Genomic DNA, 57671 nt, shown 5'->3' with positions numbered 1-57671 from the left:
GCCCCAAATATTAATCATCTGATCGAAGCCGCGTCCGTATTTATCCATGTGATAAGCGATATCCGGCGTCAAATAAGTGTAAGAGCCGTCATTTTTCACGAGCACGCGGTTTTTGTCGTCGCCAAAAGTCATGGTAGACAACCATGTCGCTCCTTCTTCCTCATAAACATGTCCTGTCGCTTTCAGCGCTGCAAGACCTTGCTCCACTTGTCCGCTCTCGTATAGCGCCGTTTCACTGTACCAAACGTCAAAGCCTACGCGGAATCTTCCGAGGTCGCGTTTAATTTTATCAAGCTCCCGCTCAAGGCCAAACTGCCGGAAAAACGTAAAACGTTCTTGATCCGGTAGTTCCAGAAGCTTATCGCCCTCTTGCTCGACAAGCAGTTTTGCAAAGCCAATGATGTCCTCGCCATAATAACCGTCCTCAGGCATTTCCGCTGTTTGCCCAAGCGCCTGACGGTAACGAGCTTCGATGGATACAGCTAGGTTTTCTACCTGTTTCCCCGCATCATTAATGTAATATTCGCGTGTAACTTCATAGCCCGCGTAATCGAGCACATTGCACAATGCGTCGCCAACAGCGGCGCCGCGAGCATGCCCAAGATGCAAGCTGCCAGTAGGATTCGCGCTTACGAATTCTACCTGTACGCTTTTGCCGGTACCATCTGAAGTACGTCCGTAATTATCTCCCGCTTCGAGCGCAGCGCCCACAACCGGATAGAGATAACTGTTATCCATACGGAAGTTAATAAAACCCGGGCCCGCAATTTCCGCTGCTTGAATAGACGCTTGCTTCGTATCCAAATGTGCAACTATCGCTTCTGCAATTTGACGAGGATTTTTCTTAGCCAGCTTAGTTAGCTGCATCGCAGCATTTGTTGCCAAATCACCATGCGATTTATCCTTAGGCACCTCCAGCACAAACGCTGGAAGCTCTTCCCGCGCTGCTAAACCAGCTGCTACCGCTGCATCAGCGATGGCCGCTTTGACTTGTTCATACATCTTCTCTAGTACATTTGCATTCATTAATTTTGTTCCTCCTGTATATGGAGCCGGATATGAAACCGACCCGACATTTGATCACCAACGTACAATTCATACTCCCATTCAATCGTAAAAGGAAGTTGCTCAGGCAATGTGCCCATCTCTTTATTTACACCATCTTCGCCCGGTGCATGAAGCAGCAGCCGCAACGTTTCTGCTTCAAGCGATAAGGATGTCATTTGCGATTGATAGTGACCCGCTCTCCTGTGTCCGCGAACAAAGAGCTGCTCCGACTCAATGGCGCCACGACGCACGATAGACATTTCTTCTGGCCGGAATCGAATAAGCGTCCGTATTTCACCAGCTTCTGTATCGCCTTCAACAGCCGGCTCGATGTAGCGGATAAATATGGACTTCTCCTTGCGGAACCAATCACCTTTGTAAGCATGAGTATGCGAACTTCCATCTTGCACACTCTCCAATGTAATTCGCACTTTCCTGCTGTCTGCCATCATCTTGCTCCTGTCATCAGTCTAATCTTATGTAACTACTATATACAGGTAGGCTCTTAATTTCAACGCTAGAGCCCAGTTAACTTGTTGCAAACGGTACAATTTCACTCCATGCCCCTACACGATCCTCGAGCGTCCGCATACGCTGAGTTGGGATTGGACTGGAGGATGGCAGCTTCAGGGTCGTTATGCCTTGAAAGCTTTCATGTCCCCGGTAAAATTTCTGAAAGGTGTCGTATGCCTTGCTTCCGTTAAAAGCGAAGCAGCGCAGCTCTGGATATTTGGCAACAAGCTCAGGCAGCTTCTGCGGTACTATTCCACGTATGTTCACATCCAAGCTCCCTTCCCGCTCACAAGACTCTATGACGTCCCACAACGCTAAGCGATGTTCTTTCAGGAAAGCGAGACGATTCTCATACACAGGATCTGGTTCTGACTCATTAAACAAACGATATATAATCCTCCACATAAAGTTTTGCGGATGTCCATAAAATTGCTTGTGCTCGAGCGACTTCACGCTTGGTGCCGTACCCAAAATCAGCACGCGTGAGCGCTCATCTATAACAGGTGGAAACGAATAGATGCGCATGTCGTATAACCCCTTAATCTTTATTTTCAAAGTAACAACAACGTCTTATTATGAGCCCAGTCCAGCCTCGATCATACGATCGTTTTCTCCGTTTGCATCAGAAAAAGACGCTTCCCGCTAAGATTACGCGGAAAACGTCTTTTTCTCAACGCGGATTGATTATTTGACAGGAATCTTAATGATTTGGCCCGGATAGATTCGATTCGGGTTCTTCAGCTTATTATAGCTGGCTAATTTCTGCCACGTCGTTCCGTGTTCCAATGCAATAGCATAGAGAGTGTCCCCTGCTTCAACCGTGTATACGGACTCTTGAGGCGCCGTAGGCACCGTAGTCGTTGGTTTCTCAGGTTTAGCTGGCTCAGTCGGCTTTACCGGCTTCGTCGGCTCTACTGGCACCACAACTGCCACTCCACTCAGGTCAAGCTTAAACTCCGCATAACCATCAGCTGTATCCGCTGTGAAGGAAATCGATTTATTCGCTTCATCTGCACTTTTTGCTTCCGGAGACGTCTTGATCGTCACATTCACCGTGTCATTGATGGCCGCAAGCGACCAGTTGCCATCCGCTGCCGGATTAATCGTCTTGAAGGAGCGAATGTAATCGATCACGACCTGACGGTTCTCATCAGGCGAGGCAAGTATAATTCGTTTGCCATCCGGGTTAGCGAATTTGCTCGAGGAGGCGCGATAGTTGTTAGTAGCCACAACAAATTTCTGATCCGCCTTAATTGGTTTCCCTTCGAACTGCAAATTAACGATCCGTTTCGCGCTTTCGTTCTTCATCACGCCGGTTGCATCATACTTCGGCGGCTCTGCAACATCGATCTGGTAGGTCACACCGTCAATTACATCGAAGTTATACGTTGGAAAATCATAATTAATCAGCTCTTGCTTCTCTTTGCTTGCTGCATCAATCTGCTTGAATTGACCGGCCGACCACTCGAGCCACTCTTTAATCTCCGCCCCAGTGACGAGTACAGCATTTACGGTGTTGGAGTACAAATACAAATCGGCAACATTCTTTATCGCAATATCGCCAGCCTTAATATTCGTATAGTAGTTCGGTCCTTGGCGACCGCCAGCCTTGAACGGCGCCCCTGCAGAAAGAACAGGAAGCCCCTCATATTCCGTTCCCTGCAGCTGCTTCTCCACATACCATTTTTGCGCATTCGTAACGATCTGAATGGAAGGATCATCTTGAACAAGAGCAAACCAGCTATTAATTGACGCTGTCGTCTTGCCGACAGGCCCTCGCACGTACGCCAGCGTATTCTCATGATCCTCTTTCACCGCATCGACGACAGCCTTATCGGCATCTACAAGCGGTACCTTGTTTACTGTATCAAAGATAGGCTTAACTTCGCTTTTCGAATCAATAACCGCCCATTTCCCATCCTTCTTCTCCAAGGTTAGATCAATAATGCCGAGATTATTTCCCCAGAAGCCCGGTTCCACGGCAGGTACTCCGTTAATCGTTCCTTTCGCAAGGTCGACACCCGTTTTTCCTTCAAACGATTTGTCAGGAAATACTTTATGCGCATGTCCGAACAAAATCGCATTAATGCCGGCAACTTTGCTTAAATAGAGCACCGAGTTTTCCATTAACGCCGCTTGCGGGATATCTTCAAAGCCGGAGTGCGGAATCGCAACAATGATATCGGCTCCCTTTGCTTTCATTTCCGGCACAAACTTTTCTGCCGTCTTTACAATATCCTTGACCGTTACCTTGCCTTCCAAATGAGCTTTATCCCATTGCGTAATCTGCGGAGGAACAAATCCAATCACGCCCACCTTCAGCGTATGTTTCACGCCCTTGCTGTCTGTTACTTCTTTATCGATAATGAGATACGGCTTGAACAAATTGACATCATTCGACTCGTCCTTATCTCCGTCTACTTTATAAATATTTGCATTCACATAAGGAAAGTCCGCCCCTGCGAGCGAGTTGTCTAAAAATGATAGGCCATAATTGAATTCATGATTGCCTAAGTTGCCCGCATCATAATCAAGCAAATTCATAGCTTTATACACCGGATGCGTCTCACCCTGCTTCAGCTTATCAACCGTAGCGACATAATCACCGAGAGGGTTTCCTTGGATTAAATCACCGTTATCAAATAATAGGCTGTTCGGAGCTTCCTCCCGTGCTTTCTTGATGAGCGTCGCCGTCTTCGCGAGCCCATATTCATCAGTAGGCTTGTCCGCAAAATAATCATAGTTCATCATGTTTACATGCAGGTCGGATGTTTCCATAATTCTCAATTGAACCGTATTTCCTGCACCCGCATCGGCCATTGCCGTGAACGGCATAGCCCCTAGACTAACGGTAATAGCAGCAGCTAAAGCACCCTTCCACTTCGATATGTACGGTGTCGCCAACAAAAACTCCTCCTTCATCCTCTTTCTATTAATTAAGATGCTCTGCTGCAAGCACAAGATGAAATAATGTTTTCCTTCAATATATTAATTTAAATATTCTGAATTGTCATTTATTTATTTCGTTAACCCGTTAAATCCTTTTACAATAAAAAAAGGCTTCGCTCCAAGCGGATGAATTACCGCTGGCAGCGAAGCCTTCTCTGAATCATTTCATTATTTCAAAAAGCCTAGAAGCATCTCGCGAATAACCTTCGCCGCAACAATCTGCGTTTGCTCCGTTGGATCATAAGCTGGCGCAACCTCAACGAGGTCGAAGCCCACAATGTTCACACCGGAACGTGCAATGGCATGAACCGATTCAATAAGCTCCTTAGACGTAATACCGCCCGCTTCCGCCGTACCTGTACCAGGTGCTGCAGATGGATCAAGCACATCGATATCAATCGTTAAGTAAACCGGACGCCCTTCTAACTCTGGAAGCACCTTCTTAAGCGGCTCCAAAACCTCGAAAGGATGGAAGTTGATGTTCTCGCGTGCGTATTGCCATTCCTCGCGGGAGCCCGAACGGATACCGAACTGGTAAATGTTCTGTCCGCCCATTAGACCAGCCGCTTTGCGCAGCGGCGTGGAGTGGGACAACGGTTCGCCTTCATACGACTCGCGCAAATCAGCGTGAGCGTCGAAATGGATGATCGCTAGATCAGGGTACTTTTTGTACACCTCTTGGAAGATCGGCCAAGAAACAAGATGCTCGCCGCCGAGACCAACAGGAATTTTGCCATCGTCTAGAACGCCGCGAACGAATTCGCCGATGATTTCCAGACTACGCGCTGGGTTTCCGAAAGGAAGCAGCAGATCGCCAGCATCGAAATATTCGATATCCTCGAGGCTGCGATCTAAGTAAGGGCTGTATTCTTCTAGTCCGATCGACACCTCGCGAATGCGAGGTGGGCCGAAACGGGAGCCAGGACGGAAGCTGACCGTGAAATCCATCGGCATGCCGTAGATAACCGCTTTGGAAGCTTCATAGTTGTCAGAGCTCAAAATGAAGACATTGCCTGAATATTTTTGATCCAATTTCATGAGGTGTGTCCTCTCTTTCCTGCAGCGTAGCCGCTCGTTACTTCACGAGATCTTCAACAAATTTTGGAAGCACGAATGCTGCTTTGTGAAGACGAGGCGTGTAATATTTTGTATCAATTTCTGGAATTGCCGTCTCATCAACAGCAAGAGGATCGTGTTTTTTGCTGCCCATTGTGAACGTCCACAGACCGCTTGGGTAAGTTGGAATGTTCGCGCCGTATACACGAACGATCGGGAATACTTCCTTCACGTCTTTGTTTACGCTTTGGATCAGATCCGCTTTAAACCAAGGGTTATCCGTTTGAGCTACGAAGATGCCGTCTTCTTTCAATGCTTCATAGATGCCTTGGTAGAAGCCCTTCGTAAATAGGTTTGCTGCAGGTCCAACCGGTTCAGTGGAATCAACCATAATAACGTCATATGTGTTTTTATGATCATGAATATGCATAAAGCCGTCGTTTACAAGCACTTCAACACGCGGGTTGTCGAGCTCGCCAGCGATGGATGGCAAGTATTTTTTGGAGTATTCGATTACTTTACCGTCGATGTCGACAAGAACTGCCTTCTTCACCTTCGGATGTTTCATAACTTCACGAATAACGCCGCCGTCTCCGCCGCCAACAACAAGCACGTACTCCGGATTCGGATGCGTGAAAAGTACAGGATGCGCAACCATCTCGTGGTAAACGAACTCATCCTTAACCGTGGTCATAACCATACCGTCGAGAACAAGCATCGTTCCAAACTCTTCCGTTTCGATCATATCAAGCTGTTGAAAATCTGTTTGTTCATTTACGTAAGTCTTAGTGATCTTCGCCGTTATGCCGAAGCTGTCTGTTTGTTTTTCCGTATACCACAATTCCATGGTGTAAAATCCCTTCTTTCCTTCAATCGTTCAACCTGTATTATAGTAAAATTATTAAATCACTACAAGTACTCCAGACAATCCGTGTATTAACGTTTTTTAAAGATTTTATTCCATATAATATCCTGATTTTCCGAACGATATGTAGATTCTGTTTAATTATAAAGGCTGTCTCGAATTGCCTGGGACAGCCATTATCGTTGTGGAAATCATCTGAGCGTTTCCTATCGTCTCATGTATGATCATCTCGACTGGCAGAGCTTTCTATAAATATTTAGGAATCAGCGCCTCTTTGTGAATAGGGTGTTCTTCGTTTTTCCATACTAAGGAAAAGTGAAGTTTTGCACTGAAGGGAGCCTGCTCCATGAAAAAACATTCCAACCAGCAGGGTAAGTTGCGTAACCGACCTGCTTTTCCTCTTATAACCGAGAGGTTCCTTCCCCAATTTCTGAAAATGAAAAAATGGTTGAGATGGGCAGCTGCCGCTTTCACCCTTTTCATACTCATCATGGTCGGTACACTTATCTATTTACGTACCCAATCGCTTCCAGTCACTGCAATTAGCCAAACCTCTCAAATGATTGATCTGCATGGCAACGTCATTGATACGTTTCATGCGGGAGAGAACCGCCGTTCTGTGCAGCTATCCGACATCTCGCATTACGTCATTGAAGCAACCTTAGCTATCGAAGACCGCCGCTTCTACGATCATCGCGGCTTTGATATGAAGGGAATGGCGCGCGCCGTTATGGTTAACGTCCAAAGCTTCTCAGCACGCCAAGGCGCAAGCACGCTCACACAGCAGCTCGCACGCAATCTTTATTTGACGCACGAGCGAACCTGGCAGCGCAAGATGAAGGAAGCGATGTACACCGTTCAGCTTGAAATGAACTACTCCAAGGACGAAATTCTCGGCATGTACTTGAATCAAATTTATTATGGCCACGGCTCCTATGGTATTGAAGCAGCGGCGATGATGTACTTTAATAAACATGCTTCCGAGCTTACGCTTGCAGAAAGCGCCATGCTTGCCGGCATCCCGAAGGGCCCCAAGTATTATTCGCCTTACCTTAATATGAAAAATGCGAAGGACCGCCAGCTTACTATTTTGCAGGCGATGCTCGAAGGCGGCTCTATTACGTCCGAGCAAGCTGATGCCGCTTATGAGGAGATGCTGAATTTCCAGAAACTCGGCTCTGGAGAGCAGGAAGGGTTTGCGCCGTATTTTCGCGATTATATCCGGAATATTGCAGTCGACAAGCTGGGTATTAATGAGCATTTGCTGAATGAGGGCGGCATTACCATCTATACGACACTTGATCCGGAAGCGCAAGCGACGGCCGAAGAGGTTATTGCAAAGGGGATTCCAGAAAACTCCGAGCAGCAGGCAGCGCTTATTGCGATAGATCCGCGCAGCGGATATATCAAAGCGATGGTTGGCGGAAGGAATTATAAGAAAAACCAATATAACCGGGTGTTTGCGAAGACACGTCAACCCGGCTCCTCCTTCAAGCCTTTCTTATATTTAACCGCCTTGCAAAGCGGTTTCATGTCACCTGTTACCCGTTATATGAGTGAACCAACCATATTCACTTATGATGAGGGAAGGAAAACGTATGAGCCAAGCAACTATGGTGATAAATATTTGAATGAATTGATTGATATGAGACAAGCGCTGGCTAGCTCGGACAATATTTATGCAGTCAACACCATCATGACCGTTGGCGCTGATAAAGTAATTGATACGGCTAGGAAGCTTGGAATCAACAGCCCTATGAAGCCGGTTCCTTCACTCGCGCTTGGCACCTTCCCAGTGAGCCCGTTCGAAATGGCTTCTGCATTCGGTACATTTGCAAACGGTGGTATTCACATTGAGCCTATTGCGATTCTCCGTATTGAGGATCGTAAGGGACAGGTATTATATGAAGCGGAACAAAAATCCGAACAAGCCGTAACCCCTGCTGAAGCCTATGTGATGACCAGCTTAATGGAGAGTGTATTTGAAGAAGGCGGCACAGCTTTCCGTGTATCTTCTATTATTAAACGGCCGATAGCAGGTAAGACGGGTACGACCCCTACGGATGCATGGCTTGTGGGATATACACCTGAGCTAGCAACAGCGGTGTGGGTTGGCTACGATAAGGATCGCAAATTAACCGTTGCTGAAGCTTATCGCGCTGCTCCCATTTTCGCTAAATTTACGGAGCAGGCGCTATCCTCGATACCGCCAAAGATTTTCCCAATTCCGGAAGGTATCGTAAATGTGTACATCGACCCAACCAGCGGAAAGCTTGCGGAAAGCAGCTGTCCGCACAAACGGTTAGAAACCTTCATAAGCGGAACGGAGCCGACTGAGGTATGCGGCGAGCCTGCCGGTGCCGGAAATAACGAAAGCGATGCCTCGCAAGAAGGGTCGGGTGCAGCAGGACGACATTCTTGGTGGAATGACTTGAAGCGTTGGTGGACAGACTAAAAAAACAGCAGCCTTCCTTTATTGAGGAGGGCTGTTATTCCTTCCGATAACGAATCAATCATAACCTCCGCACATTTTTGTCTAACTTATGATCAAAAAGTGAATTTTCTTTGAACAAAACCTTAATGTTGTGGTATAGTAATCATAAGAAAACACTTACAATTGATCGGGAGTGTTCAATATGACAACAAAAACAGCAACAATCAGTAGCATTCAGCCTTCTAAATCAGATGTCAAGCGCCTTGTGAAGGCAATGACTGCCATCTCTTGGATCGTTCTATCTATTGGCGTTATACTCAGCCTAATTAACTTAAGCCATTTCAGCGATAAAAATGTTGGTCTCATGGTCGGCATCGGATTCCTAATCGGCAGCGTCCATATTTATGTCATTGGCACAGCGATCGGACTTGTTCATGCTCGCCTAAACCAAGAACAGCCGCCGAATGATTTTAACGAACATCAATAATCAAGATTAGCCTCATGTCTCGAAACAAATAGACAGCCTCATTTGGTCAATGACCAGATGGGGCTGTCTATTTGCTTTAACTGGGGCATTTCCATGCTGCGAAAGAAGCTCCCTCGTCACCAAAACTTAAAAGGGACAAACCACTTTAATTTGGGTAAAGTTACTATAAGTAAGAACAATCCGCTTTAAAGAATGCTCCTACATCTAACAGTTGTCTAAGCAGTGAACTTTCTATTACAGAATAAAGACGAATTATTGACGTAATTGTTAACCCAGCAGTTATTGCCTTGTGGATCTGCTATTGTAGTCGTAAGCAGTAATTTTGAGGAGTTGAACTGATGATGAGACCGTTTCTTCGTATGCTGACACCCGCACTGATTATGCTAATGGCCGTAATGCTTTCCGGCTGCGGCGAGCAATTCATCGTGCTCGATCCGAAAGGGCCAATCGGCGAGTCTCAGAAAGATTTAATGTATTTTTCAGCCATTCTGTGTACGATTATCACTATCCCCGTACTTATCCTGACAGCCTTTATCGTCTTGCGATACCGTGATAAGCCCGGCAGAAAAGCTTCCTATACGCCTAACTGGGAGCACAGCGCAAAGCTGGAAACGATTTGGTGGTCCATTCCAATTGTAGCCATCCTTATTCTGGCTATCGTTACCGCTAAATACACGTATGAACTTGAGCCTTCCAAACCAATTGAGTCGGCTAAGGCGCCGATAACGATTCAGGTCACTTCACTCGATTGGAAGTGGTTGTTTAAATATCCGGAGGAGGATATTGCGACTGTTAATTACCTTAAGATTCCTGAAGACGTGCCGATAAAATTCCAAGTGACCGCCGACACGTCAATGAATTCCTTCTGGGTTCCGCAGCTTGGCGGGCAAATTTATGCCATGTCGGGGATGGCGATGACCTTATTCCTGCAGGCCGATGAGCCAGGCAGCTACTATGGCTCCGGTGCGAACTTCACAGGGAAAGACTTCGCGCAAATGACGTTTAAGGTGGATGCTACCTCCGAGGAGGACTACAAAGCTTGGGTAGATGAAGTGAAGGCCACATCTCCTGCACTGACTATGGAAGGTTTCGAGACGCTGACTGAGCCAAGTACTTCTGATGTTCAGCTATTCTCCAGCTTCCCTAAAGGATTATTCGATAAAGTTGTAAGGCAATATGTGAAAGGCGACGGCGGTGCTCATCAACATCATGGCAGCGTAGCCGCAGAGCCTGCCGACGAAGCGGATGCGTCTGAGTCGCAAAGTGAAACGAAAAACAAACCGGATTTAAATGCTAGTATTCATGCGGGTCATTAACCCGCTTGCAAGCAATTGCTTAAAAGGCGAGTTTGTGCCACAAACTTTTAGGAGGACCCCTAATGTTAGACAAAATTAAAGATTTCGCGTCCGAATTTTTCGTCACCGGCGATCCGCTTATTTTAGGGGCACAAGTCTCTATTGGCTTGTCGATGGTGGCAATTATATTCGCGCTCACCTTTTTCAAGAAATGGCGCTGGCTTTGGACGGAATGGTTGACCAGCGTAGATCATAAGAAAATCGGTATCATGTACATTATCGCTGCCATCCTCATGCTGTTCCGCGGCGGCGTTGATGCGCTGCTCATGCGTGTTCAGCTCGCTGCTCCTGAACTTGAGTTTTTGGCGCCGGATCATTATAACGCAATTTTCACCACTCACGGCGTAATCATGATTTTGTTCATGGCGATGCCACTTATGTTCGGTTTATTCAATATCATCGTTCCGCTGCAAATTGGCGCCCGTGATGTTGCTTTCCCGTTCCTGAACTCCCTTAGCTTCTGGATGTTCTTCTTCGGTGCCATGCTGTTTAACGTATCCTTCATTATCGGCGGTTCGCCTGATGCAGGTTGGCTCGCTTATCCGCCGCTCTCTGAGCTGTCGGGAAGTCCAGGGCTTGGTCAGGACTTCTATATATGGGGTATTCAGATCTCAGGTATCGGTTCCTTGGCTACAGGTATTAACTTTATCGTTACGATCTTAAAAATGCGTGCGCCTGGCATGAAGCTCATGAAAATGCCAATGTTCGTATGGTCGGTGCTGTCGTCTTGCGTAACGATTATCTTCGCATTTCCTATTTTGACCGTTACATTGTTCCTTCTATTCCTCGACCGTTATGTGGGCGCGCATTTCTTTACGCTCGACGGCGGGGGCAACCCGATGATGTATATCAATCTCATCTGGATGTGGGGACATCCTGAAGTTTATATTGTTGTTTTGCCTGCTTTTGGTATATTCTCTGAGGTTGTATCAACATTCTCGAAGAAAAAACTGTTTGGCTATAAGTCAATGGTACTTGCTCTTATGTCAATCAGCTTCTTCTCCTTCTTTACCTGGGCGCATCACTTCTTCACAATGGGTTCCGGCGCTAACGTCAACGCATTCTTTGCTGTGACGACGATGATTATCGCCATACCGACCGGGGTAAAAATATTCAACTGGCTGTTTACGATGTACCGAGGCCGACTTAGCTTCCCGACTCCAATGATGTGGACGGTAGCATTCATTCCGTGCTTTGTTATCGGAGGGATGACCGGGGTGCTCTTATCCGTTGCACCTGCTGACTTCCAGTACCATAACAGCTACTTCCTGATCGCGCATTTTCATAATGTGCTTATCGGCGGTGTTGTGTTTGGTTATTTCGCAGGCCTCTACTACTGGTGGCCAAAAATGTTTGGCTTCCGCTTGCATGAGGGTCTTGGCAAATGGGCTTTCTGGTTCTGGAACATCGGTTTCTATGTTTGTTTCCTGCCGCAATATGCGCTTGGATTTATGGGGATGACGCGTCGCTTCAACGAGTACGACTTCGATATGGGCTGGCAGCCTCTGAACGTCGTATCTACTGTTGGCGCATTCCTAATGGGTATCGCGTTTATTTTCCAAGTTTGGCAGATCGCTCACAGCATCAAGTTTCTCAAGAAAGAAAAGAACGGCGATTCTTGGGATGGCCGCACACTCGAATGGTCGATTCCATCACCTGCGCCGCTATATAACTTTGCTCGCTTGCCACAGGTTACAAGCCAAGACGAGTGGTGGGAAGAAAAGCAGCGCATCGCGAATGGCCAGCCTGCCAAACCGCTTGCACCGCTTGAACCGATTCATATGCCAAAAAACTCAGGTATTCCAATCATCATGTCGGTCTGCTGGTTTATTGCAGGATTCGGCTTCGTATGGGATTGGCTATGGATGGCCATACCAGGTCTAATCGGCGTAGCCGTATGTATGCTTGTTCGTTCGTTCTCCTACGATACCGATTATTACATTCCGGTAGATGAGATTGAACGCACGGAAGCAGCGTTAAGGGGGACAAAATAATGGCACATGCAGTTTCCACTCCAGCAGGAGCGCATGGCGGACACGGCGCTGGACACGGCGGCGGTCACCATGACGATCATCACGATCAAGAATCGATGAAAATGTTCGGCTTCTGGCTGTTTCTAATAACCGACGTTATTTTGTTCGGTACGTTATTTGCCACCTATGTCGTCCTCCGTCTCAACACAGACGGCGGGCCGACAGGTGCGGAATTGCTTGAGATGAACGGTATTATCATTTCGACCTTCATCCTACTGACAAGCAGCTTTACAAGTGGTATAGCCGTTCTCGAGATGAATAAGGGCAACAAACGTGGTCTTATACTCTGGCTCGCTATTACAGCTGTGCTCGGGGCTTCATTTGTCTATCTTGAAGTCAATGAGTTCATGCATTTGGTGCATGAGGGCGCTAATATCGGAACGAGTGCCTACTGGTCTGCCTTCTTCGTTCTCGTCGGCACGCACGGTCTCCACGTTTCGCTCGGCCTTATCTGGATGATTGCATTAATCCTTCAAATAAGACGCCGTGGTATTACGCCGGTCACCAAGCGTAAAGTAGGCATCATCAGCTTGTACTGGCATTTCTTGGACGTTGTATGGATTTTCGTATTCTCAATCGTTTATTTGATGGGGGTGATGTAGGATGGAAAACCATAACACGCATACACAGGACGCACACGGTTCCCACGGCGGGTCGATGAAGTCTTATGTGATCGGCTTTCTATTCTCCATCATTCTGACGATCATTCCGCTCGTCGTAGTGATGAATGACCTGCTTAGCAAAAAAGCTGCAACCTTGCTCATCCTCGTGACGGCGGTTCTGCAATTTGCTGTTCAGCTTATCTTCTTTATGCACATTCGGGATGAGGAGAAGCCGCGCTTCAACCTTATGGCGCTTATTTTCGGCCTCGTCATTTTGCTGACGATCGTCGCAGGCTCCGTCTGGATTATGACTTACAATGCCGTTGCATCATAATCGGCGATATGAATAAATACCAGATATAAAAAAAAGCTGTGCTGAAGTCTATCTGACTTTGGCACAGCTTTTTTCGTTTGTTATTTTATGCTTATAATCAAACTCTCCCTATCTAGGGCTGCTTTATCCGTGCCATAATCGTCTTATATGAATAAAGAAATGAAAGATGAGGTGGGACATCATGTCCATTACACTGCGCCCCTTGCAGCTCCCCAAGGACTATGAGCAGCTTGCACAATTACTTAATCAAGTATGGTCAGAACCCACTACAGCAGAAAACCTGCATGAAGCGGATAAGAAGTTATATGAGACCGGACATACATGGATGGATGAGAACGGGCTGCTTGCCGGATACGATCGCGAACGACAGGTTGCTGTGAATGTTCAAGGTGATATTGTCGGCTACGCGTGGTCTTGGCGGGCGCCTTGGACGGAGCCTGGCTATTTATGCAATACGCTCGTCGTTTCAGACGCTTACCGCAAGCAGGGAATCGGCCAATTACTGTTAGTCCATATTGGACATTGGGCTTTGAAAATCGGCGCATCTACACTCATTACCGAGGTATGGGATGATAACGAGGACGCGCTTCAGTTCGCAAAGCGCCGTGCTTTTGTAATCGAACGTCACGCCTTCCAGTCCGTCCTTACGCTTGGCAGCCATGAAGGAAATCAAGAGCAACAATTCCCAAGCATACCGGACCTTGGGACTGTCCGTTTCCTAACACTTGCGGATGAACCTGGTGAAGAAAGCGAACAAAAGCTATATGAGATCTATAAAGAAACACTGGTGGACATTCCCGGTTATCTCGGTGAAGTCCCTGATTTCTTTGAATGGCGCAAATGGAATTTGAAAGTGGACGGCTATGCGCCGCAGCAAGTTATTATCGCCGCTGACGGTGATCGCTTTGTCGGTGTCACTAACGTCCTGCTTAATCCACAGACAAACGGCATGTATCATGAATATACCGGTGTAAGCAGAGCTTATCGCGGCAGAAAGATTGCATTTGCCCTAAAGCTCAAAGCGATTGAGCTAGCCAAGCAACAACAAGCTGCTTATCTTCGGACGGATAATGATTCAACGAATGAACCCATTCTCAGCATTAATCGCAAGCTAGGATATGTTCCTCTTCGCGGCTCTTATCGTGTCCTTGCTCCTCTTCAAGAGGTTTTGAATAAATTGCCCATCGAAATGCAGCAATGAACGACAATCCTGCATTTCCCCCTATTAAAAAAGCAGTTTGAAGCGAGTATCCCGCTTCAAACTGCTTTTCCACTTCCGCTATATACGACCCTGTTCCACGATCTCTACATCCTTCGGTACAATTAATGTCAACTCCGGGCTAACCGTGTCCGAGATGAATCCGCCGTCCCGGTGATCGACAGAACCAATCATGACGTACATCGTTGAGCCAACAATATCGGTTTGCAGCATTTTATTGTCCAATCGTTCATACTTCTCGGATGACCAGTAACGTATCTGTCCAAACAGCTTTACCTCACGTGTTTCTGAATGCTCAAGCGTCACACCATCCAAGGAGTGCACAACAATTTTTTTAATTTCAGCAGGAACCTTTAAATTATTTGTCGTAACGAAAGCCGAACGCTGCGTCATTTGCAGCCCTCTCTGCAGCTCATCGAATAAGCCCGTAGACATGAGCAGGGCAAGTCCAAGACTAGCCGTTCCAACCATCCCCACAAAAAAGACACTCATCCAATCATAACGAACGATTGTACGTGCACTGTTAGAGAACTTCAAGTAAAGCAGCAGCTCCGCTCCGAGCATAATGAAAACAACCGGTGCGACCCAAACGAGCACCTCGAAGGCTTCAATGTCTTGCCATAGAGAGACAGCTAATGCTGTCCCCATGAGGATCAGCGTCACACCCATTGACAATGAACCAACTCGCCAAGTACGTAAGCCTGCTGGCTGATTAACGGCCCTGTCTGCCATATTTACCGTGTTAGTGTTCAATGCGACTCCTCCTCGTACTTTCTTGGCATCGGCTTATGGAGCTCAGGCGGTTTCCCTTTGCTCATCACCGGAGATGCCTTACTTCCAAAGGCTAGACGCATGCCTACAATAATCATAATAAATGCGACCACAGCCGTTGGAATCATATATTTAAATTGCATGTATTGCGAATATAGCTCCCTTGAGAAATGAGAAGTAACCTCCACTGCTACTCGATCGAGCAAGTAGTAAACGCCGAATCCCAGCAGTCCAAAACCAAACCATCGCTGATAAGGCACAAGCTGCGTCAGTACCGGTTCATCCGTGAGCACCTGACGCTCGTAACGAGACGTCTGCTGCAAGGCGTCAAAGAAAGCAAAACACCAGAACAGCGGCAGGAGGAAGAAAAACAGTGACAAGCGTAAATTGTCCATAATATAGATGGCGAGGAGGAAACCGCCCATGAGCTGCAGTCCGCGTTTTTGCAAGCCCAAATAAAGATGGCCTGCGCCTGGGAAAATGGATAAGGCAATCGCCAGCACCTTGCTTTTGCGACCAGAGGCGATATACGATTCCATATCTTCAAATATGGCACGGTCCACAAGCTGCTCCCCACGCTGCTTGGCATGCAGCTGACTAATCGCATCAAACATGCTGTATATCCAGATGACTGGCAAAGCAAGCAGGAAAACTAGCAGCTCAGCCCGATGCGTAATCGTGCCTAAGAAGACGATAATCGCAAACCAGCCAATGAACGAAATGAGGAAAGTGATGCCGCGCTGCATGAGCCCCATATTCATATGCCCTAGACCCGGTATGAGCGAGAATAGTATCGTACGCGATTTCTCGCGCTGGCGCTCCCGCTCCAAAGGAACAAAGCCCGGTGAAAAATGATCGGCAGGATGCTCGAACGGATGCTGATGAGCAGAGCTTGACGGCAACCCCTTGCCTAGAAGCAGGAAAATGATCATATCGATCATATTGATGATTCCCGCCATCGCCGCTATAAACATAAGGAAAACATATATCCCATCATCGCCTGCGCTTACCAAACCCATTAAAATAAGTAATCCCAGTGATCCAAAGAAGGCTCCGCCATATAACACTGCACGTACGGGGCGGCCTGCATAGGCATGTCCTACGCCGGGTAAAAACGAAAGAAAGAAGGCCGCTAACGGGCTTTTATTCATCATTGATTCATTCCCTTCTATTTTCATTTATCTAAATCGAGATGCTTTCAAGCCATCGAGCCACGAGCCCGTTTGATCGACGATTCTGTCTGACCAGGATTCGGTGTGCTCACTTGCGGACACTGGCGGATTCGGACTTATATCCTGCTGCGCGTTCTCATTCATGTCAAGCTGAGCCAGCTTCTGCGAGAAGGAGGCAAAGGTTCCGCTAGCAAGCAGCAGCAGCGTAATAGAAGCTGCAATCGTGTAGTGCGTTACCGGATGCTGAAGCCAGGTCCGCAGGCGGCGAGGTTTCTCTTGCAAGGTATTCGGAGCAACATGCTGCTTGGCATCTATGTGATATTGTTCCTGCTCATCCCTCAATTGCTCCACGACACGCTTCTCTAACCGCTCCATGTCAGGAATCGGTGTAAGCCTTACGTTTGTTAAATGAGTGTCTGCTGGTTGCAAATCGCCTTCAGCTGTTTCAATCGCGGTTATAAAAAGCTGCAAACAGAAGTCACAAGCAGCCAAATGCTGCTCAACTGGTACACGCTCAGCCTCAATTAGTCTGTCGTTTACGTAACGGAACATTTGATCAGGAGAGATATGCTCAATCATCATTCGAAGTCCTCCTTCCGCCAATGGCGCTTCATCCAGCTTCTTGCACGGTACAGCCTGGACTCTACGCTTTTGCGCTCTAGTCCGGTTTCGGCTGCGATTTGCTCATATGACTTGTCTTCCATATAATAAGCGGTTATGACCTCACGATAGTTATCCGGCATTTCTTCAACCCGTTCTCGGATTTGCTGCCTATCCGCCTGTTCGATGGCTATTGATTCAGCAGCAGGCGCAGCCACTAGATCCTCATGAACTTTTTCAGACATCGCTTCGCTATCCATTAGCTCTTCTGGCCTTCGTGCTCGGCTGCGCTTGAAATCAATCGCTCGATTAACGGCAATACGGGTAATCCATGTCTTGAGCCCATCCAATCGACAATCCGGAAGGGAGCGATAAATTTGCAGCAGCACTTCCTGTGTAATATCCTCCGCATCATGCGGTGAATGAAGCACTGCGAAGACTGTTCTATATATATAAGGACCATAGGCTTGTACGAAAGGGCCATAATGCTCGGGCCCACCCTTTTGCACGGCTTTGATCCAATCCTCGTCTTGAATGTCGCTCCCCTCCTTCCCAATCTAATAGACGTCAGCATGTCCCATATACCCTGCACTTGTTCCCAAAAACTTTTTTTGAGGCTTTATCAGCCTCTATCAACGCGGAAAACCTCATCATTCGATAGGACTAGCCTACGAACGATGAGGTTCTCATCCATTATTCACAATAACGGCAACCTGTTGCTAATAACGCCTGCTGTTATACGGTCAAAGCTTGCTTAAGCTCCTCAGGGGAGCGATCCCACCACTCGAGATTATGATCCACAAGCAGCTTACGAAGAGCCGATTTCTCAACATCGCCAAGCTCAGTCAAATTATAGCGACGTTTGAGCGATTGATCCAGCTTGTTCACATGGTCTGGAAGCAGCTTCCACCCGCGACGCGCCTCTGAATCAATCAGCATCTCACATGCCGTAGCGCCCGCGTAGTAGGAACCTTCTTCATTGCGGTCAACGGCTACCCACACGATCCAGCATTGACGACCGTTCGGTGTATCCTCTTTGTTTGGCGTAAACTTAATGCCACGCTCCACTTTGCTCTTTGCATGCATGGCGCCAACGTCAATATAAGCGACGCCATCATCAATAATGACACAGGATACGGCGCTCAAATCAATCGTACCTGCTCCAAAACCTTTATGTTGTTTGCTGCTCACTACGTTGAGCGACAGTGATTTCTTTTCTTTCTTTTCCGGCTCGGCCGGCTGTCCTTGTTCTTCCGTCATGCGTATTCACACCTTCCCCGATACAATAATTCCATTTTAGCTAATAATCATCGAAAAGCAAACATATACATGCTGTAGATGCTTGTCAACGGGAGGGAAACGTTCAATGACTCCACGCTATTTCAAACGAATTTCACTTGTAATACTCGCAGTCGTGCTGCTCGGTATATCTTTGCAGCATGACTTCGGGACTGCTTGGCAATCCCAATATACTTATGCTTTCGCTCCCGCCGCTATTGCCAAGCAAGCACCAGCGCCTGCCCAAAAGTCGGTCAAGCCACCTGCCGTGCAGGAACCGAATACGGTCATGACTCCTAAACCGCAAGAGCTGAGCAAACGTGTCGTTGAATACCATATCAACGTTCATTTAACGAATGATGCGAAGCAGCTGAACGGTGAGCAAACCGTAACTTGGACTAACCCTGGTAAAAAAACAGTGTCCGAGCTCTATTTCCATCTGTATCCGAATGCCTTTCAATCGGACAAAACAACGTTTATGAAAGAATCCGGCGGCAAACTGCGTCAGGACAAAGCAACCACCAATAGCCAAGGCTATATGAACCTGCTTACGCTAGAAACGTTGAACGGAGAGAGCCTTCTGCCACGCCTGCAATATGTACAACCTGACGATGGCAATGCCAATGACTTCACCTTGGCCAAAATTCGCTTGCCTGAGCCTGTTGCTCCCGGCACATCCGTAACGCTGCGAATGAGTTATGAGGTGAAGCTCCCAGAGGTATTCGCAAGGATGGGCTATTCCGGCAACTTTGTAATGGCGGGGCAGTGGTTTCCGAAGCTCGCCGTATATGAGACAGCCGGCATGCGCGGGCGTACAGCCGAAGGCTGGAATGTGCACCAGTATCATGGCAATTCCGAGTTTTACAGCGATTTTGGCATTTACAGCGTACGGATTAAAGTGCCTGAGGACTACACCGTGGCTGCAACGGGCTTCCAAACAAAACCTATTGAAATCAAGGAACAGACAAAAATTTACCAATTTTACGCTGATGATATCCATGATTTCGCTTGGTCGGCTTCGCCGGACTTTGTATATGAAGAGACTGCTTATTCTGATACCGGCATTCCCGGTGTACGCATTAAGCTTTATCTTGATCCTGCGCATGCTGACCTTAAGGACCGCTATATGCATGCAGCCAAGTCAGCGCTCGCAAGCTATGCCAAGTGGTATGGTGAATATCCTTATAGTACGCTGTCGATCGTCGTTCCACCCAAAGGAGCGAATGGCGCTGGCGGTATGGAGTATCCAACGCTCATAACCGCTTTCGCCGCAGAAAATGATAACCCCGGCTACGATCTAGAGCGTACGGTTGTGCACGAGATTGGACACCAATATTGGTACGGAATGGTCGCCTCTAATGAGTTCGAGGAGGCATGGCTGGACGAGGGCTTTACGTCCTATGCCGAAGATAAAGTGATGGAGACCGCATACGGTTTGGAACCGAATCTGCGTATGGAAGCCAGCTACATGACCGATCCTGCACCGCTCAAGCAGCCATCATGGGCATATGCGAGCCACACGCAATACGCCGAGAACGTGTACATGCGGGCGAAGCTCGTGCTCATTGGCATCGAGAATCAGGTGGGCTCAAGAACGATGCAGAAAATTTTGCGCACCTATTTCCAAAAGTATAAATTCAAGCATCCTTCTACAGCAGACTTCCAGCGCGTTGTCGAACAGGTAACGAAAACGAAATGGCATGATTATTTCAGCCAGTATGTCTACGACAACAAGATGGCCGACTTTTCGATTGAATCCATTCATGTACGCCCTGTTACTCAAGATGGTACCCAAATGTATGAATCTGTTGTGCTGGTCAAGAAAAACGGCGGCAGCAATGGCGAGATTAAAGTCGTGATGAAGTTTTCTGACGGCACCAAAATAACGAAGCTTTGGGATGCCGAGGAATCTCACATGCAATATAAACAGCTGCATTCCGCTCCGCTTGAGTGGGCGGTCGTTGACCCAAGTAATAGCAATGTGCTCGATAATAAGCTCATCAACAACTACATGCAGGCTCAGCTACCAGAGGATAAACGCACCAGGTGGAGTCTCGGCGTTGTCCAGCTAATCGAAGGACTGCTCGGGTCGCTGAGCTGGTAAGTAATTGCGTTCAAGGAGCGATAAACGATGAAGATACATTTGAAGCAAGGCTGGCGGCTAGCGGTGAAACATTTTTACCTTGTTATTTTATTATTTCTGTATCAGCTGCTCTGGGGATTTTTCCTCTACCGTTTCATTGATTCGGTCGTTGCGCCGCTGCTGCGGCGATATCCGAGCTCCTCTCCTTCTGACACAGCCGTTTCGCTCTTCATGACGGAGGCACAGTTCCAACTGTTCAAGACTGATCTCATTCATCCGTACGTCTGGACGCTCGGCGCCCTTCTGATTGCCAGAATGCTGGTCACACCCTTATTCAATGCGGGTCTATTCTATTCGCTAAATCAAGCTAGATCCGATGGTGGAACACGGTTTATGGAAGGTATTCGCAAAGCTTGGAAACCTGTTGTTCTGCTTTACTGGATTGAGGTTGTCCTATCGATTGCTCCTGCATGGTATGTGCTTCCCCGTTCACTGGACGCGCTTCTTGCGAGCGGCTCCATTCCGGAGCTGCTGCAAACCGTGCTGCCTGGCGCGCTGCTTTGGCTGCTATGGGGCACGGTGCTGCATCTCCTGTTTCTAGCCATGCAGTTCGGTGCTGCGTCAGGCACAGGGATATTCCGCTCCTTATGGCATGCTCTACGTCATTTTCTCACCTATGCAGCTGTCTCGCTCATCATGTGGGGAATCGGAGCAGCTGCTGGGCTTGTGGTAACGAGCCTCTCCATGCTCTGGGCTGGGTTATTCGCACTCATCCTCCATCAAGGCTATTATCTCATTCAAACACTTATGAAGGTTTGGACGATAGCAGCGCAATATGATTATTTGCAAACGAAACGAATCTAGTCGAGCAAAAACGCCTTCAGCGTCCTCCGAATGCTGAAGCAGCTTTGACGGAGAAATATAAGATATGTAGGAGAAAATGATATACTTTCTTATATTTACAAAAAAACCTTCGTTCCACACTTCACTGTGGTGCGGAGGTTTTTTTTATAACTAACCGCAACTAAATGATGGTAGTTCTGTATAAATAACTGAAAGAAAATCAAAAATGGGGGATATTCACAAATGATGCGTAAAAAACTAATTATTATATCCATGGTATTGCTCTTATCGGGCGGTTCATTAGTTGCAGCAGACAAACTATTTCAAAAGGTAACCTTACTTTATAATAATAAGCAGTCCACTGACGATGCTGTAATTGTGGATGATAAGGTGTATATCAGTATTCGTTCTTTGAGCGACACTCTTCAAGCCTTTGTCCAATGGAAGAACAATGATAAGAAACTGATTATTCAGAAGCCCAATGTGCATATGTTTCTAATGAACGAGAAGCGGACCATGTTCGGACAGGTTGATAAAGGCAGCGTGCAGAAATTTATAGTGCAAGCGCAAATCGATAATTTGAATATGGCCATTTCCGAATTCAAAGTCACTATCGTTGATCCTAATGATAAAGAAACTTTAGTCGACAGCCGCAGCCAGGATGATGATGATTTTAAAGAGTTCGTCGAAAAAGACACCTTTTGGTTCAGCTCCAAACTCTTTTCCTACGACTTCAAATATGCAGGCAAATACAAGGTACAGTTCTGGATGAAACAAAAAAACAGCGATCCACAGCTCATTTCGGAAAAAATCATTACTGCAAAATAAATCTCATTTTTCGATTGTCCAATAGGGGGCTGTTCTCATGAACAGCCTCCTTTGTCTATTTCTGCTGCTTTATCTGGAGCTGCCGCTCGCCTGTCAGAATCTACTCTTATTCGCGAGTAATATAGATGAGATTTTTCTAATCTATTATGAGCAAAATGGTGAAATACCGCCGTTTACGGCACTTTAGGCTAGTCCTTGCGATGTAGCGCCACAGGGACAAATCGGTATATTTTACACAACATCCACATAATTAATGAAATTGACTCCATGTATTAGTTAGAAAGCACTACTATGGAGTGTTTATATTACAGAAAGAACGGTTAAACGAAGCAAATTGCCAAAAGGTTACATGAGAATTATTAGAAATTGACACTAAAGGCAGGAGATCATTGAAAATAATCGAATATTTCTCAAAGCAATAAAAAAACTGCCTAATTCCCTATTGGGATACGGGGGAACCACTTTGGGTGAATTGATTCCGACGTTTGATATTTTTCAAACGCCTGAGGAATCATAGGGAGCCTTCAACCGAACCCCACAGCTAACCTCGTCGGCATTGGAAGGAGTTTCACAATTGAAGAAGATTACCGCAATACTCCTGGGTCTCGTTCTCGTATTCGCTTTTCAAGCAGGAAGCGCTTTCGCAGACTCAAAATTTAACGGAATAGTCAATGATCTTATTGGTACTCCGTACAAAAGCGGCGGAACGTCGTCGAATGGCTTTGACTGCTCCGGCTTCACGAGCTATGTGTTCGAAAAAATGGGCATTGATATTACACGTACTTCTGGCTCGCAAGCAAAAGAAGGTACAAAGGTCGCTAAGGCTGACCTCATCCCGGGAGATCTTGTGTTCTTCGACACAATTGGCGGCAACAACAGCGCCATATCCCATGTTGGCATTTACATAGGAGATGGAAAGTTTGTACATTCTTCCTCTAGCAGAGGCGTTGTAACAGACAAACTTAACTCTGAGTACTATGAAGGACGTTATGTGACTTCTCGTCGTATCATGGATGCTGATTCATACCAAGCCAACATTGACGTAAAATAGAGCAACCTAATCCCTCTCCTTGAGGGTTGAACGGTAGACTCATCTAGCAAAGCCGCAGTTTTTTGTCCTCTGACGACAAATGACTTGCGGCTTTGCTGTTTCATTCCACAATGGAATAGTACCGTTCAATGTTGCGCTTATGGAAGGAGTTATGCCTGATGTATTTGTTTATTCATCGCAAGGATTTGCGTATTGCAGATTTGCGCGCTTTTGATTATTTGAAGAGAAAAGAGAAACAAGGCATTCATTTGCTAATCATAGATCCCGTTACGACAGGCGATGGCCGTTTAACAAGCCATAGCGGCCGAAACTTTATGGCGCAAGCCGCCTCCCTTCTCCACAGCTATTCAAGTGCAGGAAAAGAACTGCATGTGCTATATGGAGACCCTGCTACTATTACCGAAGCTCTTCTGCAGGCGCATCCCATTGAAGAGGTTATCGTTCATGCTGACTATAGCCCCTACTCACGGCAACGCGATGAGCAGCTTGGGCTGACAACACGCCGCCTTGGCCGCCGCTGGATGTCCATTGCGGATTCACCACTTGCCGATTTGGAGGCTTTCCCAGCATTTGCTCGAAGATTGGAGCCATACAAGGTATTTACACCCTTTTATCGCATGTGGAGCAGCTTTATGCTGGAGCGTTATAACCCAATGAGTGAAACGACGATCCATGAGCTCACTACCATTGGTGAAATAAATACCAAGGTTGCGCAAACTTTCGCCTTGCCGGAATCCGTTTCATGCGCGTTAGGCGGCACGAAAGTACAAGGATCTTCCAAAGCATTATCCAAGCTGGAGCGATTCGTGCGCGAGCGCCTAGCCTCTTATTCGGATAGCAGGGACGCTTATGCTGAGGATCACACAAGCAGTCTCGCACGCTTCCTTAATACTGGGGCCCTCTCAGCCCGTCAAGCTTACGAAATGACACAAGGTCTTCCAGGGTCTGAATCGTGGGTCCGTCAGCTGGCATGGCGTGATTTTTATTTATATCAAGCGATGTATCATGATGATTTCTTTCGTTATGAGCAACTCGCTGATATGTCCAAGCTCTCAGATGCTCATCTAGAAGCATGGGCTACAGCTGCCACCGGCATCCCAATCATTGATGCGGCCATGACGCAGCTCAATCGTACAGGAGAGCTGCCTAACCGTTTACGAATGGTAACAGCGATGTTTTTAACTAAAAATCTGCTATGCCCCTTCACGCTCGGAGAACAGTATTTCCGTCTTCACTTAAGCGATTACGATAACACGCTTAATCGCGGCGGTTGGCTGTGGTGCTCTTCACTCGGGTATGATGCAGCGCCTTACTTCCGCATTATGAATCCAGCAATACAGTCGCAGACGCATGATCCTAGCGGCAGCTATATTAGGCGCTGGCTGCCTCATTTGAATCATCTGACAGACAAAGAGATTCATCAGCCGCAAAGCGGCGCCATCGTCGACTTGAAAGCATCGCGAGCGCGCGCCATAGAGGTATACAAAACCATCCTTAAATAACTTTCATCGTTCTCTTGGTGAAATGCTTACTAATAAATAAACCTCCACAATCGCTTTTGAAACAGCGAATGTGGAGGTTTTTTTGTCAGTAATCGTTCGTTTAAGCCTCGGAGCGTATGCTCTGAACTTGTTTTCTTCCGAGCACAAGCATCGCTGCTAGCAGAAGCAGCATCAGTATAACCAGGCTGCTTATATACCATAACGTAGACTGTACGTTGTACTGGTCCATTATCCAACCGGTTATTCGAGGAAAAATAGCACCCCCGAGTCCGCCAAATGCTACAAGCAAACTCGTAGTCCTCTCCGTCATACCCGGAATGAGCTCATTCGCATAAACAAGAGCAATACCAAATATACCCGAGAAGAACAACCCGCTGAGTGCGACAAACGCTAACATCCAGCTGAGCTGTCCCATAACGGCCATTAAAACAAAAACAACCGAGGCTCCCGCTGTAGCCATGAATAAATAACGCGAATACCCCATTCGATCAGCCAGTACCCCAGCAAATAAACGTCCAAGCACCATCGTCCCCCAGAACAAGCTGAGCACGGCTGCAGCACTAGAATCCTCAACGCCCGAGCGAACGATTAGAATAGAGGGTAGATAGTTAGAGAAGCTCATTTCCATTCCTACATAAAGCATAAAAAATAATGCCGATAACAAAAGAAATGGCAGCGCTTTGCGGGGATAGCCAAAGAAGGCAGATATGCCTTCACCGCGAGCGTTTTGCAATCCTTCCGACTCATTCGAATGGCTTAGCGTCACTTCCGGTGCACGGGCAACAAAACCAAGCTCATCATCCAGCTCTCCAAAGGACATTGTCAGCCAGAGAACAAAGGTGATACCTGACATTGCGGCAAGGATGGGAAATGAAACCTGCCAGATGTTTTGTTGAATCAAGTAAGCCGCTGCAATCGGAATTAACAAAGCGCCGACGCCAAAAAAAGTTTCCAATCGGCTCATCGCTGAAGCCTTGCCGTTTTTCGCCATATCAATAATCATTGCGCCGACGACAGCTTCCGTCATACCAAAACCAAGACCCGCAAGCGGGGCAATAGCAAGCATCCAGCCCCATGGTAGCAACAGACTGTATGCCGCCTCACTCAGCGTTAGTACACCAATCGCAATCAGGACTGCGCCTCTCTTTCCGACTCGCGAGGTAATCGTTGGCGCTAACAGAACACCCACCAGAAACCCGAGAAATTGATTCATAATCCATTGCCCGCCATCTTTATAGGTTAAACCATAATGAGCGATGAGCTGTTCCAAAATAGATCCGCCCACAACATGGGCAACACCAATGACTAGATATGACAAGCAGCCAAGCCAAATCAACTTCTTCATTTTGATGCTTCTCCTTATTTACGCACGATCAACGCACGCCTATCTGTTATAATAAACCTATTTCATTCATCATTCGCTCTATTCAACTACTTAACCAAGCGGAGGGACAAAACCAATGACAAGCTATCAAAGCTCTACTCATTATAATCGAGATGGAGTCGATATGACCATATGTCCGCTAGAAACCGTTCATGCACAGCAGTTATGCAGCTGGCGCTACGAGGCTCCATTTGATATTTATAATTGGCCGGCTTGGGAACAAATGAAAAAAGACGAAATCGAATTTGGCGATTCCGTCCTTCGTGCAGCTCAATATGTTGCTGTGCTTGATCGTCAATCTACGCTTATTGGGTTTGCGCAATTTTTCCCAATGACAGGTGTAACACGGCTCGGCCTCGGCCTAAGGCCGGATCTTTGCGGCCAAGGACTTGGCTTTGCCTTCACGCGGCTCATTGTCACAGAGGCAAAGCGACGCGCCCCTCAAAATGAAATTGATTTGGAGGTGCTTACTTGGAACACTCGCGCCTTGCGTGCTTATAAACAAGCCGGCTTCCAAATTACCGACACCTATGCACGCTCAACTCCCACAGGCTTTGCCGAATGCCATTGTATGGTTTATGAGCCGACTATCCTTTAAAGACGCTGTACACCGCGCTCAGAATCTTTCAAATCCATAAGTAAAATAAGACCAGGTGCTGCCAAAACCGATACGGTTCTAATCCATGCATGGGAATCAAGATCTGTGTAGGCGCGTGAAACGATTGTACGTCGATGTTCATTGAGCTGAACGAGATTAGGAACAAAGTAGGGGCGCCAGCACCAGTTTGCGCCACGATATTGCTCCTCTCGCCGCCAAGCCTTGTCCGATTCGCGATAATAATTGGATGACAGCTGAATCCCGCTCTCATTGCACAAATAAACGCGAATGCAATGGTCATAAAGCTCGGGAAGCAGTCCCTCGATCCATTCATCCTCATGCCCCAGGTAACGCGTCTTCTGAACAAGCGCGACCCATTGCTCTGCCAGCTTCTCAGATTGCCTTTGCCAATAGCGTTCAGTCCCCACAAAATGCAGCAGATGCTGATCAAGCTCAGCTTCAATAAGGGATGCAAAACAAGTAGACTCGCGAAATGCCGGCTCAGCCCTCGCAAACATAAAACCTTGGACGTAACGAGCGCCTGCCTGAATGGCCCGTGCCAAATCCTCCCGCGTCTCCACTCCTTCAATGAGGATTGACGCACCTATCTGCTCAGCTAGATCAGAGAAGGAACGAAGTACGCCGAAGTAACCGTCATGTGTCGCGCTTTTCTTAATCATATGAATATCAATTTTGAGCAGGTTTGGCTGGATATGTGCAATTCGGTCCGTATTACTGAAACCGCTGCCTACATCATCGATGGCAATTAAACAGCCTCTTGCCCTGTATATGTCGACAACAGAACGAAGCCTCTCCATGGAACCCTGGAAGCTTTCCTCCGTTATCTCAATGACAATTCGTTTTGGGTCAATTCCATATTTATCAAGAAGCGACAATGTGTATAGCTCGCCGATCTCCTCATACCGATAAATCCAAGACGGCTTTAAATTAATGAATAACATCGGCTGTTCTTTTTCCATTAAAGCCAGCTTCGAGAATGCTTGCTCGCGCAGCACCCGGTCCACAATGATGTGGTCCTCTTCTGAAATTTGCTCATTGCAGAAAAAAGGGCCAAGGCTCCGAACGGAATCGCCTTTTACAGCCCGAGCAAGCACTTCGTAACCCATGATCCGTCTTGTATCCATCGCTATAATGGGCTGATAAAATGCGGCTAATGTTTCACCATCTAAATCAAGCGTTTTCGGCAACAGCAACGATGATGAGCACTCATTCATGTCGTTCTCCTCTATGTCATGTCATATTAATGTCAAATTATATACCATATGGTATTGAATAACATTGTAATAGAGTCGACATAAAATGTAAAGTTCCGACAGAAACGCTGCTAATATGAAGTTATATGTCGAAAACTATATCAATCTTATAATTTGTGTCACCTTATCGTCCTGCGTAACTTCAATGATGTGATGTTTGCTATTATAGGTAATTACACCACTGCCTACTTCAATAACGGGGTTCTCTCCAAGTCCAAAGAAAACATCATCCGCCAAAGCTTCCATCACCTCATGCCGATCACTTACAGGAAGCTCAGCCCATTCATCTGGCTCCATTTCAAAAAAAGTATAGCTGTTCTCAATTTCAGCCACAGCTGCTGTAAAATCCTTCAATATATCTGAATATTCTCTTGCATGTCTTACGCCCATTTGCGTATACCACCTTTGCTATCATCATTTTTTGTACACATCTCTCTACTATTCTACCGCATTTTATCATTTTTTAACGCGTTCGCCTTAAATCATTCCATATACTCTAACTTCAGAATACCCATTTGTCGATAATATAAGAAGTAGAGAAATGTCGAAAATGTATTGGACGGGGTGTATGATGAAAAATTCAACAATTATTGGTCTTGTGCTAGGATTAGTCGCTGTACTGGGAGGCATGGTTTTAAAGGGAGCACACCTGTCCTCTCTTGCAAATCCAGCTGCTTTTATGATTATTATTTTGGGAACTATAGCCTCCGTCATGATCGCCTTTCCGATGTCCGAGCTTTCTAAAGTGGGTAAACTATTCAAAATGGTGTTCACTGAGCAAAAGCTGCCTATGCGTGATGAGCTGATTCAGCGCTTCATGGAATGGGCTTCCATTACACGTCGCGAAGGTTTGCTTGCTCTTGAAGCAAAGGTTGACGAGATTGAAGATACGTTTCTTCGTAACGGCATGCGTATGATTATTGACGGAAATGACCAAGATTTTGTACGTGATGTTTTACTTGAGGATATTGCCGCAACAGAAGACCGCCATAAAGCGGGTGCACTTATTTTTACGCAAGCAGGTACATATGCCCCTACACTTGGGGTACTCGGAGCAGTTGTCGGCTTGGTTGCCGCACTTGCTGATATGAGCGATATGGGAAAACTCGCACATGCCATTGCAGGTGCGTTTATCGCAACACTACTTGGTATCTTTACAGGGTATGTATTATGGCATCCTATTGCTAATAAACTGAAGCGCATGTCTAAGAAAGAAATTCAAATTCGCCTTATGATGGTTGAGGGCCTTCTTTCTATTCAATCCGGCGTATCAACGATCGCTATCAATCAGAAGCTGTCTGTTTTCCTTACACCTACAGAAAGATTGAAGATGAGGGAGAAGGAGGAAGGCGCCGTTGAGCAGAAAGCATAGACACGAAGAACACGAGGAGCATGTTGACGAATCATGGCTCATTCCTTATGCCGATTTGCTTACCCTTCTGCTGGCACTCTTTATCGTTTTATACTCCATGAATTCCGTCGACGTAAAGAAGTTTGAAGAAATGTCCCAAGCATTTAGCGTCGCGCTCAGCACCGGCAGTGGTGTTCTAACTGAAAATGCCGTCGTAAAAAGCGGTGATGATAACGGGAAGAAGCAGGACGAACAAGGTGGCAAGCTTCCTGACAAGGATGTAAGCAAAAATCAATCCGATGAAGAGAAGGCTCGCGAGGAACTTATCAAGCAGGAGCAGAAGGATCTCGAGGATCTGAAGAAAAAAGTAGATACCTATATTGAGAAAAACGGTCTCACATCTGATCTCGAGACGAAGCTTAATCTTTCACAGCTGATGATTACCATTAGCGACAACGCATTATTTGCGCCGGCACAAGCAGCCGTTAAGCCTGAATCGAAGGAGCTTGCTGTCGCAATCAGCAAAATGCTTCAACAATATCCTGATTACGAGGTTATCGTATCCGGTCATACCGATACAACGCCGATCTCGAACTACCTCTTCAAATCAAATTGGGATTTGAGCTCCATGAGGGCTATTCGTTTCTTGGACGTTTTGCTCGAAAATAAACAGTTGAAACCCGAGCGCTTCAGCGCTATCGGTTACGGTGAGTATCGACCTGTTGCCGATAACGAAACGGTTGCAGGCAAATCCAAAAATCGACGTGTCGAGGTTTCGATCATTCATACGTACGCCGATGTCACGAATGCACAACAACTAAATGTGAAGAATCCATAATAAAAAACCTGAATCCACTCGCCCTATGCGTGTGATTCAGGTTTTTTTGGCATTATATTGAGCGAACTTCCCCTATACCGGTTCATAGCTTAACGTTTCGAACAGCGTCGCCTTCTCAGCTTCACTCAAATCACGCCACTTGCCGACGTGAAGACCGCCGAGCTGAATGTTCATAATGCGTTGACGCTGCAATCTCCGTACATGATAGCCGAACGCTTCACACATTCTACGGATTTGTCGATTGCGGCCTTCCGTTAAAATAATGCGGAATACTCGATCAGTCACTCTCGTTACGACGCACGGCAATGTCATGCTGCCCAGAATATGAACTCCGCTTGCCATCCCTTTTAAAAACGCTTCTGTCATCGGCTTATCTACCGTGACCAAATATTCTTTCTCATGCTTGCCTTCCGAGCGTAGAATCGGATTGACGATATCACCGTCATTGGTTAGAAGAATTAACCCCTCCGAATCCTTATCCAGCCTTCCAATTGGGAAGATACGCTCCGAATGACCAACAAAGTCAACAATGTTGCCTTTGATATGAAGCTCGGTCGTGCATGTAATGCCTACTGGCTTGTTAAGCGCGATATAAACATGATTTTTTTGCTCGCCGATTTTTCGTCCATCAACACGCACGTCATCCCCGAGCTCAGCTTGACTGCCTAGCTGCGCCTTTTCACCGTTAATGGTTACGCGTCCGCTGTCTACCAGCTTATCTGCCTCGCGTCTGGAGCAATAACCCGTTTCACTAATAAACTTATTGATTCTCAAAGCTGCTCACCCCATTGTATGTAATGCCAAATCCGCGATCTTGTCCGATGGATAATAATGCATCATCGTTGATTTGCTTGCTGTGTTCATCTGAATAGCTTGATTCGCTGCTCGGCTCATCGCCAAAGCCACATCCTCGCCCTTAATCGGCCGATACTTGCGCATTGGACCTACCATCGCAAATTGCAGTCCTTTAGAAATCAAAGCTCCGAAGGATTCTCCGGGACGCACCTGATTCCGGTCACCAAGCAGTAGAGAGGGCTGAAACACCTGAACCGTCGGAATGCTGAGCCTAGCAATCGCATCCTGCAGCTCCCCTTTAACTCTGCTGTAAAATATTTTCGAGTTTGATGATGCCCCCATAGCCGTTACGACAGAGAATACAGAAGCATTCGTGCGTTCTGCAAATCTTGCAAGCGCGAGTGGATATTCGTAATCTACCTTGCGGAAAGCTTCCCGCGTCTTGGCAACCTTTATCGTCGTGCCTAGCGTACAAAATACAACGTCTGCGTCTACCTGCTCCAATGACTTATCCAAGTCATCAAACGAAGTGACCATTACGATCAGCTTGCTCTTCTCACTCGCGCTGCCCAAATCCTTGTCCTCCATTGGCCGCCTTGTAATAACCGTCACCTTACTCACCAGTGGATCACGAATCAGCTGACGGAGCAAGGCAGAACCGATCAAGCCAGTAGCTCCAACAAGCAAGGCACTGTAGCGTGTTGCTTCATTATGAAGCACGCTCTCCCTTGAGTCTGGCACATTCACAGTAGACTGATGCTTCAACGAGAATTCCTCCTTCTTCTTTTTCGTTAGAAGCCCGATCCGTGCTTATGCTTCCAGTATAACGCTCTCCATTGTTTCTTTCAAAGCTGGAAGCATCAAAAGTATGGTTGTTCCGACATTAACTAGGAGTACCTTGAATATGAAAGGCCCTCCTCCTGAGAAAATATTTCAGAAAGAAGGCCTTTTTTTATTGTTTCTCTGTATATCGATTGATAAGAGCCTAAAGCTCCCCGTGCTTATTGAGGCCTGCCTCTTTTTGAAAAGTGAAACGTTTCGATTTTTATTTGGTGTGTGGTCCATACTTAGTGATTTGAAAAAAATGTCAAAATTTTGGATTAATTGATTTACCATGCACCTTAGCTAACAGGACAAAAAAATTAATCCGGTATCTTCTTACTGCATCTACGAATTTATTTCATTTATTTTTTTAACAGAATCCCGCAAAACCAACTTCGTAGGAAAGTTATAGTAGTTTTCAATTGTTTTACCTTCAATAATCTGAAATATCAAATGGGCCGCTAATGCCCCGCGCTCATATTTTGGCTGCATAACTGTCGTGAGTGCAGGGCGGACATACTGCGCCAATTCGATATCGTCAAAGCCAATAATAGAAACATCAGACGGCACTTTGATACCATGCTCTTTGAACGCATTAATGCCCCCAATCGCCATTTCATCATTAGCGTACATAATAGCGGTTGGTAAATTCCCCTGAGCAATAAGCATTTGGGTCATGTTGTAGCCGTTATCCCGGTCAAAAACACCGAATTGATGCAATCGACTTTTCCCGTCCAACCCATGCTTACGTAATGCGCTTTCGTATCCTCGAAGTCTCATGGCATGAAGGCCGCCTATTGGCTTACCACTTATATAGGCAATTTCTCGGTGTCCCTGCTCTATTAAATATTCCGCCGCCCTATGGGTTCCTGCTTCATTATCAACCTCGATGCTGACCACAAACTCGCTGTCAACCTTCCGGTCAAGCAGAATGATCGGAAATTCTTTTCTCGCTGATAGATTAATAATTTCCTCGCTAATATTGTAAGCGAGTACGATGGCACCATCGACCCGCTTCTCCGTTAAAAATTTAACCGCAGTGGACATTTCTTCGCCAACCGAGCTGCAGGCAAGCAAGTCATATCCCTTGGAAAGAGTAACTTCTTGTATGCCTTTAACCAATTCCGCATAATAAGGACCGGCTAAATCCGTTACAATAATAGCGATCGTCCGAGTGCTGTTTTTTTTCAAATCAGATGCGAGGCCATTTTTCTGGTAATTTAACTGGCGTGCAACTTCCATAATTTTTTGTTTGGTTTTATTGCTTACTTTGGTATTGTTGCTCAAGGCGTACGATACAGTCGAAATCGAAACACCTGCCATCTTAGCGACATCTTTTATCGTAGCCATTCTTTTCTCTCCGTTCATCTTCTTCAAAATACCTGCACCCATTAATTATTCGTTTCGGAAGGATAGACTTCCTCTACTCAAATGAGCGAAAGCAAGCCTTTTTTTCTAATCCAACCACACCTCATGCCCTGTCCGTGCGGACTCGTAAATAGCTGATAAAATCTAGATCATATCGACCCCGTTCGTTTTTTTGTAAACCCTTTCATTTTGATTTTTCATTCTTGGCAATTTGCTAGGCAACCTCGGTTCCTGCTTTTGCTCACATTTATTTTCCCATCTAGAGCGGCCTCTAAAGAGGCCGCAATAGAACCCGTTCCCGTCACCCGTTCAATCATTACCCCAGCATGCTGTCTCCGCTTCCTTCAATTAGAACCGGAAGCATCACATGTACGGTTGTTCCGACATTAACTTGGCTTTTGATATCCATCGTTCCACGGTGGCTATTAATAATACGCTGACTAACCATAATACCAAGACCCGTACCCGTTTCTTTAGCTGTAAAAAAGGGATCTCCAATTTTTGGAATCATATCGTCCGGAATGCCCATGCCTTCATCCGTTATCGTGATCGAAATAAAATCACGTTTATGGTTAATGTTAATGTGGATTCGGCCTCCGCTTGGCATCGCTTCTATCGCATTTTTCAACAAATTTATAAAAACTTGTTTCAATTGATTTTCCTCACATGAAATTAAGCAAGAATCCTCGGTTAGAGAAATACTGAACTCGATATTGTGAAGAAGTGCCTCGCTGTTCATTAATGCAATGACATCTTGCAGTACATCTCGTATGTCTTTGGTGACAAACCTCGTCGCTTGCGGCTTTGCAAGAATCAGAAACTCTCCAACAATCAGATTGATTCGGTCAAGTTCCGATAACATAAGCGATACGTGGGAAAGCGCAAGCTTCTTGCTTTCCTGCTGGAGCTGCAAGAAGCCGCGCAGCGTCGTCAGCGGGTTGCGAATTTCATGGGCTACGCCTGCAGCTAGCTGCCCTACCGTCGTCAACTTCTCTGACCTGCGCAGCAGCTCCTCCATTTTATTACGGCTTCTCATGTCTCTAGAAATGCTGGCAAATGCACGAATGGTTCCGTCTGAATCACGAATAGGCGATATGGTTACACTTACAGGTATCAGCTCTCCAAGCTTCGTAATACGCATCGTTTCCTGAGCCGGCAGTACTTTTCCCGATAGGATCTGGTTTAACATATCTCTCATCTCTGCATGATGAGAATCCGGAAGAATGGGATTAATGAGTCCGATTGCCTCCTCTTCCTCATAACCAAAGAGCAGCTCAAAAGCACGGTTTACTTGAATGACCTTGCCATCCAAGTCGATAAGATGGATCGCGTCGCTCGTGTGATTGATAAATGACTCCAAATGCTCCTTCATCCGGCGATTTTCTTCAAATGCTCTGCGCAGCTTGTTCATATAAATACTTAGATTTTGCGACATGGCATTGACCTTGAGCGCCAGCAATCCAAACTCATCCTTACGTTTAATTCGAATTGGCTGTTGAAACCTAGCAGAGGAAACCTCATTGACCTTCCACAATATATCTTTTAAAGGCCTAATCATTACACCAACCAGCCAATAGCTAATAAAGAGGACAAGCACCATCGTTATGCCCGTATAAATGAACGAGTCATTTCGATTCTGATCGATAAGCTGCTTTATTCCATTACTGTCATAAACAACGCTTATAATATAATTACCCATCTGCTTCGTATAATAATAACTTCGATAGAAGCACTCTCCGTTGATTTCCATCTTCCGCAGCTCAAAACCAGTTTTCTTCACTTCGGTTATAATAGATTGATCACTCTTTGAATCCAAATACGTGTAGGTGCCATAACGCACAGCTAATGTATCTTGTTCAAATACTGTGATTTCATTTATATTTGGATTTAATTTTTTTACGATATCAAAGATATGTCCAGGACCTGAACGATCCTTCTCAGGAAAGCTGTAGCCTGATCCTGACTCCTTCTCGTAAGAGGAAAACGTGTTAGCCACATGCATAGAAGTATCGTGCATCGCGTGTTTTGCTTGCTCATGCATGCTTTGAACCATCGAATACTCACTCAACATGTGCTCGAATACAAAAAACGTCAAAACAATAAGCGTGATCAAGACTGAGAATTTCATCTTTATTGACAATGAATGACACATCCTTTTACACAAAAACGTTTTTATTAACATCTTATACACATTATCCACATTTACTGTGCACAGCTCTGAATAAAATGTGAGTATTTTTGTGTATATCATGATAGTTATCCACAATGTTATCCACGACATGTTAACAACGGAATATTTGTTCGTTGTATAATGAATAAATAGTAAAGGAGTTATTGTATATGACAAGAGAGCAAGAAGATCAGAGATGGATGCTAGAAGCTATTGAAGAAGCAAAAAAAGCCGAGCAAATTGGAGAGGTTCCAATCGGGGCTGTTATCGTCAGAAACAATGAAATTATCGGAAGAGGCTTCAATTTGCGTGAGACACGGTTTGATCCAACCGCTCATGCCGAAATGGTAGCCATTCGTGACGCCTGCGATCGCATCGGCGCATGGAGATTGTTAGATTGTACGTTATATGTCACGTTGGAGCCTTGTCCAATGTGCGCAGGCGCCATTGTTCAATCTCGAGTTAAACGTGTCGTTTATGGAACAACCGACCCGAAGGCTGGATGTGCAGGGACGCTCATGAACTTACTGCAAGAGCCCCGTTTCAACCATGAAACGGAGCTCACAAGTGGTATTTTACAGCCTGAATGCTCAAATCTGTTGACGCAATTCTTCCGACGTCTTCGTAAGAGATAATGCCCTCTATAAATCGCTCGGGCGTATCGAAATATGTGTTAGCTCGTTTCTTTGTATATGCTGTAACGCAACAATAAGTTGATCGGCCTCTTCGCTAATAGCTAGAACATCCGGATCTGTCAGACTGCCGCGCGCTTCGGCTATTTCATGAAGCTTTAGCCGCAACGACTGCAATTGTTTAAGCAAGTGTTTTTTGTCCATAGCTCGCTTCGGGGCACACTCCTTATCTAGCACTCGCGTGGTTATGCTTCTATTATACTCGTAGAGCAATAAGGAGTTTGTAAAAACTTGTCGACGAACGTAGACAATTTTCGGGCATTATTCGACAAAATGAAGTTATTTTATCCAATTTATAGTTCTTTTTAACTAGTAAAATCGATCAATATATGGAAAAAGTTACTTGCGGATTTTAGAGATTAGTCAAATGTACATAGATGTGAAACATGAATTGCTTAATTACATCACAATTATGCTAATAACGATCATTAAATGCTTTAATGTCCACAATTCTGATGTTGGGATACAAAGTTTTACGTGTAATGGTGTCGAATGACCGGAAAATATACCGTAAATGGAACTTTTTTGAGCAGCCCAATCACCTTAAAATCGACCTCATTACTCTACTTCTTTTGCGCAATTATGAGGATAAATCCATTTGTATTATAAGAAAGTATGAAGTAAAATTATTTAAAACATCAGTCGTAATACAGTGAAATGAACATAAATTAGGATGTCGGGATGTGCCTTTGTGAATAATAAAGCAGTTATTTTGGGTTGTAATTACTATATAGGTTTAAGCACCATTCGTTGCCTAGGCATTAACGGTGTACATACGGTTGCCGTTGATTATTCTACTAAAGATACCTATGGCGCGGATTCAAAATATACGTCAGAGAGAATCATTTCTCCTCATTATAAAGAAGACACGGCAGCGTTCATTCGTTTCTTGAAAGATTATGCCCGCAAGCAAAGCGCTCCTCCGGTCCTTATTCCATGCCACGATTCGTATCTTGAGGTCATCGATGAGCATTTGGAAGAACTGAGAGAGCATTATCTCATTCCACAAGACGTCCCGGGTATCTACTCGGATATGATGAATAAAGAGGTTCTACAGCGTCTTTCTCTGGAAAATGGCGTTGCTGTTCCTGAAACGGTACGTGTAGATGAGGATCGTTTTTTCGAGAAAATCGACGAAATGATCAAGTACCCTTGTATCGTAAAGCCAACTGATTCTCCGTCCTTCGTTGCAAAGTTTAGACGCAAGCTTTTCAAGGTAAACAATCGCACAGAGCTTGAGCAGGCACTAGCCAAAGCTAAGGAAGCAAGCTTGGAAGTCATCGTACAGCGTATCATCCCAGGCTTTGACGATCATATGTATACGTTTGATGCTTACTTAAATCAAGAATCGAAAGTAACTCACTGGGTCACTTGCCAAAAATTCAGGCAATACCCCATTAACTTTGGTGCATCGGTATATACAGGCCAGAAATACGTACAAGAGCTATTTGATATCGGTGCCCCTTTTCTAGAAAAGATGAAATGGAAAGGCTTCGCGGAAATTGAATTCAAAAAAGACGCCGAAACAGGCCGCTTTTATTTAATTGAAGTGAATTGCCGGATCACTAACCTGAACAACTTGCTGTATCGAGTAGGGGTAAATATTCCATGGATTACTTACCAAGAGTTAACCGGCGGCAACCTTGTGCCTCCCAAAGCCGTCAAAGAGAATACGAACCGTGTTTTCTGGTACGGATATGAGGACATGCTTGCCGTTCGCGACTACATCAAGACGGGTCAGCTGACTTGGAAGCAAGTATTCGTATCCTTGTTTAAGCCAAAAGCTTATGCGATCTGGGATTGGAAGGACCCTAAACCAGCCTTTTCCTATGCTGCTATCATTGGCGGCAAACTTACGAAAAAGCTTCTAAGAAGATAGTCTAAGAAAATAGGAATAGGTAATTGAATGGAGCTGATCGTATGTTATTGACCTCCTTATTGAAAGATCTGGATTACACGCTCGTGAAAGGCGATTTGCATACTGAAGTAAGCTCCATTGCCTTTGATTCAAGGGAAATCTCAGCCAATGGCGTATTTGTCGCGATAACTGGTTTTTCGGTTGATGGACACCTTTTCATCGATAAAGCGATCGCACTTGGTGCGGCCGTTGTTATTGTAGAGAAAGATGTTCACGTTCCAGCAGGGATAACGGTGCTGCTCGTTAACGACACGCGTGAAGCACTTGCCCGGGTATCTGCAAACTTCTATCATCGTCCGACTGAGCAAATGAATCTTCTCGGCATCACCGGAACAAACGGGAAAACATCGACCACATATTTTCTAAAATCTATTTTCGAGCAAACGGGGACATCCCTCGGAATTATCGGCACGATCGGCACGGTTATCGGCGACAAGCTGATTCAAAATAAAAATACGACGCCGGAATCGCTGTATTTGCAACGAATCTTCGCCGATATGATCGAATCTCATATGAAGCATTGCGTTATGGAGGTTTCTTCGCATGCGCTCAATTTGAAACGCGTTGCACACTCCAGCTTCAAAACAGGAATCTTTACGAATTTAACGCCGGATCATCTAGAGCTCCATCATACGATGGAGGAATATTTCGAAGCGAAGGCCATGCTGTTCGACATGACGACGGACTTTAACATTATTAATGCTGATGATAAATACGGTCGTATTCTTATTGACCGATTGCAGCACAAAGCTCCGAAGCTGCTTACTTACGGAATTGAGCAGGAAGCAGACATTTACGCGACGGACATTACTTATTATGCCGACTACACGACTTATAATGTAAATACACCAAAGGGCAGCATTGCGATTAGGGTAAACCTCCCTGGGACGATCTACGTATATAATAGTCTGGCCGCTATCGCAACTGCTTATTGCAATCAATTTACTCTGCAGCAAATCGCAGACGGCATTTTGGCTGTCGAAGGCATTAAAGGGCGACTGGAAGTTGTTTATCAAGACGAGGATACCAAGATCATTGTCGATTTTGCTCATACCGAAGACAGCCTAGAGAAGGCTTTGACTACAATTAGACCTTTTACCAAAGGCAAAATCATTCTCGTATTTGGCGTTTACGCATCTGATGGGGAATCAGGCACGGAGAAACGAAGAGCAATGGCTAAGGTAGCTGCTACATTTGCTGATTTTTCCGTTATCACCTCAGATAACCCCAAGGAACAGGATAACAACTTGATTATTAGGGAAATTATTCAAGGTGTTGAAGCTTATAACGGAGCTTATGAGGCCGTTGTTGACCGGAGAGACGCCATTGCTTTTGCCATTGATATTAGTAGAAAAGACGATGTCATCCTCATTGCCGGCAAAGGCCATGAAACGTCGCAAATTATTGGGAAAACGGAAATCCCATTTAATGAAATGGAAATCGTCAGGGAAATCAAATTAAAAACGATGTGACTGCGCTTTAACCACTAAGGTAAATGAAAGGTATCCCAAATGTGCGGTTTTGTAGGTTTTGCAGATAGTCGTCCCGACGTTGATCAGGTATCCATTATTAAAGACATGATGGATATGATCTTTCATAGAGGACCCGATAGTGGCGGTATCTATTCGGATGAGGAAGTAACTTTAGGGTTTAGACGACTGAAAATTATCGATATGTCTGAAGAAGCCAGCCAACCGATTTACAATGAGGATAAAAGCTGCGTTCTTGTATTTAATGGAGAAATCTACAATTATCAAGAGCTCCGGGAAGAGCTGATTCAGTGCGGGCATACCTTTGTTAGCCATACAGATAGTGAGGTTATCATTCATGCTTATGAAGAGTATGGTACCTTGCTGCTTCAGAAGCTAAGGGGCATGTTTGCTTTTGCGATATGGGATACGAATACGGAAACGATGTTTCTAGCCAGAGATTTCTTTGGCATAAAGCCGCTGTATTATACACAAAACACAACGGATAACTCCTTCCTATTCAGCTCTGAAATCAAAGCTTTCTTAAAGCAGCCCGCATTCCGCAAAGAACTGAATAAGGACGCGCTGAGGCCATACCTTACCTTTCAATATTCTGTGCTTGATGAAACCTTTTTCAAAGGCGTATACAAGCTGAAGCCCGGCCACTATATGATTTACAAACAAGGCACTATTGAAGTAAAGCCTTTTTGGGACGCGAGCTTTGCTGAAGAACAGAACAGTCTGTCCTATTACGTCGATCAAATTAAAAGTACAATGAAAGAATCTGTCGCCTATCACCAAATTAGCGATGTGCCGGTCGGGTCTTTTTTGTCTGGAGGCATTGATTCCAGTTATATTACCGCCTTACTGAAACCAAACAAAACGTTCTCCGTCGGCTTTGAGGATTACGAAGGCAACTTTAATGAGACGAACCTTGCAGAGGATTTGTCAGAAATTCTTAACATTGAAAACTATAAACGACTGGTTTCAGCGGATGAGTGCTTCAAAATGCTGCCGACGATTCAATATCATATGGATGAGCCTCAGTCTAATCCTTCCTCCGTACCTCTCTATTTCTTGGCAGAGCTTGCGAGCAAGCATGTGACAGTGGTGCTCTCTGGAGAAGGCGCAGACGAAATCTTCGGCGGATATGATTGGTACGATACGACACCAGCCATGAAAAAATATAAGAAGCTTCCGTTTGCAATCCGGCGGCCGCTCTCATTATTAAGCAGCAAGCTGTCTAAGAACAGAATCACTTCCTTCGTCGTAAAGGGTGGACAGCGGGTCGAGGAACGTTTTATCGGACAAGCCCGTGTGTTTGAAGAAGCGGATGCATTAACCGTACTGAAGGATGACTATAAGCAAGGACCGTCCGTACAAAGTATTACGAGGGCTGTATATGATGATGTACGTGGCAAAGATGATATAACCAAAATGCAATATCTCGATCTGAAGCTTTGGCTTCCGGGCGATATTCTTCTTAAGGCAGACAAAATGAGCCTCGCGCATTCCATTGAGCTGCGTGTACCTTTTTTAGATAAAATGGTTATGGAACTGGCTTCCAAGCTGCCAACAGACCTTCGTGTTCATTCGAGCAATACGAAATATGCGCTGCGTACGGCTGCGAAGGAAGTGCTTCCCGATGAATGGGCGAATCGACCTAAGGTTGGTTTCCCTGTACCAATCAGACACTGGCTCAGACAAGAAAAGTATTACAAGCTCGTAAAGGATATGTTTCTCTCGGACCGAGCGAAGCTGTTCTTTCATACCGATGAGCTGATGAAATATCTTGATTCACACTATTCAGGCAAACAAAATTACGCTAGATATATTTGGACAGTGTACGTGTTCCTTATATGGCATAAGACGTTCTTCGAGTAAGCGTAACAGGCATGGAGCAGCCTCCGGCTGTCTGCTCGTTACACACTGTCGCAACTATTACGGCTATAAAGTAAAGGAGCCACTAACATGAAGAGAATGATCAAGCTCCTGGTATTACTGGGTATTATATTTTTAGCTTATTCGTTATTTATCAAAGATAATGCAAAACCTGTATTCAAGGAGAGCGTCGATTCTACACCAACGACCGCCCCTACTCCAGAAATAAAGCAAGGAACAATTACGATCATAAGTAAAGAAGAAGCAACGCAGCAGCCGATTAAAGATGCTGTATTTACGATAACAGCTGTCAATAGCGGCTCAGTTCTCGGTACAATGACGACAGATGAAATGGGTAAAGCAACGTCCATTTTGCTTGATTACGGGACTAGCTATACGATTAAACAAAAGAAGGTCGGCATGCCATATCAGCTTTCAGAGGAAGATTACCCCATAGTTGTTAACGCGCCTGTACAAGAGCTGACAACAACCAACAAAACGCTCGAATATGTGAAAGATTATGAGCGAGCAGCTGATGGCTCCATCAACATTAAGAAGGTCTATATGGATGTTGACACCGTCATGCAGAAGCCGGAGCTGCCGAACGGCTGCGAAATAACTTCTTTAACGGCGGTACTCAATTATTACGGATATGATGTTACAAAAACACAGATGTCCGACAATTATTTGCCGAAGCAGGCTTTTACCACCAAGAACAATAAATTATATGGACCTGATCCATATAAAGCATACGCTGGTGATCCAAGGTCGCTGAAGGGCGGATTTTTCAGCTTTGCTCCTCCTATCGTGGAGGCGGCTAACCTGTACTTTGATGTCGTAGGACGCAGCAGCAAAACGTCAGATATTAGCGGCAGCACGCGGGAACAAATCATCGATCAGCTTGATAAGGGCATTCCTGTCGTTACATGGATCACGCTTGATCTCACGCCGCCAAAAATGAATTACGCTTGGTATTTCAATGATACGGGTGAATATTATTCAGCTCCTATCAATTTGCACGTTGTTGTCCTAAATGGATATGAGGATGGTAAAGTACATGTAATGAATCCGTTAAAGGGACAAGTTACTTACGATGCGGACACTTTTTTTAATAGCTATGATGCAATGGGAAGCCATGCTATGATTGTTGAGTAACTAAATCAATTCAATTAAACACTTCATCAAAAGTAGGTTGGAGCAATGGAAGCTAAAAGCTTAGGCGTCATAGGCGGGATGGGCCCAAAAGCAACATCCGTATTTTTCGACATGATTATCGAGCAAACTGCAGCAGATCGCGATCAAGAGCATATTGATATCGTCATTCTCAATCACGCCACGTTGCCTGATCGAACAGGTGTCATATTAGAAAACAAAGGCGAGTTGTTTCTCAAAGCGGTTGCTAAAGATTTCAGAATCCTTGAGACAGCAGGCGTATCTAATATTGCGATTCCTTGCAATACGTCACATTATTTCTATGATGATATGCAGCAGATGACAAGCATTAATATAATCAACATGGTGGACGAAACTTTGAAGAAGATCCATGACACCTATGGAGAACACTGCAAAGTTGGTATTTTAGCTACAAACGGAACAGTCAGCAGCGGTGTGTATCGTCATGGCTGCAATCAGTATAATATGCACCTTCACGAGCCTGAGGAAGCCATTCAGGAGCATGTGATGGACATTATCTACAATAAGGTGAAACGCAATTTACCTGTTGAGCCTTCCGAGTTTGAAGGTATCATTAACCACTTGCTCGTTCAAGATGAATGTCAGTGTGTTATCATCGCATGCACGGAATTATCATGCATTCCGATCCAGAAAGACGTCGCAGCCTTTTGCGTGGATGCTATGACCGTGCTTGTACAAAGATCTATTGAATTATCAGGCAAGCAAACCATCGCGAAATAAGAGTATCAAAAAAAATCCGGAGATTATTCTCCGGATTTTTTGCTTTGAGCTTGTATCATTTTAGATTATAGAAGGTTGAGTTCTACGTTAATGTTGCCTCTAGTTGCTCTGGAATAAGGACATACCTGATGAGCCGCTTCAACCAATTCCTTAGCCACGTCCGCTTCAACACCTGCAATCGCAATATCCAGCTTCACTGCAAGCTCATAGCCGCCGCTTTCATCCTTGCCAAGTGTAACATGAGCGGTTACTTCGGTTTTCTCCACTTTAATCTTCTTCATCCGGCACACAACGTTAAGAGCACTCTCGAAACAAGCCGCATAACCTCCTGCAAATAGCTGCTCTGGGTTCGTTGCACCTCCGACTCCTCCTAGCTCCTTAGGCGCTCTCACATCTACATTCAAAATATTATCGCTCGAAACAAGCCTGCCATCTCTTCCACCTGTTGCGGTTACCGTAGCTGTATATAGTTTTTGCATAATTAATTCCTCCGTCTATGTTTGTATCTTAGTTGTGCCGTTACTTTCCGGTTGATGTTCCATGTGTGTAGTCAGCATATCGCAAACCGGTAACCTTTAAGCAAACATTGAAAATGCTCCTTATTGACGATGGCCTTTTATTTTGCCTCCGTTATTTGAAATGACATCATGTTTTCTTATTTCCAAAGAGAACCTTCTTTATTCTCCTAGTGTAGTTATTGCTTTAACCGAAAATGGTTAATCTTGCTTCCCCTAAAGCACCCATGCTATAATAAATGTTGCTGCGCGTCCGTAGCTCATCCGGATAGAGCGAACGTTTCCTAAACGTTAGGTGGGAGGTTCGAGCCCTCTCGGGCGCGCCATTTCTTTTATACATATATAAAGCTTATTGCTAATACCAGCAATAAGCTTTTTTTGTTTGCTTTACCAGCAGTAACGTACCCTAACGGCGATTGACCAAAGGCTTATATCAGCATTTTATAAAATGCCTTCTAGATACATTGACTACGGAACGTTTGTTCGCATATAATGTGCATGAGGTGATTTACAAATGGCTATGCCGTTGTCCAAAGTAAACAATTCATACCTATACTATCCACCTGCTCAAGACGAGATACAGCTTATACGCGAAGCTGTTATCCTTCCTCTAGCTCTTATTATTGTCGAACGCAATAGACGCGAGCTTGAGAGAAAAGCCCGGACCCTGCGATCTATTTTTGCAAGGGCTGCTGACATTATGATTGCAAAGATGAAAGCAGATTTAACAACGAACACACAGCAGCTTCTCCACAAGAGCATTACTCTGTGCATGTATACCAATACTGCTGATCAGATTAGCTATCGCTTTAATTGCCGCGGTTTTGAAGATCAGATAGCTTATTCGCATGCTTACATACGTACTGAAATAAATAAGTGTATTTCAGCCTATAGTGCTGGGATTTTCACTAAATAAGCATCCATAGACTAATAAAAAGCAGACGAACCGTTTAAAGATTGTTAAGAAGTCTCACGAATGCAGTGAGGCTCTTTTCAATACTCACAATTTCGGCATACAACGCTATAGTCTTCCATTTCGATCTGTTAAACGCCCTTTTTGTTTGAAAGCATGTAACCAGGATCACTTTCCCTACGTACAAAGATAAACAGAAAACAAGAAATGCTCTTTTATAGAATGCTATAAATATACAAATAGGAGGAAAATAAAATGAAAGCCGCAGGTACACTTTTATTAGTCACCGCTATTATCGAAGGCATTTTAGGAATCCCCTTGCTGGGTGGTACCCTAGTCGTGTTATCTGGATACACACTATTATTTGTAACGCTTATTCTCCATATCGTAACGCTTGTTCTCTGCTCACAGCATAATAAGCCAGTCGTAGGCAGTATCCTTGGTATCATTACATCTGTGTTAGCATGGATACCTATTCTCGGCATGATCATGCACCTTACAACAGCCGTATTCCTATTCATTGCCGTTTCCAAAAATAATCGACAAAATTATCCTACTCGTCCACCCGCTCCAGGTAGCTTCTAATCAAAAGGGCCATCCTACTGTAGATATTCTACGGAAGGATAGCCCTTTTGTTTGCTTATCTTAATGGCTCGCGGTTTATTAAACTCACCATATTTTTTCTTCGATGTACGCTTAGCACTAATCCCATCACCATTAATTCAATAATGCCATTCATTCCGCCAAACGAAACGAATGGCATAGTCATACTATTCATAGGCAGCAGCCCGAACGACATAAGAATGTTCCAAACGAAATGCAGACCAATAATTGAAAATAAGCCAACGACAAGGCCTCTGGCATACGCATCCTTGAGCTTTCTTGCCATGCCGATCACTTTGCCAATCAGTAATAATGATAACATGACAATAGCGATACCAAAAACCCAACCAAGGCTATAGATCAAATAAGTGAATACCATTTCACTATAGATATAACGAATCGTTGGGCTTTCAACGCCAAACCCTTGCCCCCACATTCCTCCTGCACGAATAAGCTCCAATGAACGCTGCATCATATAGCTTGCATCCTCGGACGCATTGGACCTTAGAAACGCAGTGTAACGCTCCCATATCAATGCAAAACGATATGGATCCATCGTTATAAGCAGCACGCCTGCAGCTGCTAACGAACCCATACAGGCTAGAAACAGCTTGTACGTTTTGGCAACAAACAGCATCAAGATCATCAGTCCGAAGAAATATAGGATGAAATTTAGATAGGAGTTTGCTTTACTATATAGGATAGTCGGCACGAGCACATACAAGAGAATCATTTTACCGAAGTAAAATGACTTGTAGAATAGCCCCTGCTGCTCCTTCTGCTTAACAAGCAGCGTCCCTGCCAAAGCAACCATCAACAAATAGGAAGAGATAGTATAAACATCAAAGGAAAAGGACCCGACTACGATCCAGCTTTTCGCACCATTAATTTCAATACCGATTAAGGAGCAAGCTATCATCAGTAAGACCGTTCCGCTATAGATATGCCACGAATACTTTTTCCATTTTTGATAGTCCAAAAAATAAATACCAATAATAAATAAGACGCCTACCGCAGAATAAAATGCCTTCCTCAGAAAAAATTGATATCCACTATAAACATTATTGTCCGTATAAGCGAATTCCATTGCATACATTGCAAGCAGACCAATGCCGACCATAATTGCCACTAGCAGCGCTAAGCCCCATTCCATAACCGGCTTATGTGCAGCATGAAGCTGCTTTCCGATCTGATCGGGATCACCCATCTGCGCTAAAGCCGCTCGAACGGCCTCTTCCTCTGATAGTCCTTCATTCAGCTTATCCTCCACCAGCTCGTCCAGATGACTCCTCATTTCAAGCTCAATGTCTTGATGCACATCTCTTGCCTTCACATGACCGCAAACCTGCGCTAAGTATTGCTTAATCGACTCATACTGAACAGGCTTGTTATTCATGCATGGCCCTCCCCTATTACGCGGTCTACCGTCGTCCGAAACAGCACCCACTCCTGTTTCTTCTCCTCTAGCTGCCCTCTTCCGCGCGCAGTAATGCGATAGTATTTCCGTTTGCGGCTGCCTTCCTCATTCCAGTACGACTCAACCAGCTGCTCCACCTCAAGCGTATGTAAGATCGGATAAAGGGTTCCTTCTTTAAAAGTAAAAACACCGCTCGAACTTTTTTCAATTTCTTTGGTCATTTCATAACCATACATTTCCTTACGATCAAGCAGTGTCAAAATAAGAATAACGGTGCTGCCTTTCATAAGCTCCTTATTAATTTTCATAACGTCCTCCGATTTATGTATCGTATTTCTATGCATCGAATATCTATGTATAAGTATATAATCGTCCACCGCAGATTACAACATCATTTTGGGAATGGATTCCAATCATAGCTATTCGATGATATATTTATGCATATCTTATCGTTCGGCTAACGTATAAGTACATAAGACACTTTAATCGGCTGTTCTCAATTTAAGGGAGGCAACACACAATGAATCAGTCATTCGGACTGCATAAGGAAGAAAAAACGTACGGAATGCTTTGCCACTTACTTGCTTTTAGCGGTGTAATCATTCCACTCGGCAATATTCTTGGCCCGCTCATCATTTGGCTTCTGAAGAAAGATCAATCCAGCTACGTAGATATGCATGGCAAAGAGTCACTTAATTTTCAGATTAGCAATATGATTTACTCCATCATTTCTGGTTTGCTCATGTTTGTACTCATCGGCTTTATTACTACACCACTTTTATTTATTTTCTGGATTGCATTTACCATCATCGGATCCATTCGCGCTTCTGAAGGCAATGGTTATCGCTACCCATTAACTATTCGTTTCATCAAATAAAACAGAAAGACGCCGGAACTCTACACGTTCCGGCGTCTTTCTGTTTTGAGTAGCAATGAGCTATATTTATTCCTCGTCACCTGCAAGCGGTCCAATTGATCATCAGCCTAAGTCAGTACGCCCATCTCCCTAAGAAAAAGCAGCTCCTGAATGTCAGGAGCTGCTTTGGCTTAAGGTCTATTACAGCCCAACTGGCAGCTGGAACATCTGTGTCAGTTCATCCAGTGTAATCGCATCAGTCGGTATTTCACCTTCGAACTTTGCATCTTTATTAATCTCGGAATAAGTTACATCATAATGAAGGCCAAGCTTCATCTTCTGGCCGCTCTCTTTGTCGGAAGCCTCAATACTCACCTTGCCTGCTTGGTAAGAAAGATATCCGTCCGAGATAGCACCTGTAGCCTTCAACGAATTTACTTTAACATCGTTTTTCAACGTGTCTAGAAGCTCTGCTTTGTTCGTCTCAAGATCAGTCTTCAGCTTCTCGATATCAGCCTTCTCAAGCTGAAGAGACTTCAGCGATGCTTCATTTGCAAGCAGCACATTCAGTACCTCAGGCAACACTTGATTAACGATGGTTTCTACTGTTTTTGGATAGTTGCTCTCGTTAATTTCAAAAGCAATGATTTGATCTGCCTTCAAACCAGCTGGCAAGCCAGCCTCGTCAGCTTTAGGTTGGCTAAAGTATGTCTTCTCATCAAAATGCTTAAGCACTACTTCTCCAAGTTCCTTGCCTAACTTCTGCTGAGCAGCAAGATCCAGCTTAGCCGTACCTTCTTTCTCGGCAAGCTCCTTTAGATCAATTTTAATAAACTTATCTGTAATCGTCTCCGGCAATGGCAGCATTGGAATTTGCGGTATTTTCACATACAGCGTTTCCTCAGTCATAATCATCGGTACCGTTAGCTTCATTTCCATGTCGCCTGGCACAACGATTTGCATATTCATATCCGTACGCATAGGATTTTTCTTGTATACAGCGTCGACTGTAATCGTTGCATCCTTAATCATCCCTACGATCGCTGCTGTAGCAGCTGCATTACCTTCCAAAGTTGCCGGCTGTGGAACTTCCAATTCATCCAAGCCAAATGACATTTTTACTGCATATGAGTCCGCCTTTGTAATTTTCGTCATCGCCGCTTGCAGAGCTTCCTTCGGTGGTTTAGCCGAGCTGCAACCTGCAATGACAACCAAAATAACGGATAACAAAAGAACCGCTATTTTTTGAACATTCTTCATGTAGTATGTTCCTCCCTATCTTTTTATAAGCACCTCCATTCTATACTAAAAAAACACCTTTTAGAAGTTATATCCAAAAAATCCCGTTTCAGCATGCTGAAACGGGACGTTTGATCTACCTATTTGTAGGTCATTTGATTTATCCTTGTGGGTTATTATGAGACACATGATTACTCTGTTTTGTTTTCTTAGAACCGGAAAGCGGCTCCTGCTGCCCGCCTCCATCGTTGCGCTTCCGGTTATTTTGCGGATTACTATCTGGTACCGGAAAGCTGTCTGGCTTCGACATTCGGATTCCTCCTATATAAATTTCATTTATTTCTAATAAAGCATTAATTTTTTTGATGCTCTAAATCTGTTGGATGATCATGGTTCATGGCATCCTGATTACGTCTATCGTTTTTATCCTGCTGCAACTGCTGAGCCTGATGACTATTGACAACCTCAACCTCTAAAGCATCTACCACATTCGATAAATTTTTATCAGCCGTTCCTTGTACCTTCGTCATAAGCAGTTCTCTCCTCTAAACATGCGTCAAGCGTTGCAGCGCTTGTGCACATTCATGCAAATGTCTAGTGTAATCCTGTATCAGCTCTTGAATGACTTCTCCACGCTCATCAACGGAAATCTTGTCCTTCTCCACGTCAATAAGCTCAACCTTTACTTCCCGGCTGTCTACATAAGTAACTTTAAAATCAAACGAATACATTTGATGACCAGCTGTATCGATTGTTACGCGCAGCGCTTTGGCATCTGACTCGTCAGGCAGCACTTTGCTGCGGTCAGCTGCTTTTAGCGTCTCTGGTAAGGTTTGACGCCAAGCATCTGCCAAGTTCTCTTGATTCATTTGCAGCTCATCTGATTTACCCATTAAATGAAGCACCTCCACATCGTATAACATGCGAAAAGCAGCATTATTTTATACGAGGAGATCGAATGAAAAAAAAGCCCAAACGCTTAGCGTCTGGGCTTGTTATGTACATTTTGAAAAAATATGGAGGAGAGAGTGGGACTCGAACCCACGTGGGCTTGCGCCCTAACAGTTTTCAAGACTGCCCCGTTATGACCGCTTCGGTATCTCTCCATCGTTCAATTGTCACAAGAAATATAATACCACAGGTCAAAATAAAAAAGCAACTATATTTTGACCATGTGGCAAAAAAAAATTTAAAGTTTAGCTGAATCGATTGAACTAATGCCGCCCATATACGGACGCAGTACTTCTGGAATCGTCACAGAACCATCCGCTTGCTGGAAGTTCTCGATGATTGCCGCAAAAGTACGACCTACGGCTAGTCCCGAACCGTTCAGTGTATGAACGAATTCTGGCTTGCTCTTCGTATCTCTGCGGAAACGAATGCCAGCACGGCGCGCTTGGAAATCCTCTACATTTGAGCAAGAGGAAATTTCACGATACGTGCCTGCGCTTGGAAGCCATACTTCAAGGTCATACGTTTTAGCCGCTGTGAAGCCCATATCACCCGTACATAGCGTCAGAACGCGATAAGGCAGTCCTAGTAGCTGCAAAACCTTCTCCGCGTTAGCGGTCATTTTCTCCAGCTCATCGTACGAATCCTCTGGTTTAGTCAATTTGATCAATTCAACTTTATTGAACTGATGCTGACGGATTAAGCCACGTGTATCGCGCCCAGCAGATCCTGCTTCAGAACGGAAGCATGAGCTGTAAGCAACAAAATATTTTGGAAGCTCTTCAACCGGCAAAATCTCTTCGCGGTGCAGATTCGTAACTGGAACCTCCGCTGTTGGGATAAGGAAATAATCCGAATCCGAAATTTTGAATAGATCCTCTTCAAATTTCGGAAGCTGACCTGTGCCAACCAAGCTATCACGATTAACGATATAAGGTGGCAGTACTTCCTCATAACCATGCTTATCGCTATGCAAGTCCATCATAAAGCTAATAAGCGCACGCTCAAGACGAGCTCCAAGGCCGCGGTAGAACGTAAAACGTGATCCCGTAACCTTCGCTGCACGCTCAAAGTCCAATATACCGAGTGATTGCGCAAGCTCCCAATGCGGTTTTGGCTCAAAGTCAAAGCTCGGAACCTCGCCATTTTTGCGAAGCTCTACATTATCTTCCTCTGACTTGCCGATCGGCACGCTATCGCTAGGAATGTTAGGGATTGCTTGTGTCAGCTCAACCACCTGTACATCCAGCTCACGAAGCTCATCATCAAGCTCTTTAATACGGTCGCCAACCTCTCTCATCTCAAGGATAAGCGATTCTGCGTCTCCGCCTGTTCTTTTGAGCTTGGCTACATCCTGCGAAACGGTATTGCGTCTGCTCTTCAGCTGCTCCGTCTCCTGTATTAGGTCACGGCGCCTTGTGTCGAGCGCAGGAAAATTAGCAATAAGATCAAGTGAAGCCCCGCGATCAAGCAGTGCTTTCTCAACCTTTTCAAATTCGTTTCTTAACAATTTTACATCCAACACGATCCAAAAGCCCCTCTCTGAAGGGAGTAATTTTATTATTGTAAACGTCTATTCCTTGCTTGCAGCTGCTTCCTTCACCATATCAACGAAGTAAGCATGCAGCCTATAATCGTCCGTAAGCTCCGGATGATACGATACAGCAAGAAGATGACCTTGTCTTGCCGTTACGATCTCATCTCGGTATGTAGACAACACGTCTACGCTCGCTCCGACTTTTTTGATCAAAGGTGCTCGGATAAATACAGCACGAACCGGTTCATCGATACCTTTGACATCCAAATCTGTCTCAAAGCTTTCCTGTTGACGGCCGAATGCATTTCTTGCAACTGTCATATCCATAAGCCGCAAATGCGCATCTTCTTGGCCTTCTATTTCATCGGCCAAAACGATAAGACCCGCGCAAGTGCCGAACAATGGCTTGCCTTGTGCAGAAAAATCCGCAACAGCTTCCATAAAGCCGTATTTCCGCATCAGCTTGCCGATCGTCGTGCTCTCGCCGCCTGGTATTACAAGCCCTTGCAGCTCTTCTAGCTGCTCAACCCGCTTAACGGCGACCGCCTCTGCGCCCGCCGCTTCTAAGCTTCGTATATGCTCTGCCACAGCGCCCTGAAGCGCTAGTACGCCTATCTTCATCGCTCTACTCGCCTTCCTTTACGGGCAAGAGCCGGCAGCACTATACGCGCTAAGCCGGCACCTGCAAATTACAACTATTAGATACCGCGGTCTTGCATACGCTCTGAAGAGTTAAGCTTGGAAATTTCGATCCCCTTCATAGGAGCTCCCAAGTTTTTTGATACTTCAGCAATTAGTTTGTAATCTTGATAATGAGTCGTTGCTTCAACGATTGCACGAGCGAATTTCTCTGGGTTTTCCGATGTGAAAATACCGGAACCAACGAATACGCCGTCTGCTCCAAGATGCATCATCAAAGCTGCATCGGATGGTGTAGCTACTCCGCCTGCTGCGAAGTTAACCACTGGAAGCTTACCAGTCTCATGTACGTTAAGAAGCAAGTCATAAGCTACACCAAGAAGCTTAGCTTCATGATAAAGCTCGTCCTTCGACAAGCCTTGAATTTTACGAATTTGACCATTGATCAAGCGAAGGTGACGAACAGCCTCTACGATATTGCCTGTTCCTGGCTCACCCTTCGTACGAAGCATTGCTGCTCCTTCTTGAATACGGCGTAAAGCTTCTCCAAGATCTTTCGCACCGCATACGAATGGAATAGTAAACTCATGTTTGCTGATGTGGAACACTTCATCTGCTGGCGTAAGCACTTCACTCTCATCGATATAGTCAACGCCCATTGATTCGAGCACTTTAGCTTCTACATAATGCCCGATACGAGCCTTTGCCATAACTGGAATAGAAACGACTTTCATTACTTCTTCTACAATTGTCGGATCAGCCATACGAGCTACTCCGCCTGCTGCACGAATTTCGGAAGGGACGCGCTCGAGCGCCATTACTGCTGTTGCCCCTGCTGCTTCTGCTACTTTTGCTTGCTCGGCGCTCATAACGTCCATAATGACGCCGCCTTTTTGCATTTCTGCCATGCCGCGTTTTACGCGCGATGTACCTGTTTCCATGCTAAAATCCTCCTATTTTCATCCATTGATTTGTATATTACCGCAGTTGTTCTAACCATTGATTTTACAGGAAGCAAGAATAATCGACAAGCCTAGATTTACTTCATTCCCCTGTTTTCTACTCGGATTAGAACAAATTGACGATTCCATTAAACAAACCTGAGAAAAAGTCACCAATTCCACGGAACATCAAGCGGAACCAGCCTGCTTTCGTACCTTCCTCAGTCGTAATCAGGTTAACCGTTTTTTTCAACTCTTGCTTCGTTTCCGCATCTGTATACTTGTACGTAACCGTACCTACAACGGTACCTACAGGAATCGGAGCTACTAGCTCAGCTTCTGTCTTCACATCACTTGCTACAACCTCGATCTTAGGCTCAACGCCCTTCTTAACCATGAACGTTATATCTTTTTCTGTTACAATCGGCAAAGTTTTCTTTTTACCCTTTTTAATCTTGACCGATTTCACTGTTTCTACCACAGATTTTGGCGCAAGCACCGTCTTTTTCTCAAAAGTGCTAAAACCATAGTTATACATCTTAGCCGTTTCATTAAAACGAGCAGACTTTGTAGCGGTATCCATAACTACACTAATAAAACGTTGCTCGCCTCTTTTTACAGTACCTGTGAAGTTGTAACCTGCAGCATTAATAAAGCCTGTCTTCATGCCGTCAACGCCTTCATAAGCTAAATGCTTTAGACCCTGTTGATTCACGTTCGTGCCTAGCATCCAGTTAATGTTGACAATCGCGTCCTTGTCGCGTTCACGAAACTTATATTCTTGCAGCTTGGAGTATTCCAAAAATTCAGGATGCTTGCTCAAAATAATTTGTGCTAGCTTCGCCATGTCTGTCGCGGAAATAACAGTTGTCTCCGAAAGACCAGTCGCACTTGTGAAAATAGCTGTTTTAAGGCCAAGTTCACCAGCTACCTCGTTCATTTTCTTAACAAAGCCTTGCTCACTTCCAGCAATCTGCGAAGCTAATGCTATCGTAGCATCATTTGCGGAACCAACTGCCATTGCTTTGTATAAATCTCTAACCGTATGTTGATCTCCTTGAGCTAGAAATACAGATGATCCATCCGCTGGCGTTGAGGCCGCTTCCGCACTAGTTGTAATAACCTCATCCCAGGATAGACGTTCATTCGTAATTTCCTCAAGAACGATATATTCCGTCATTAGCTTAGTCATACTTGCTGCAGGGAGCGGCTCCTCTGAATTAACTTCATACAAAACTTGACCTGAATCCGCATCAATTAAAATAGCAGCTTTAACTTGTAAACCTAAAGAGTTTTCCGTGCTTGGTCTTCCTTCATATCCATTCGCCATTGCTACCGCAGAACCAAGCGACAGCATTACCATCCAAACCGCCAAACTTGCAGCGATGACCGACTTTATTCGAACCGGTCTTACCATTTCCTTCAACGTCGTCTCCCCTTTTCCCACTTGGTTTGTCCGTTGTTAATTGTAACATATCAAACCCTAACAATTAAACCTCTTCAGGCCCTAATAAGAATGAGTAATCCTTCATAAAAAAACAGACAAGGTCGAGCGACTCAGTCGCCTTTCCTTGTCTGTTATTATCGGATCTAAAAAATATAGCTTAAAGGGAATAGTTCGGAGCTTCCTTCGTAATTTGCACATCATGCGGATGGCTTTCACGAAGACCAGAACCTGTAATACGAACGAATTGTGTATCGTTCTTGAGCTCGTCCAGAGACGCTGTACCACAATAGCCCATACCTGAACGCAAGCCTCCGAGCAATTGATGAACAGTGTCAGCAAGTGGTCCTTTGTAAGGAACGCGCCCTTCGATACCTTCCGGAACAAGTTTGTTCTCGTTTTCTTGGAAGTAACGATCCTTGCTTCCTTCTTTCATTGCGCCAAGCGAACCCATACCACGGTAAACTTTAAAGCTACGTCCTTGGAAAATTTCAGTTTCGCCAGGGCTTTCAGCTGTACCCGCGAACAAGCTTCCGATCATGATCGCGCTTGCTCCAGATGCGATTGCTTTCGTAATGTCACCGGAATACTTAATACCGCCGTCTGCAATAACCGGAATATTATATTCACGAGCAACTGACGCGCAATCATAGATTGCTGTAATTTGTGGAACACCGATACCGGCGATAACGCGAGTCGTACAGATCGAACCAGGACCAATCCCTACTTTAACAACGGAAGCGCCTGCTTCGATAAGATCACGTGTAGCATCTCCAGTAGCAACGTTTCCTGCAATAATAGTAAGGTCTGGGTAAGTAGCACGAAGCTTACGAACAGCATCCAAAATATTAATGTGGTGACCATGCGCCGAGTCTACAACAAGAACATCAATTCCTGATTGAACCAATGCTTCTGCACGATCCATTGTATCCTTCGAAATACCAACTGCTGCTCCGCAAAGCAAGCGACCATGCTTATCCTTCGCCGCATTCGGGAATTGGATTGCTTTCTCGATATCTTTAATCGTAATAAGACCTTTAAGCGTATTGGACTCATCAATCAGCGGCAACTTCTCGATCTTGTGCTTTTGAAGAAGGCCTTCTGCTTCCTGTAGCGTTGTGCCAACAGGTGCCGTTACAAGGTTGTTACGAGTCATAACTTCATTTATTTTAATTGAATAATCATGTACGAAACGCAAATCACGGTTTGTCAAAATACCTACAAGCTTCTTATCTTGATCAACAATCGGTACGCCTGAGATGCGGTATTTACCCATCAATTCTTCTGCGTCGTATACATGGTGATCAGGCGTAAGCGAAAACGGATTTGTAATTACACCGCTCTCCGAACGTTTTACACGGTCTACTTCCTCCGCTTGCTGTGCAATCGACATGTTCTTATGGATAATGCCAATACCACCCTCACGCGCAATTGCAATCGCCAATGCGGCTTCTGTAACGGTGTCCATACCTGCGCTAATGAGCGGAATGTTTAGCTTAATGTCCTCGCTTAATCGAATCGAGATGTCAACTTCCCTAGGCAGCACTTCTGATTTGCGCGGAATAAGCAGGACGTCGTCAAACGTTAGCCCTTCTTTGGCGAATTTCGTTTCCCACACGAGTATGTTCCTCCCTTATATTAAGTACGTCTCACATATATTATTAGCAATATTAGCAGAGGGGGTATAGGCTGTCAAGGCTGATGAATACCTTTGTTCAACCTGATTTCTATTCGATTTGGAAGTCTCAAATCATGCTAATTCTTTAGAAAAAGTCAGGTAAATACGTAGTTCGTTCGGGAATTCGAGATTGTAAGCGTTTAACCAATCCTATATCTCCTTCTATGCGTGCTAATTCGGCTAATTGCTCTAACTGAATATACCCAAATAGCACGCTCGTAAAGGAACCAATATCCAGTTTAATTGCTTTATCTATTTTTTCACTGTCGTCCTTACGACGAAGCGATGCTCTCCCAGACGCATCGATATGGAATAAAAAATGACCATTATTCCAAGGAGCTTGCGCATCGATTAGCTGAATAGTAATGTCATCGGCATGATCCGCTGCCTTAAAATCATATTGACCCACAAAAGCCTCCGCATCAACAATACGAGCCATAAAATAGGGTATGATTTCCTGCTTAATTCTAGGGTTGTTCAGCAAGTAAGGAAGTCGATCGTCAGACGGCATTGTAATTGTCAGCTCTTCGATCATTGAATCATGCTGTGCGAGAAATGACCATAAGGCGGCTCTCGCTGGTTCATTTAAATGAACAAATTCATGAACCGTTAACCGGCTGTTCTTAACTTCATAAATAACATAACCTTGTGCTGCCCCGACCTTATCATAATAAAGTGCAATTTGCCCTGATTTTCTTTTGCTGATCCGATACTTCCACCATAACTCGGTCCGTACCAGTGAACCATTATATTGAGACGCGTAAGCTTGGTAAACATCGTTCAATATGCTGTAATTACCTGATACACGCTCGATCCGGCCCTCATAAGCTTTCCTCTCCGGAAGCATATCCGCTTTAATCGTATAGGCTTTTTGTTCAGTATAGGTTTCCCAGCCAAACTTACGATAAAATCCAAATGAAAAAGGGTGAAGAAAAGAAACCGTTAGGCCCATATCCTTCATCTCTATCAGCGATTGAATGAGTATTTGAGCAACTAGACCCTGCCTCCTGAACTCTGGCCATGTCGCAACACCCGCAATTCCTCCCATATCAAAAGCTTTGCCTCCGATATAGGTTTGCAGCTTCAGCACCGCAGCTTGGGCGGCCGGTTGATTATCGACATACGCTCCATACCTTACAGCCGGCTCGTTCTCATACTGCTCTCTCGTTTGTTCAAGCTCTGCAGCGGACCGTTCATATTGAAATGCAAATTGAGATAATGCCATACTCTCGTCAAACTGCTCCATACCCGTATGCTTAATAACGATACGCGTTTCCATTTCGAAGCACCTCCAAATTTGATATGACCTTATCATACCGCATAAACAACAAAAAAACCTACCGCATTACATGCGATAGGTCTCTCGTGCTTGGCGACGTCCTACTCTCCCAAGACCCTGCGGTCTAAGTACCATTGGCGCTGGAGGGCTTAACGGTCGTGTT

General features: G+C 45.1%; 57 protein-coding genes, 2 tRNA genes and 1 riboswitch (1 of these 60 running past the window's edge). Of the genes, 26 read left to right on the top strand and 33 right to left on the bottom strand.

Annotation, left to right across the window (positions count from 1 at the left end; translation table 11 throughout):
- From argS to speE, 6 genes are all read right to left on the bottom strand, one after another.
- Positions 1 to 1026: the 5' portion of an arginine--tRNA ligase gene (argS, locus tag AC787_RS17185; protein WP_054025899.1), read on the bottom strand. It extends 654 nt beyond the left edge of the window; the window shows 1026 of its 1680 coding nt (coding positions 1-1026); the start codon lies at positions 1024 to 1026; its stop codon lies off the left edge, out of view.
- On the bottom strand, positions 1026 to 1496 hold the full coding sequence (locus AC787_RS17180; protein WP_054025898.1) for a DUF1934 domain-containing protein: 471 nt from the start codon (positions 1494 to 1496) through the stop codon (positions 1026 to 1028). The genes argS and AC787_RS17180 overlap by 1 nt, the downstream gene beginning before the upstream one ends.
- Positions 1497 to 1575: 79 nt before the next feature.
- Positions 1576 to 2085: a DNA-deoxyinosine glycosylase gene (locus AC787_RS17175; protein WP_054025897.1), complete on the bottom strand. Its 510-nt coding sequence runs from the start codon at positions 2083 to 2085 to the stop codon at positions 1576 to 1578.
- A 159-nt stretch (positions 2086 to 2244) separates the two neighbouring features.
- The gene (locus AC787_RS17170) at positions 2245 to 4482 is read right to left on the bottom strand and encodes a bifunctional 2',3'-cyclic-nucleotide 2'-phosphodiesterase/3'-nucleotidase (protein ID WP_054025896.1); all 2238 of its coding nucleotides are present in this window, start codon (positions 4480 to 4482) and stop codon (positions 2245 to 2247) included.
- A gap of 195 nt (positions 4483 to 4677) precedes the next feature.
- A complete protein-coding gene (gene speB / locus AC787_RS17165) occupies positions 4678 to 5547 on the bottom strand; it encodes an agmatinase (RefSeq protein ID WP_054025895.1) in 870 nt (289 codons plus the stop codon).
- A 37-nt stretch (positions 5548 to 5584) separates the two neighbouring features.
- Complete coding sequence (gene speE, locus AC787_RS17160) at positions 5585 to 6412, bottom strand: polyamine aminopropyltransferase (protein WP_054025894.1); 828 nt, start codon at positions 6410 to 6412, stop codon at positions 5585 to 5587.
- A 364-nt stretch (positions 6413 to 6776) separates the two neighbouring features.
- On the opposite strand from speE, the gene AC787_RS17155 reads away from it, so the two are divergent.
- The 7 genes from AC787_RS17155 to AC787_RS17125 all read left to right on the top strand — a co-directional run bounded on the left by AC787_RS17155 (position 6777) and on the right by AC787_RS17125 (position 14876).
- Positions 6777 to 8885, top strand: coding sequence for a transglycosylase domain-containing protein (locus AC787_RS17155; RefSeq protein ID WP_054025893.1), 2109 nt, complete (start codon positions 6777 to 6779; stop codon positions 8883 to 8885).
- Between the two features lie 181 nt (positions 8886 to 9066).
- Entirely contained in the window at positions 9067 to 9351 is a 285-nt protein-coding gene (locus tag AC787_RS17150; RefSeq protein WP_054025892.1) for a hypothetical protein, read from the top strand.
- A 359-nt stretch (positions 9352 to 9710) separates the two neighbouring features.
- Positions 9711 to 10667, top strand: a complete 957-nt coding sequence (qoxA, locus tag AC787_RS17145) for a cytochrome aa3 quinol oxidase subunit II (protein ID WP_414730986.1) — start codon at positions 9711 to 9713, stop codon at positions 10665 to 10667.
- Between the two features lie 62 nt (positions 10668 to 10729).
- Positions 10730 to 12700: a cbb3-type cytochrome c oxidase subunit I gene (locus AC787_RS17140; protein ID WP_054025891.1), complete on the top strand. Its 1971-nt coding sequence runs from the start codon at positions 10730 to 10732 to the stop codon at positions 12698 to 12700.
- Positions 12700 to 13341: a cytochrome o ubiquinol oxidase subunit III gene (gene cyoC / locus AC787_RS17135; protein ID WP_054025890.1), complete on the top strand. Its 642-nt coding sequence runs from the start codon at positions 12700 to 12702 to the stop codon at positions 13339 to 13341. Before AC787_RS17140 ends, cyoC begins: the two co-directional genes overlap by 1 nt.
- Position 13342: 1 nt before the next feature.
- Positions 13343 to 13675 carry a cytochrome o ubiquinol oxidase subunit IV gene (gene cyoD, locus AC787_RS17130; RefSeq protein ID WP_054025889.1) on the top strand — a complete coding sequence of 111 codons (333 nt, stop codon included), beginning with the start codon at positions 13343 to 13345 and terminating at the stop codon, positions 13673 to 13675.
- 181 nt (positions 13676 to 13856) lie between these two features.
- On the top strand, positions 13857 to 14876 hold the full coding sequence (locus AC787_RS17125) for a GNAT family N-acetyltransferase (protein ID WP_054025888.1): 1020 nt from the start codon (positions 13857 to 13859) through the stop codon (positions 14874 to 14876).
- A 78-nt stretch (positions 14877 to 14954) separates the two neighbouring features.
- On the opposite strand, the gene AC787_RS17120 is transcribed toward AC787_RS17125, so the two are convergent.
- The 5 genes from AC787_RS17120 to AC787_RS17100 all read right to left on the bottom strand — a co-directional run bounded on the left by AC787_RS17120 (position 14955) and on the right by AC787_RS17100 (position 18697).
- Positions 14955 to 15647 carry a hypothetical protein gene (locus AC787_RS17120; protein WP_054025887.1) on the bottom strand — a complete coding sequence of 231 codons (693 nt, stop codon included), beginning with the start codon at positions 15645 to 15647 and terminating at the stop codon, positions 14955 to 14957.
- On the bottom strand, positions 15644 to 16819 hold the full coding sequence (locus AC787_RS17115) for a hypothetical protein (RefSeq protein WP_054025886.1): 1176 nt from the start codon (positions 16817 to 16819) through the stop codon (positions 15644 to 15646). The genes AC787_RS17120 and AC787_RS17115 overlap by 4 nt, the downstream gene beginning before the upstream one ends.
- 24 nt (positions 16820 to 16843) lie before the next feature.
- Positions 16844 to 17419, bottom strand: a complete 576-nt coding sequence (locus AC787_RS17110) for a hypothetical protein (RefSeq protein WP_054025885.1) — start codon at positions 17417 to 17419, stop codon at positions 16844 to 16846.
- On the bottom strand, positions 17416 to 17946 hold the full coding sequence (locus AC787_RS17105; RefSeq protein WP_063847538.1) for an RNA polymerase sigma factor: 531 nt from the start codon (positions 17944 to 17946) through the stop codon (positions 17416 to 17418). The genes AC787_RS17110 and AC787_RS17105 overlap by 4 nt, the downstream gene beginning before the upstream one ends.
- 226 nt (positions 17947 to 18172) lie before the next feature.
- The gene (locus AC787_RS17100) at positions 18173 to 18697 is read right to left on the bottom strand and encodes a YwhD family protein (protein WP_054025883.1); all 525 of its coding nucleotides are present in this window, start codon (positions 18695 to 18697) and stop codon (positions 18173 to 18175) included.
- 106 nt (positions 18698 to 18803) lie between these two features.
- Here AC787_RS17100 and AC787_RS17095 point away from each other — a divergent pair, with 106 nt between their 5' ends.
- The 6 genes from AC787_RS17095 (at position 18804) to AC787_RS17075 (ending at position 25022) form a co-directional block, all read left to right on the top strand.
- Positions 18804 to 20819 (top strand): M1 family metallopeptidase, encoded by a 2016-nt coding sequence (locus AC787_RS17095; protein WP_054025882.1) that lies wholly within the window; start codon positions 18804 to 18806, stop codon positions 20817 to 20819.
- 27 nt (positions 20820 to 20846) lie between these two features.
- Positions 20847 to 21662, top strand: coding sequence for a hypothetical protein (locus AC787_RS17090; protein WP_054025881.1), 816 nt, complete (start codon positions 20847 to 20849; stop codon positions 21660 to 21662).
- Between the two features lie 222 nt (positions 21663 to 21884).
- Entirely contained in the window at positions 21885 to 22469 is a 585-nt protein-coding gene (locus tag AC787_RS17085; protein ID WP_054025880.1) for a stalk domain-containing protein, read from the top strand.
- A 37-nt stretch (positions 22470 to 22506) separates the two neighbouring features.
- Complete coding sequence (locus AC787_RS34115) at positions 22507 to 22656, top strand: hypothetical protein (RefSeq protein WP_161807546.1); 150 nt, start codon at positions 22507 to 22509, stop codon at positions 22654 to 22656.
- A 231-nt stretch (positions 22657 to 22887) separates the two neighbouring features.
- A riboswitch (cyclic di-AMP (ydaO/yuaA leader) is annotated at positions 22888 to 23040 on the top strand.
- Positions 23041 to 23043: 3 nt separating this feature from the next.
- Complete coding sequence (locus AC787_RS17080; protein ID WP_054025879.1) at positions 23044 to 23520, top strand: C40 family peptidase; 477 nt, start codon at positions 23044 to 23046, stop codon at positions 23518 to 23520.
- A gap of 158 nt (positions 23521 to 23678) precedes the next feature.
- Entirely contained in the window at positions 23679 to 25022 is a 1344-nt protein-coding gene (locus AC787_RS17075; RefSeq protein ID WP_054025878.1) for a cryptochrome/photolyase family protein, read from the top strand.
- A 100-nt stretch (positions 25023 to 25122) separates the two neighbouring features.
- Here AC787_RS17075 and AC787_RS17070 read toward each other — a convergent pair whose 3' ends face one another.
- Positions 25123 to 26367 carry an MFS transporter gene (locus AC787_RS17070; RefSeq protein ID WP_054025877.1) on the bottom strand — a complete coding sequence of 415 codons (1245 nt, stop codon included), beginning with the start codon at positions 26365 to 26367 and terminating at the stop codon, positions 25123 to 25125.
- A 163-nt stretch (positions 26368 to 26530) separates the two neighbouring features.
- Between AC787_RS17070 and AC787_RS17065 the strand changes: the two genes are divergently transcribed.
- Entirely contained in the window at positions 26531 to 27004 is a 474-nt protein-coding gene (locus tag AC787_RS17065; protein WP_054027116.1) for a GNAT family N-acetyltransferase, read from the top strand.
- Here the strand turns inward: AC787_RS17065 and AC787_RS17060 are convergent.
- Together AC787_RS17060 and AC787_RS17055 are read right to left on the bottom strand one after the other, a co-directional pair.
- The gene (locus tag AC787_RS17060) at positions 27001 to 28239 is read right to left on the bottom strand and encodes an EAL domain-containing protein (protein ID WP_054025876.1); all 1239 of its coding nucleotides are present in this window, start codon (positions 28237 to 28239) and stop codon (positions 27001 to 27003) included. The genes AC787_RS17065 and AC787_RS17060 overlap by 4 nt on opposite strands.
- Before the next feature lie 135 nt (positions 28240 to 28374).
- A complete protein-coding gene (locus AC787_RS17055) occupies positions 28375 to 28668 on the bottom strand; it encodes a hypothetical protein (protein WP_054025875.1) in 294 nt (97 codons plus the stop codon).
- Between the two features lie 181 nt (positions 28669 to 28849).
- Here AC787_RS17055 and motA point away from each other — a divergent pair, with 181 nt between their 5' ends.
- A complete protein-coding gene (gene motA, locus AC787_RS17050; protein ID WP_054027115.1) occupies positions 28850 to 29650 on the top strand; it encodes a flagellar motor stator protein MotA in 801 nt (266 codons plus the stop codon).
- The gene (locus tag AC787_RS17045) at positions 29634 to 30467 is read left to right on the top strand and encodes a flagellar motor protein MotB (protein ID WP_054025874.1); all 834 of its coding nucleotides are present in this window, start codon (positions 29634 to 29636) and stop codon (positions 30465 to 30467) included. Before motA ends, AC787_RS17045 begins: the two co-directional genes overlap by 17 nt.
- A 72-nt stretch (positions 30468 to 30539) precedes the next feature.
- On the opposite strand, the gene rluF is transcribed toward AC787_RS17045, so the two are convergent.
- The 4 genes from rluF to AC787_RS17020 all read right to left on the bottom strand — a co-directional run bounded on the left by rluF (position 30540) and on the right by AC787_RS17020 (position 35592).
- Positions 30540 to 31241 (bottom strand): 23S rRNA pseudouridine(2604) synthase RluF, encoded by a 702-nt coding sequence (rluF, locus tag AC787_RS17040; RefSeq protein ID WP_054025873.1) that lies wholly within the window; start codon positions 31239 to 31241, stop codon positions 30540 to 30542.
- Between the two features lie 6 nt (positions 31242 to 31247).
- Positions 31248 to 32027, bottom strand: a complete 780-nt coding sequence (locus tag AC787_RS17035) for an NAD(P)H-binding protein (RefSeq protein WP_054025872.1) — start codon at positions 32025 to 32027, stop codon at positions 31248 to 31250.
- A gap of 402 nt (positions 32028 to 32429) precedes the next feature.
- The gene (locus AC787_RS17025; protein ID WP_054027114.1) at positions 32430 to 33434 is read right to left on the bottom strand and encodes a LacI family DNA-binding transcriptional regulator; all 1005 of its coding nucleotides are present in this window, start codon (positions 33432 to 33434) and stop codon (positions 32430 to 32432) included.
- 334 nt (positions 33435 to 33768) lie between these two features.
- Entirely contained in the window at positions 33769 to 35592 is a 1824-nt protein-coding gene (locus tag AC787_RS17020) for an ATP-binding protein (RefSeq protein ID WP_054025870.1), read from the bottom strand.
- Between the two features lie 200 nt (positions 35593 to 35792).
- Here AC787_RS17020 and tadA point away from each other — a divergent pair, with 200 nt between their 5' ends.
- Positions 35793 to 36257 (top strand): tRNA adenosine(34) deaminase TadA, encoded by a 465-nt coding sequence (tadA, locus tag AC787_RS17015; protein WP_054025869.1) that lies wholly within the window; start codon positions 35793 to 35795, stop codon positions 36255 to 36257.
- A 6-nt stretch (positions 36258 to 36263) separates the two neighbouring features.
- On the opposite strand, the gene AC787_RS17010 is transcribed toward tadA, so the two are convergent.
- Positions 36264 to 36458 (bottom strand): aspartyl-phosphate phosphatase Spo0E family protein, encoded by a 195-nt coding sequence (locus tag AC787_RS17010; RefSeq protein WP_054025868.1) that lies wholly within the window; start codon positions 36456 to 36458, stop codon positions 36264 to 36266.
- Positions 36459 to 37005: 547 nt separating this feature from the next.
- Between AC787_RS17010 and AC787_RS17005 the strand changes: the two genes are divergently transcribed.
- From AC787_RS17005 to AC787_RS16985, 5 genes are all read left to right on the top strand, one after another.
- A complete protein-coding gene (locus AC787_RS17005; RefSeq protein ID WP_054025867.1) occupies positions 37006 to 38193 on the top strand; it encodes a carboxylate--amine ligase in 1188 nt (395 codons plus the stop codon).
- 41 nt (positions 38194 to 38234) lie between these two features.
- Complete coding sequence (locus AC787_RS17000; protein WP_054025866.1) at positions 38235 to 39704, top strand: UDP-N-acetylmuramoyl-L-alanyl-D-glutamate--2,6-diaminopimelate ligase; 1470 nt, start codon at positions 38235 to 38237, stop codon at positions 39702 to 39704.
- 39 nt (positions 39705 to 39743) lie between these two features.
- Positions 39744 to 41585, top strand: a complete 1842-nt coding sequence (gene asnB / locus AC787_RS16995) for an asparagine synthase (glutamine-hydrolyzing) (RefSeq protein ID WP_054025865.1) — start codon at positions 39744 to 39746, stop codon at positions 41583 to 41585.
- Between the two features lie 87 nt (positions 41586 to 41672).
- Entirely contained in the window at positions 41673 to 42737 is a 1065-nt protein-coding gene (locus tag AC787_RS16990; RefSeq protein ID WP_054025864.1) for a C39 family peptidase, read from the top strand.
- 45 nt (positions 42738 to 42782) lie between these two features.
- A complete protein-coding gene (locus AC787_RS16985; RefSeq protein ID WP_054025863.1) occupies positions 42783 to 43496 on the top strand; it encodes an aspartate/glutamate racemase family protein in 714 nt (237 codons plus the stop codon).
- Between the two features lie 65 nt (positions 43497 to 43561).
- Here the strand turns inward: AC787_RS16985 and AC787_RS16980 are convergent, their stop codons facing one another.
- Positions 43562 to 43975: an organic hydroperoxide resistance protein gene (locus tag AC787_RS16980; RefSeq protein WP_054025862.1), complete on the bottom strand. Its 414-nt coding sequence runs from the start codon at positions 43973 to 43975 to the stop codon at positions 43562 to 43564.
- 285 nt (positions 43976 to 44260) lie between these two features.
- Between AC787_RS16980 and AC787_RS16975 the strand changes: the two genes are divergently transcribed.
- The 3 genes from AC787_RS16975 to AC787_RS16965 all read left to right on the top strand — a co-directional run bounded on the left by AC787_RS16975 (position 44261) and on the right by AC787_RS16965 (position 45509).
- Positions 44261 to 44337 (top strand) — tRNA-Arg (locus AC787_RS16975).
- 188 nt (positions 44338 to 44525) lie between these two features.
- Entirely contained in the window at positions 44526 to 44927 is a 402-nt protein-coding gene (locus AC787_RS16970) for a hypothetical protein (RefSeq protein ID WP_054025861.1), read from the top strand.
- A gap of 252 nt (positions 44928 to 45179) precedes the next feature.
- Positions 45180 to 45509, top strand: a complete 330-nt coding sequence (locus tag AC787_RS16965; RefSeq protein ID WP_054025860.1) for a hypothetical protein — start codon at positions 45180 to 45182, stop codon at positions 45507 to 45509.
- A 55-nt stretch (positions 45510 to 45564) separates the two neighbouring features.
- Here the strand turns inward: AC787_RS16965 and AC787_RS16960 are convergent, their stop codons facing one another.
- Positions 45565 to 46923 carry an FtsW/RodA/SpoVE family cell cycle protein gene (locus AC787_RS16960; protein WP_054025859.1) on the bottom strand — a complete coding sequence of 453 codons (1359 nt, stop codon included), beginning with the start codon at positions 46921 to 46923 and terminating at the stop codon, positions 45565 to 45567.
- Positions 46920 to 47252 carry a PadR family transcriptional regulator gene (locus AC787_RS16955; RefSeq protein WP_054025858.1) on the bottom strand — a complete coding sequence of 111 codons (333 nt, stop codon included), beginning with the start codon at positions 47250 to 47252 and terminating at the stop codon, positions 46920 to 46922. The genes AC787_RS16960 and AC787_RS16955 overlap by 4 nt, the downstream gene beginning before the upstream one ends.
- Before the next feature lie 212 nt (positions 47253 to 47464).
- On the opposite strand from AC787_RS16955, the gene AC787_RS16950 reads away from it, so the two are divergent.
- The gene (locus AC787_RS16950) at positions 47465 to 47821 is read left to right on the top strand and encodes a DUF4870 domain-containing protein (protein WP_054025857.1); all 357 of its coding nucleotides are present in this window, start codon (positions 47465 to 47467) and stop codon (positions 47819 to 47821) included.
- 180 nt (positions 47822 to 48001) lie between these two features.
- On the opposite strand, the gene AC787_RS16945 is transcribed toward AC787_RS16950, so the two are convergent.
- The 11 genes from AC787_RS16945 to eis all read right to left on the bottom strand — a co-directional run bounded on the left by AC787_RS16945 (position 48002) and on the right by eis (position 57508).
- Complete coding sequence (locus AC787_RS16945; RefSeq protein ID WP_054025856.1) at positions 48002 to 49060, bottom strand: hypothetical protein; 1059 nt, start codon at positions 49058 to 49060, stop codon at positions 48002 to 48004.
- Positions 49061 to 49199: 139 nt separating this feature from the next.
- The gene (locus AC787_RS16940; protein WP_054025855.1) at positions 49200 to 49349 is read right to left on the bottom strand and encodes a small acid-soluble spore protein P; all 150 of its coding nucleotides are present in this window, start codon (positions 49347 to 49349) and stop codon (positions 49200 to 49202) included.
- A gap of 43 nt (positions 49350 to 49392) precedes the next feature.
- Positions 49393 to 49569 (bottom strand): hypothetical protein, encoded by a 177-nt coding sequence (locus AC787_RS34480; protein ID WP_162839314.1) that lies wholly within the window; start codon positions 49567 to 49569, stop codon positions 49393 to 49395.
- Between the two features lie 15 nt (positions 49570 to 49584).
- Positions 49585 to 49932 (bottom strand): hypothetical protein, encoded by a 348-nt coding sequence (locus tag AC787_RS16935; RefSeq protein WP_054025854.1) that lies wholly within the window; start codon positions 49930 to 49932, stop codon positions 49585 to 49587.
- Positions 49933 to 50056: 124 nt separating this feature from the next.
- A tRNA-Ser gene (locus tag AC787_RS16930) sits at positions 50057 to 50145 on the bottom strand.
- A gap of 83 nt (positions 50146 to 50228) precedes the next feature.
- Positions 50229 to 51515 carry a serine--tRNA ligase gene (gene serS / locus AC787_RS16925; protein ID WP_054025853.1) on the bottom strand — a complete coding sequence of 429 codons (1287 nt, stop codon included), beginning with the start codon at positions 51513 to 51515 and terminating at the stop codon, positions 50229 to 50231.
- Between the two features lie 48 nt (positions 51516 to 51563).
- Positions 51564 to 52148 (bottom strand): pyridoxal 5'-phosphate synthase glutaminase subunit PdxT, encoded by a 585-nt coding sequence (pdxT, locus tag AC787_RS16920; protein WP_054025852.1) that lies wholly within the window; start codon positions 52146 to 52148, stop codon positions 51564 to 51566.
- Positions 52149 to 52225: 77 nt separating this feature from the next.
- Entirely contained in the window at positions 52226 to 53107 is an 882-nt protein-coding gene (gene pdxS, locus AC787_RS16915) for a pyridoxal 5'-phosphate synthase lyase subunit PdxS (protein ID WP_054025851.1), read from the bottom strand.
- A gap of 127 nt (positions 53108 to 53234) precedes the next feature.
- Positions 53235 to 54524, bottom strand: a complete 1290-nt coding sequence (locus AC787_RS16910; protein WP_054027113.1) for a D-alanyl-D-alanine carboxypeptidase family protein — start codon at positions 54522 to 54524, stop codon at positions 53235 to 53237.
- A gap of 187 nt (positions 54525 to 54711) precedes the next feature.
- Positions 54712 to 56169: an IMP dehydrogenase gene (gene guaB / locus AC787_RS16905; protein WP_054025850.1), complete on the bottom strand. Its 1458-nt coding sequence runs from the start codon at positions 56167 to 56169 to the stop codon at positions 54712 to 54714.
- Positions 56170 to 56314: 145 nt separating this feature from the next.
- Complete coding sequence (gene eis / locus AC787_RS16900; protein ID WP_054025849.1) at positions 56315 to 57508, bottom strand: enhanced intracellular survival protein Eis; 1194 nt, start codon at positions 57506 to 57508, stop codon at positions 56315 to 56317.
- Positions 57509 to 57671 lie beyond the last annotated feature (163 nt).

The organism is Bacillus sp. FJAT-28004 (assembly GCF_001280845.1).
Taxonomy (GTDB): Bacteria; Bacillota; Bacilli; order Paenibacillales; family Paenibacillaceae; genus Pristimantibacillus.
This window is presented reverse-complemented; position numbering and strand designations above follow the sequence as displayed.

What these genes read in the sequence shown, in the direction of transcription:
- AC787_RS17180 (WP_054025898.1), bottom strand. Translation starts at nt 1,496, where the DNA reads ATGGCAGACAGCAGGAAAGTGCGAATTACATTGGAGAGTGTGCAAGAT.
- AC787_RS17175 (WP_054025897.1), bottom strand. Translation starts at nt 2,085, where the DNA reads ATGCGCATCTATTCGTTTCCACCTGTTATAGATGAGCGCTCACGCGTG.
- AC787_RS17170 (WP_054025896.1), bottom strand. Translation starts at nt 4,482, where the DNA reads ATGAAGGAGGAGTTTTTGTTGGCGACACCGTACATATCGAAGTGGAAG.
- speB (WP_054025895.1), bottom strand. Translation starts at nt 5,547, where the DNA reads ATGAAATTGGATCAAAAATATTCAGGCAATGTCTTCATTTTGAGCTCT.
- speE (WP_054025894.1), bottom strand. Translation starts at nt 6,412, where the DNA reads ATGGAATTGTGGTATACGGAAAAACAAACAGACAGCTTCGGCATAACG.
- AC787_RS17155 (WP_054025893.1), top strand. Translation starts at nt 6,777, where the DNA reads ATGAAAAAACATTCCAACCAGCAGGGTAAGTTGCGTAACCGACCTGCT.
- AC787_RS17150 (WP_054025892.1), top strand. Translation starts at nt 9,067, where the DNA reads ATGACAACAAAAACAGCAACAATCAGTAGCATTCAGCCTTCTAAATCA.
- qoxA (WP_414730986.1), top strand. Translation starts at nt 9,711, where the DNA reads ATGCTGACACCCGCACTGATTATGCTAATGGCCGTAATGCTTTCCGGC.
- AC787_RS17140 (WP_054025891.1), top strand. Translation starts at nt 10,730, where the DNA reads ATGTTAGACAAAATTAAAGATTTCGCGTCCGAATTTTTCGTCACCGGC.
- cyoC (WP_054025890.1), top strand. Translation starts at nt 12,700, where the DNA reads ATGGCACATGCAGTTTCCACTCCAGCAGGAGCGCATGGCGGACACGGC.
- cyoD (WP_054025889.1), top strand. Translation starts at nt 13,343, where the DNA reads ATGGAAAACCATAACACGCATACACAGGACGCACACGGTTCCCACGGC.
- AC787_RS17125 (WP_054025888.1), top strand. Translation starts at nt 13,857, where the DNA reads ATGTCCATTACACTGCGCCCCTTGCAGCTCCCCAAGGACTATGAGCAG.
- AC787_RS17115 (WP_054025886.1), bottom strand. Translation starts at nt 16,819, where the DNA reads ATGATGAATAAAAGCCCGTTAGCGGCCTTCTTTCTTTCGTTTTTACCC.
- AC787_RS17110 (WP_054025885.1), bottom strand. Translation starts at nt 17,419, where the DNA reads ATGATGATTGAGCATATCTCTCCTGATCAAATGTTCCGTTACGTAAAC.
- AC787_RS17100 (WP_054025883.1), bottom strand. Translation starts at nt 18,697, where the DNA reads ATGACGGAAGAACAAGGACAGCCGGCCGAGCCGGAAAAGAAAGAAAAG.
- AC787_RS17095 (WP_054025882.1), top strand. Translation starts at nt 18,804, where the DNA reads ATGACTCCACGCTATTTCAAACGAATTTCACTTGTAATACTCGCAGTC.
- AC787_RS17090 (WP_054025881.1), top strand. Translation starts at nt 20,847, where the DNA reads ATGAAGATACATTTGAAGCAAGGCTGGCGGCTAGCGGTGAAACATTTT.
- AC787_RS17085 (WP_054025880.1), top strand. Translation starts at nt 21,885, where the DNA reads ATGATGCGTAAAAAACTAATTATTATATCCATGGTATTGCTCTTATCG.
- AC787_RS34115 (WP_161807546.1), top strand. Translation starts at nt 22,507, where the DNA reads ATGAACAGCCTCCTTTGTCTATTTCTGCTGCTTTATCTGGAGCTGCCG.
- AC787_RS17075 (WP_054025878.1), top strand. Translation starts at nt 23,679, where the DNA reads ATGTATTTGTTTATTCATCGCAAGGATTTGCGTATTGCAGATTTGCGC.
- AC787_RS17070 (WP_054025877.1), bottom strand. Translation starts at nt 26,367, where the DNA reads ATGAAGAAGTTGATTTGGCTTGGCTGCTTGTCATATCTAGTCATTGGT.
- AC787_RS17065 (WP_054027116.1), top strand. Translation starts at nt 26,531, where the DNA reads ATGACCATATGTCCGCTAGAAACCGTTCATGCACAGCAGTTATGCAGC.
- AC787_RS17060 (WP_054025876.1), bottom strand. Translation starts at nt 28,239, where the DNA reads ATGAATGAGTGCTCATCATCGTTGCTGTTGCCGAAAACGCTTGATTTA.
- AC787_RS17055 (WP_054025875.1), bottom strand. Translation starts at nt 28,668, where the DNA reads ATGGGCGTAAGACATGCAAGAGAATATTCAGATATATTGAAGGATTTT.
- motA (WP_054027115.1), top strand. Translation starts at nt 28,850, where the DNA reads ATGAAAAATTCAACAATTATTGGTCTTGTGCTAGGATTAGTCGCTGTA.
- AC787_RS17025 (WP_054027114.1), bottom strand. Translation starts at nt 33,434, where the DNA reads ATGGCTACGATAAAAGATGTCGCTAAGATGGCAGGTGTTTCGATTTCG.
- tadA (WP_054025869.1), top strand. Translation starts at nt 35,793, where the DNA reads ATGACAAGAGAGCAAGAAGATCAGAGATGGATGCTAGAAGCTATTGAA.
- AC787_RS17010 (WP_054025868.1), bottom strand. Translation starts at nt 36,458, where the DNA reads ATGGACAAAAAACACTTGCTTAAACAATTGCAGTCGTTGCGGCTAAAG.
- AC787_RS17000 (WP_054025866.1), top strand. Translation starts at nt 38,235, where the DNA reads ATGTTATTGACCTCCTTATTGAAAGATCTGGATTACACGCTCGTGAAA.
- asnB (WP_054025865.1), top strand. Translation starts at nt 39,744, where the DNA reads ATGTGCGGTTTTGTAGGTTTTGCAGATAGTCGTCCCGACGTTGATCAG.
- AC787_RS16990 (WP_054025864.1), top strand. Translation starts at nt 41,673, where the DNA reads ATGAAGAGAATGATCAAGCTCCTGGTATTACTGGGTATTATATTTTTA.
- AC787_RS16985 (WP_054025863.1), top strand. Translation starts at nt 42,783, where the DNA reads ATGGAAGCTAAAAGCTTAGGCGTCATAGGCGGGATGGGCCCAAAAGCA.
- AC787_RS16980 (WP_054025862.1), bottom strand. Translation starts at nt 43,975, where the DNA reads ATGCAAAAACTATATACAGCTACGGTAACCGCAACAGGTGGAAGAGAT.
- AC787_RS16970 (WP_054025861.1), top strand. Translation starts at nt 44,526, where the DNA reads ATGGCTATGCCGTTGTCCAAAGTAAACAATTCATACCTATACTATCCA.
- AC787_RS16965 (WP_054025860.1), top strand. Translation starts at nt 45,180, where the DNA reads ATGAAAGCCGCAGGTACACTTTTATTAGTCACCGCTATTATCGAAGGC.
- AC787_RS16960 (WP_054025859.1), bottom strand. Translation starts at nt 46,923, where the DNA reads ATGAATAACAAGCCTGTTCAGTATGAGTCGATTAAGCAATACTTAGCG.
- AC787_RS16955 (WP_054025858.1), bottom strand. Translation starts at nt 47,252, where the DNA reads ATGAAAATTAATAAGGAGCTTATGAAAGGCAGCACCGTTATTCTTATT.
- AC787_RS16950 (WP_054025857.1), top strand. Translation starts at nt 47,465, where the DNA reads ATGAATCAGTCATTCGGACTGCATAAGGAAGAAAAAACGTACGGAATG.
- AC787_RS16945 (WP_054025856.1), bottom strand. Translation starts at nt 49,060, where the DNA reads ATGAAGAATGTTCAAAAAATAGCGGTTCTTTTGTTATCCGTTATTTTG.
- AC787_RS16940 (WP_054025855.1), bottom strand. Translation starts at nt 49,349, where the DNA reads ATGTCGAAGCCAGACAGCTTTCCGGTACCAGATAGTAATCCGCAAAAT.
- AC787_RS34480 (WP_162839314.1), bottom strand. Translation starts at nt 49,569, where the DNA reads ATGACGAAGGTACAAGGAACGGCTGATAAAAATTTATCGAATGTGGTA.
- AC787_RS16935 (WP_054025854.1), bottom strand. Translation starts at nt 49,932, where the DNA reads ATGGGTAAATCAGATGAGCTGCAAATGAATCAAGAGAACTTGGCAGAT.
- pdxT (WP_054025852.1), bottom strand. Translation starts at nt 52,148, where the DNA reads ATGAAGATAGGCGTACTAGCGCTTCAGGGCGCTGTGGCAGAGCATATA.
- pdxS (WP_054025851.1), bottom strand. Translation starts at nt 53,107, where the DNA reads ATGGAAACAGGTACATCGCGCGTAAAACGCGGCATGGCAGAAATGCAA.
- AC787_RS16910 (WP_054027113.1), bottom strand. Translation starts at nt 54,524, where the DNA reads ATGGTAAGACCGGTTCGAATAAAGTCGGTCATCGCTGCAAGTTTGGCG.
- eis (WP_054025849.1), bottom strand. Translation starts at nt 57,508, where the DNA reads ATGGAAACGCGTATCGTTATTAAGCATACGGGTATGGAGCAGTTTGAC.